General features: G+C 44.5%; 44 protein-coding genes and 1 tRNA gene (1 of these 45 running past the window's edge). 19 read left to right on the top strand and 26 right to left on the bottom strand.

Annotated features, from left to right (window positions below; all coding sequences use genetic code 11):
• On the top strand, positions 1-375 hold the end of the coding sequence (locus ACX0G9_RS19185; protein WP_459066566.1) for a TonB-dependent receptor. Its footprint begins 2,520 nt before the window's first position; only the last 375 of its 2,895 coding nucleotides appear in the window; the start codon falls outside the window, past its left edge; the stop codon is at positions 373-375.
• 1,330 nt (positions 376-1,705) lie between these two features.
• Here the strand turns inward: ACX0G9_RS19185 and ychF are convergent.
• On the bottom strand, positions 1,706-2,806 hold the full coding sequence (gene ychF, locus ACX0G9_RS19180; RefSeq protein ID WP_459066565.1) for a redox-regulated ATPase YchF: 1,101 nt from the start codon (positions 2,804-2,806) through the stop codon (positions 1,706-1,708).
• 84 nt (positions 2,807-2,890) lie between these two features.
• Here ychF and ACX0G9_RS19175 point away from each other — a divergent pair, with 84 nt between their 5' ends.
• Positions 2,891-4,312, top strand: a complete 1,422-nt coding sequence (locus tag ACX0G9_RS19175) for a nucleoside recognition domain-containing protein (RefSeq protein WP_459066564.1) — start codon at positions 2,891-2,893, stop codon at positions 4,310-4,312.
• Between the two features lie 56 nt (positions 4,313-4,368).
• On the opposite strand, the gene ACX0G9_RS19170 is transcribed toward ACX0G9_RS19175, so the two are convergent.
• The 5 genes from ACX0G9_RS19170 to ACX0G9_RS19150 all read right to left on the bottom strand — a co-directional run bounded on the left by ACX0G9_RS19170 (position 4,369) and on the right by ACX0G9_RS19150 (position 10,532).
• Positions 4,369-5,118 carry a DeoR/GlpR family DNA-binding transcription regulator gene (locus ACX0G9_RS19170; RefSeq protein WP_459066563.1) on the bottom strand — a complete coding sequence of 250 codons (750 nt, stop codon included), beginning with the start codon at positions 5,116-5,118 and terminating at the stop codon, positions 4,369-4,371.
• Positions 5,119-5,313: 195 nt separating this feature from the next.
• Positions 5,314-5,769 (bottom strand): hypothetical protein, encoded by a 456-nt coding sequence (locus ACX0G9_RS19165; RefSeq protein WP_459066562.1) that lies wholly within the window; start codon positions 5,767-5,769, stop codon positions 5,314-5,316.
• 85 nt (positions 5,770-5,854) lie between these two features.
• Positions 5,855-8,344 (bottom strand): OstA-like protein, encoded by a 2,490-nt coding sequence (locus tag ACX0G9_RS19160; RefSeq protein WP_459066561.1) that lies wholly within the window; start codon positions 8,342-8,344, stop codon positions 5,855-5,857.
• Between the two features lie 5 nt (positions 8,345-8,349).
• Positions 8,350-9,345, bottom strand: coding sequence for an MlaD family protein (locus tag ACX0G9_RS19155; protein ID WP_459066560.1), 996 nt, complete (start codon positions 9,343-9,345; stop codon positions 8,350-8,352).
• 149 nt (positions 9,346-9,494) lie between these two features.
• Positions 9,495-10,532 (bottom strand): N-acetylmuramoyl-L-alanine amidase family protein, encoded by a 1,038-nt coding sequence (locus ACX0G9_RS19150; protein ID WP_459066559.1) that lies wholly within the window; start codon positions 10,530-10,532, stop codon positions 9,495-9,497.
• Between the two features lie 153 nt (positions 10,533-10,685).
• Here ACX0G9_RS19150 and ACX0G9_RS19145 point away from each other — a divergent pair, with 153 nt between their 5' ends.
• On the top strand, positions 10,686-13,442 hold the full coding sequence (locus tag ACX0G9_RS19145; protein WP_459066558.1) for a putative LPS assembly protein LptD: 2,757 nt from the start codon (positions 10,686-10,688) through the stop codon (positions 13,440-13,442).
• A 6-nt stretch (positions 13,443-13,448) separates the two neighbouring features.
• Here ACX0G9_RS19145 and ACX0G9_RS19140 read toward each other — a convergent pair whose 3' ends face one another.
• From ACX0G9_RS19140 to ACX0G9_RS19065, 16 genes are all read right to left on the bottom strand, one after another.
• The gene (locus ACX0G9_RS19140; protein ID WP_459066557.1) at positions 13,449-14,255 is read right to left on the bottom strand and encodes a lysophospholipid acyltransferase family protein; all 807 of its coding nucleotides are present in this window, start codon (positions 14,253-14,255) and stop codon (positions 13,449-13,451) included.
• Positions 14,256-14,368: 113 nt separating this feature from the next.
• Positions 14,369-15,040, bottom strand: a complete 672-nt coding sequence (gene ung, locus ACX0G9_RS19135) for a uracil-DNA glycosylase (RefSeq protein WP_459066556.1) — start codon at positions 15,038-15,040, stop codon at positions 14,369-14,371.
• A gap of 107 nt (positions 15,041-15,147) precedes the next feature.
• Positions 15,148-17,940, bottom strand: coding sequence for a M16 family metallopeptidase (locus ACX0G9_RS19130; protein ID WP_459066555.1), 2,793 nt, complete (start codon positions 17,938-17,940; stop codon positions 15,148-15,150).
• Between the two features lie 19 nt (positions 17,941-17,959).
• Positions 17,960-19,288, bottom strand: coding sequence for a MutS-related protein (locus ACX0G9_RS19125; RefSeq protein WP_459066554.1), 1,329 nt, complete (start codon positions 19,286-19,288; stop codon positions 17,960-17,962).
• Positions 19,285-20,628, bottom strand: coding sequence for a MutS-related protein (locus ACX0G9_RS19120; protein ID WP_459066553.1), 1,344 nt, complete (start codon positions 20,626-20,628; stop codon positions 19,285-19,287). The genes ACX0G9_RS19125 and ACX0G9_RS19120 overlap by 4 nt, the downstream gene beginning before the upstream one ends.
• A gap of 14 nt (positions 20,629-20,642) precedes the next feature.
• Positions 20,643-22,937 (bottom strand): Gldg family protein, encoded by a 2,295-nt coding sequence (locus ACX0G9_RS19115; protein ID WP_459066552.1) that lies wholly within the window; start codon positions 22,935-22,937, stop codon positions 20,643-20,645.
• Between the two features lie 10 nt (positions 22,938-22,947).
• Complete coding sequence (locus ACX0G9_RS19110; RefSeq protein ID WP_459066551.1) at positions 22,948-23,877, bottom strand: ABC transporter ATP-binding protein; 930 nt, start codon at positions 23,875-23,877, stop codon at positions 22,948-22,950.
• A gap of 69 nt (positions 23,878-23,946) precedes the next feature.
• A complete protein-coding gene (locus tag ACX0G9_RS19105; RefSeq protein WP_459066550.1) occupies positions 23,947-25,494 on the bottom strand; it encodes a PKD-like family lipoprotein in 1,548 nt (515 codons plus the stop codon).
• A 22-nt stretch (positions 25,495-25,516) separates the two neighbouring features.
• Complete coding sequence (locus ACX0G9_RS19100; protein WP_459066549.1) at positions 25,517-26,218, bottom strand: DUF4843 domain-containing protein; 702 nt, start codon at positions 26,216-26,218, stop codon at positions 25,517-25,519.
• Between the two features lie 10 nt (positions 26,219-26,228).
• The gene (locus ACX0G9_RS19095) at positions 26,229-27,728 is read right to left on the bottom strand and encodes a RagB/SusD family nutrient uptake outer membrane protein (RefSeq protein WP_459066548.1); all 1,500 of its coding nucleotides are present in this window, start codon (positions 27,726-27,728) and stop codon (positions 26,229-26,231) included.
• 12 nt (positions 27,729-27,740) lie between these two features.
• Positions 27,741-31,313, bottom strand: a complete 3,573-nt coding sequence (locus tag ACX0G9_RS19090; protein WP_459066547.1) for a SusC/RagA family TonB-linked outer membrane protein — start codon at positions 31,311-31,313, stop codon at positions 27,741-27,743.
• Positions 31,314-31,480: 167 nt separating this feature from the next.
• Complete coding sequence (locus tag ACX0G9_RS19085; RefSeq protein WP_459066546.1) at positions 31,481-32,695, bottom strand: FecR family protein; 1,215 nt, start codon at positions 32,693-32,695, stop codon at positions 31,481-31,483.
• A 152-nt stretch (positions 32,696-32,847) separates the two neighbouring features.
• Complete coding sequence (locus ACX0G9_RS19080; RefSeq protein WP_459066545.1) at positions 32,848-33,441, bottom strand: RNA polymerase sigma factor; 594 nt, start codon at positions 33,439-33,441, stop codon at positions 32,848-32,850.
• A 234-nt stretch (positions 33,442-33,675) separates the two neighbouring features.
• Entirely contained in the window at positions 33,676-35,631 is a 1,956-nt protein-coding gene (locus ACX0G9_RS19075) for a hypothetical protein (protein ID WP_459066544.1), read from the bottom strand.
• Positions 35,632-35,662: 31 nt separating this feature from the next.
• On the bottom strand, positions 35,663-37,513 hold the full coding sequence (locus tag ACX0G9_RS19070) for a 3-keto-disaccharide hydrolase (RefSeq protein WP_459066543.1): 1,851 nt from the start codon (positions 37,511-37,513) through the stop codon (positions 35,663-35,665).
• 136 nt (positions 37,514-37,649) lie between these two features.
• Positions 37,650-38,822 (bottom strand): DUF1624 domain-containing protein, encoded by a 1,173-nt coding sequence (locus ACX0G9_RS19065; protein ID WP_459066542.1) that lies wholly within the window; start codon positions 38,820-38,822, stop codon positions 37,650-37,652.
• Between the two features lie 197 nt (positions 38,823-39,019).
• Between ACX0G9_RS19065 and ACX0G9_RS19060 the strand changes: the two genes are divergently transcribed.
• From ACX0G9_RS19060 to ACX0G9_RS19050, 3 genes are read left to right on the top strand one after another with little or no spacing between them, the layout of a single operon-like run.
• Positions 39,020-39,958, top strand: coding sequence for an alpha/beta hydrolase (locus tag ACX0G9_RS19060; protein ID WP_459066541.1), 939 nt, complete (start codon positions 39,020-39,022; stop codon positions 39,956-39,958).
• A 34-nt stretch (positions 39,959-39,992) separates the two neighbouring features.
• Complete coding sequence (locus tag ACX0G9_RS19055; protein ID WP_459066540.1) at positions 39,993-40,361, top strand: YciI family protein; 369 nt, start codon at positions 39,993-39,995, stop codon at positions 40,359-40,361.
• A 43-nt stretch (positions 40,362-40,404) separates the two neighbouring features.
• Positions 40,405-41,583, top strand: coding sequence for an RNA polymerase sigma factor (locus ACX0G9_RS19050; RefSeq protein ID WP_459066539.1), 1,179 nt, complete (start codon positions 40,405-40,407; stop codon positions 41,581-41,583).
• Between the two features lie 25 nt (positions 41,584-41,608).
• Here ACX0G9_RS19050 and ACX0G9_RS19045 read toward each other — a convergent pair whose 3' ends face one another.
• The 3 genes from ACX0G9_RS19045 to ACX0G9_RS19035 all read right to left on the bottom strand — a co-directional run bounded on the left by ACX0G9_RS19045 (position 41,609) and on the right by ACX0G9_RS19035 (position 44,478).
• Positions 41,609-41,845 (bottom strand): DUF6965 family protein, encoded by a 237-nt coding sequence (locus tag ACX0G9_RS19045; protein ID WP_459066538.1) that lies wholly within the window; start codon positions 41,843-41,845, stop codon positions 41,609-41,611.
• A gap of 30 nt (positions 41,846-41,875) precedes the next feature.
• Positions 41,876-42,211: a hypothetical protein gene (locus tag ACX0G9_RS19040; RefSeq protein WP_459066537.1), complete on the bottom strand. Its 336-nt coding sequence runs from the start codon at positions 42,209-42,211 to the stop codon at positions 41,876-41,878.
• Positions 42,212-42,339: 128 nt separating this feature from the next.
• Positions 42,340-44,478: an elongation factor G gene (locus tag ACX0G9_RS19035; protein WP_459066536.1), complete on the bottom strand. Its 2,139-nt coding sequence runs from the start codon at positions 44,476-44,478 to the stop codon at positions 42,340-42,342.
• Positions 44,479-44,707: 229 nt separating this feature from the next.
• Between ACX0G9_RS19035 and ACX0G9_RS19030 the strand changes: the two genes are divergently transcribed.
• The 13 genes from ACX0G9_RS19030 to ACX0G9_RS18970 all read left to right on the top strand — a co-directional run bounded on the left by ACX0G9_RS19030 (position 44,708) and on the right by ACX0G9_RS18970 (position 57,013).
• Positions 44,708-44,781, top strand: a tRNA-Arg gene (locus ACX0G9_RS19030).
• 227 nt (positions 44,782-45,008) lie between these two features.
• On the top strand, positions 45,009-46,535 hold the full coding sequence (locus ACX0G9_RS19025; RefSeq protein ID WP_459066535.1) for a site-specific integrase: 1,527 nt from the start codon (positions 45,009-45,011) through the stop codon (positions 46,533-46,535).
• 186 nt (positions 46,536-46,721) lie between these two features.
• Positions 46,722-47,339 carry a transcriptional repressor LexA gene (lexA, locus tag ACX0G9_RS19020; RefSeq protein ID WP_459066534.1) on the top strand — a complete coding sequence of 206 codons (618 nt, stop codon included), beginning with the start codon at positions 46,722-46,724 and terminating at the stop codon, positions 47,337-47,339.
• 193 nt (positions 47,340-47,532) lie between these two features.
• Positions 47,533-48,327, top strand: a complete 795-nt coding sequence (locus ACX0G9_RS19015) for a dCTP deaminase domain-containing protein (RefSeq protein WP_459066533.1) — start codon at positions 47,533-47,535, stop codon at positions 48,325-48,327.
• On the top strand, positions 48,305-48,898 hold the full coding sequence (locus ACX0G9_RS19010; RefSeq protein WP_459066532.1) for a hypothetical protein: 594 nt from the start codon (positions 48,305-48,307) through the stop codon (positions 48,896-48,898). The genes ACX0G9_RS19015 and ACX0G9_RS19010 overlap by 23 nt, the downstream gene beginning before the upstream one ends.
• A gap of 87 nt (positions 48,899-48,985) precedes the next feature.
• A complete protein-coding gene (locus ACX0G9_RS19005; RefSeq protein WP_459066531.1) occupies positions 48,986-49,984 on the top strand; it encodes a nucleotide kinase domain-containing protein in 999 nt (332 codons plus the stop codon).
• Complete coding sequence (locus ACX0G9_RS19000; RefSeq protein ID WP_459066530.1) at positions 49,956-50,429, top strand: TIR domain-containing protein; 474 nt, start codon at positions 49,956-49,958, stop codon at positions 50,427-50,429. The genes ACX0G9_RS19005 and ACX0G9_RS19000 overlap by 29 nt, the downstream gene beginning before the upstream one ends.
• Before the next feature lie 6 nt (positions 50,430-50,435).
• Positions 50,436-51,050 (top strand): Nmad2 family putative nucleotide modification protein, encoded by a 615-nt coding sequence (locus ACX0G9_RS18995; RefSeq protein WP_459066529.1) that lies wholly within the window; start codon positions 50,436-50,438, stop codon positions 51,048-51,050.
• Between the two features lie 22 nt (positions 51,051-51,072).
• The gene (locus ACX0G9_RS18990) at positions 51,073-51,636 is read left to right on the top strand and encodes a toll/interleukin-1 receptor domain-containing protein (RefSeq protein ID WP_459066528.1); all 564 of its coding nucleotides are present in this window, start codon (positions 51,073-51,075) and stop codon (positions 51,634-51,636) included.
• Between the two features lie 9 nt (positions 51,637-51,645).
• Positions 51,646-52,830, top strand: a complete 1,185-nt coding sequence (locus ACX0G9_RS18985) for a toll/interleukin-1 receptor domain-containing protein (protein WP_459066527.1) — start codon at positions 51,646-51,648, stop codon at positions 52,828-52,830.
• Between the two features lie 5 nt (positions 52,831-52,835).
• Positions 52,836-53,798, top strand: a complete 963-nt coding sequence (locus ACX0G9_RS18980; RefSeq protein ID WP_459066526.1) for a hypothetical protein — start codon at positions 52,836-52,838, stop codon at positions 53,796-53,798.
• Positions 53,799-53,804: 6 nt separating this feature from the next.
• The gene (locus ACX0G9_RS18975) at positions 53,805-55,616 is read left to right on the top strand and encodes an ATP-dependent nuclease (RefSeq protein WP_459066525.1); all 1,812 of its coding nucleotides are present in this window, start codon (positions 53,805-53,807) and stop codon (positions 55,614-55,616) included.
• The gene (locus ACX0G9_RS18970; protein ID WP_459066524.1) at positions 55,616-57,013 is read left to right on the top strand and encodes a UvrD-helicase domain-containing protein; all 1,398 of its coding nucleotides are present in this window, start codon (positions 55,616-55,618) and stop codon (positions 57,011-57,013) included. The genes ACX0G9_RS18975 and ACX0G9_RS18970 overlap by 1 nt, the downstream gene beginning before the upstream one ends.
• Positions 57,014-57,284: 271 nt before the next feature.
• Here ACX0G9_RS18970 and ACX0G9_RS18965 read toward each other — a convergent pair.
• Positions 57,285-57,671: hypothetical protein (locus ACX0G9_RS18965; protein WP_459066523.1), on the bottom strand; the 387-nt coding region annotated here is incomplete at its 5' end.

The following is a 57,671-nucleotide window of genomic DNA, read 5'->3' as shown; positions in this document are numbered from 1 at the left end:
AATTTTGCCATCAGCGGCAATATTTCCACCGACCATATCCATAATCCCGATTCCACATTTACCACGTATTTTAATACGCCCGACTACCGTTTTAATATCGGGTTTAGTAATTCCGGATTTGGTTATCAGAAAAGATTTGGCTTTAATCTTCAATACAGGTGGCAGGATTCTTATTTTACCGAAAGTGATTTCAAACAAGGGAACGTAGATGCCTTTGGTACCCTGGACGGACAGGTCAGCTATAAATTCCCGTCGATCCATTCCCTGGTAAAATTAGGCGCCACCAATATCCTGGATCATTATTATATCACCCAGTATGCTAACCCGGCTATCGGGGGATTGTATTATGTGAGTTTTGGGTATAATATATTCTGAGACCGCTCATGTTATCTTAATAATGATTTAGTGCTATCTTTTTTTGCGTGTCCTTACAGGCCGGGCTTTCCGTTCCAAGTCCTCGGACCTGAGCTATGCTCAGCCCCTGTGGGCTTTCCACTGCAATCCCTCACGGTTGAGTGAAGATTTTATTTTTTTTTGAATTTTTGATGATGCTTTAGGGGCTCAGGCTAGTGATATACCAAAAAATTTGACTGGTTTTACTCATGAACGGAAGTTATAGGCGGGCATTAGAGGAATGGTGAGCCGAGCCAATATCGGCTTTGCGAACCGCTCGTAAAAAAGGTCAAATTTTTTGGTATATCACTGCCCTAAGTTCAAAGTGCAGCATTTAGTTTCTACTAAAAAATACTGAAGTAATATTTTCATGTCATCAATCTGAGCATTTTAGACTGGCCCACTCCAGCGCTGACGCATGCCCTACCCTCAACCGACGCCTTTTAGAACTTCGTAGAAGCGAGGACCGAAGCTTCTACTCGTTAGGGCTTCGCCCGCAACTTTCGTCCCGTTCTCATCCGAACGGAACTCAGTTGCCTTCGCTTCACTCGGTTACTCCCGAAATATATTCTACTGCATAGTAATGGCCCGGATGATTAAAAACTAAATGCTAACCTGTGGAAGTGAAAATCAGCGGAGGGGAGGTTAGGGCTGGCGTAAAGCCAATAAGGTCAATAAAGCCAATAAATCCAATGAAACCTAACCTTCTAAAAAAAATCCTTGCAAGTCTTTCAGGTGAGTATTGTATTTGCGTTTCATGTCATCAATTTGAGTATTTTAAACTGGCCCTCTCCAGCGCTGACGCATGCCCTACCCTCAACCGACGCATTTTTTCACCACCGGGACTTATTCTACGGCACAGTAATGGCCCGGATGATTAAAATACTAAAGCAAATCGGAGGAAGTGAAAATCAGCGGAGGGGAGGTTAGGGCATGCGTAAAGCCAATAAGGTCAATAAGGCCAATAAATCCAATGAAACCTAACCTTCTAAAAAAAATCCTTGCAATTCTTCAAGGTGAGTTTTGTAGGTGCGTTTCATTCATCAATTTGAGTATTTTATACTGGCCACTCCAGCGCTGACGCATGTCCTACCCTCAACCGACGCATTTTTTCACCACCGGGACTTATTCTACGGCACAGTAATGGCCCGGATGATTAAAATACTAAAGCAAATCGGAGGAAGTGAAAATCAGCGGAGGGGAGGTTAGGGCATGCGTAAAGCCAATAAGGTCAATAAGGCCAATAAATCCAATGAAACCAAATCAAAAAAGGCATCCGCAGGATGCCTTTTCATAACAAACAATAATATTATCAGACGTTAAAACGAAAATGCATCACATCCCCATCCTTCACGATATATTCCTTTCCTTCAATGCGTAGTTTTCCGTTATCCCGGCAGGCCGCTTCCGAACCATACTGAACAAAATCATTATAGGCGATCACTTCCGCTTTAATAAAACCTTTTTCAAAATCGGTATGGATCACGCTGGCCGCCTGAGGCGCCTTCCACCCTTCATGGATGGTCCAGGCCCTGACTTCCTGAACGCCTGCCGTGAAATAAGTGGCGAGGCTCAGTAATTTGTAGACCGAACGGATCAGTTTATTCAGCGCGGGTTCCTTCATTTTATATTCATCCATGAATAGCTCCTTATCCGCGGGATCTTCCATTTCTGAAATTTGTGCTTCGATGGAATTATTCATGATGATAACCTGGGCATTCTCTCCTTTTACCGAAGCGATCAGCGCGTCGGAAAATTTATTTCCGGTATGCATCGAGGGTTCGTCCACATTCGCTACATAGAGGACCATTTTGTCGGTCAACAGGAAAAGATCGGCCACGGCCAGTTTTTCTTCTTTGGTGAGATCCAGCTCGCGGATGCTCTTGCCCTGCTCCAAATGTTCCTTGCACCGTTTCAATACTTCGAATTCCGCCTTAACCTTTGGATCGGCGGTTTTGAGTAATTTCTCCGTACGGCTGTATTTTTTTTCTACACTTTCCAGGTCTTTCAGTTGTAATTCCGTTTCGATGATCTCTTTATCGCCGACGGGATTGATGGCCCCTTCATCCCGCAGGATATTCTCATCTTCGAAACAACGGATCACATGGACAATGGCGTCCACTTCCCGGATATTGGCCAGGAACTTATTTCCCAGACCTTCTCCTTTGCTGGCTCCTTTCACCAGTCCGGCGATATCCACGATACCGATCTGGGTCGGCACTATCTTGTTGGGTTTCACCAGCTCCGCCAGTTTGTTTAATCTTTCATCCGGCACGTCCACCAGACCGGTATTGGGTTCGATCGTACAAAACCGGTAATTGCTGGCCTGCGCTTTGGCGCTGTTGCTGACTGCGTTGAACAGGGTTGATTTTCCCACATTTGGCAACCCTACGATTCCTGCTTGTAAAGCCATAGACTAATTGATATTTAATTCGGGGGGCGAAAATAGACAATAAATGCTAATTTCAGGCCGTAAATCACAACAATACACCGGCACATGGCATTAAGCAGGATATGGGCGGCTTTTATATTGATTTCCATACTGGTAGCGGGTTTAAAATATAGCTTTTCCCCCAAAGACCGGGATATCTTCTCCTCGATGGTGATCGGGAAGTCAGGGGATACGATCCGGGTAAAGGCGACAGCCCTTCCGGCCAATGCCGCCGGCTCGTCTTCCAATGCCGCCGGCTCTCCTTCCAATCCCGGATCCCTATCCAATGGTCAGTCTATTGTTATGGCGCAGCCTGTTAAACCCAAACCTGATTACAGGATCCAATCCGCCAATGGGGTAATAGAGACCTGTGCGACTGCCGTCAATCTGTCCATTGGTCTGATTGGGGTCATGGCCTTGTTCATGGGACTTATGAGTATAGCGGAACAGGCCGGGGGAATCCGGTTGTTATCCCGGATCATCGGGCCATTTTTCTCAAAACTGTTTCCCGAACTTCCTAAGGGACATCCGGCCATGGGGCATATGGTCATGAATTTTTCGGCGAACCTGCTTGGTTTGGATAATGCTGCTACTCCCTTTGCCCTGAAGGCCATGGACAGCCTCCAGGAGATCAATCCGGATAAGAGCACGGCTTCCAACACCCAGATCATGTTCCTCTGTCTGCATCAATCGGGTCTTCAGCTGATACCGGTCACGGTTATCGCCTTGCGGGCCTCTTTAAAAGCGCCGGACCCCACCGATATCTTCATCCCCATCGTGATCGCCACTTTTGTTACCACCATGGCTTCTATGTTTATTGTAGCCTACAAACAAAAGATCAATATATTTCAGCCGGTCATTTTATTATGGGTGGGAGGGCTTTCCCTGGTTATGGGTGCCATAGTAGTCTATCTGCATTCCTTAAATGCCGATGGCGTGCAATCTTTTTCCAGGGCCCTGGGCAACGGATTGATCCTGTTTATATTCCTGGCGATAGTCGGGGGAGCGGTTTACAAGAAGATCAATATTTTTGATGCCTTTGTACAAGGCGCCAAGGGCGGTTTTGAGACGGCTATCCGTATCATTCCCTACCTGGTAGGTATGTTGGTCGCTATCAGCCTGCTGCGCACCAGCGGCACCTTCGATATCATTATCAGCGGTATCCGGTTTGTGTTCACCTCCCTGGGGGCAGATACACGTTTTGTGGAAGGTCTGCCCACGGCCCTGATCAAACCATTAAGCAGTGCGGGGGCGAGGGGTATGCTGGTAGATACCATGAATGCTAATGGCCCGAATTCTTTTGCCGCCCGTTTATCAGGAATTTTGCAGGGCTCATCGGAGGCCACCTTTTATGTAATAGCCGTTTATTTTGGAGCGGTATCGATCAGGAATACCCGGTATGCCATTGGAGCCATGTTGCTGGCCGATCTGGTAAGCATCCTGATTTCTATCTTTTTGTGTTATCTGTTCTTCGGTCATACTGCCTAAACTCCCTAAAGCAACGCTCTTAACTTTCGTATAGCTCCTTTGCTCGCTATCCGGATCTATAAGATCTTAATGCCTTTTCTCCGGTAGGGTTCCAGCAAAGGATCATCGGGCCGTAATTCCGTGATCAGCGTATCGATCTCCTCTATCGGGCAGACGTGAAATGGCTGGCAGGAGTTGATTTTTTCGGCGATGGTCAGACAGATCACCTGCTGGGCCGACTCGATCATGGCTTTTTTGATCTGGACAACGTCCCAGTCATTATCGGTTATCCCGTTTTCTGCATCGATGGCATTGACACCCAGGAAACAGATATCTGCCTTTATCTGTTTTATTCTGGCAATAGCTTCCCCTCCTACGGTTATTTTAGAGTTCTTCGAAACCTTGTCTCCGATCAGGATCACTTCGATATGAGGATGATGGGTGTATTCCAGCACTACCGGGATACTGCCGGAAATAAAAGTGGCTTTCAGGGACGGAGGCAGGGCCTTGGCCAGTTCGATCAGGGTTGTTCCTCCCGAGGTAAGCACAAACATATCGTTCCGGATAAGGGCAGCGGCTTTTCGGGCGATCAGTTTTTTTTGCGGGTGGGCATAGACATGATTGGGGGTATAATGAAAATCGTTGAACGAAAGAGAGAGGGCTCCTCCATGTACCTTGGTGATCTTCCCTTTGTCGGCCAGTTCCTGCAGATCCCTGCGGATCGTATCTTCTGACACATTGAGGTCCAGGCTTAAATTCGCAGAAAGGACTTGGTTGTGCAGATTAACCTGGTGGAGAATATAAGCCTGTCTCTCTTGTTTTAGCATATTGATAGTGAGTTAACGGATAATCCAAAAAGCCCCAAAGCATGCCTCCGGCCTTTTCTAAAGGTCCATTAAAAAACAAATATGTAGCAAAAAAGGAAGCATTCCCAAAATATACCCGGGAAATGTCTTTTTTCCAAGCGGAAACTGGCAAAAAACGGGAAGAACATCCTGCCTGTTCGTGAGGGGATGCTGATTTTAGAAGGTAAAACGGGCTGTAAAGGCAAATGCAGAAGGGACGAAATTGATCTTGGGAATAATGTCCAGCTCCGGCTTCCAGTCCAAAGAAAGATTTAGCGGGGCATTCTGAAATTTATAATCCAGTCCGGTGATACCCTGCGGGCCCAGGTAAGTAGTATGATTTTCGAACCCGATATAGCCGCCAACGCCGTAGAACCAGGTAAAAGCCGGCGTGCCACCGATGATCTGGTGTTTTTCGTAAAGGGCGCCAAGGGCAAAACGGCTGCCGAATGACATTAATCCTTCCACCGCACTCGTCTCATCCAGGAAGTATTTAAGAGAAAGGGAATTGCTGACGGTTGGAGCCGCCGTACTGAAACGAATACCCACCGCTACCTTATAGTCCTGAGCGGATACATGGTTGAACAGGCCGCTGAATGCCAGGCAGAGCAGGCTGAGGGTGATTACACGCATAAGTTGATTTTAATTGGTTGGAACGAAAATAATGCCAAATGTATTGGACGGCATTTGTTAGGGTTTTCTTAAAACAGGAAGCACTTTATGATTTGGGTTTATCTGCCGGAGAAGGCAGAACCCTTTTGGCAGAATCGATAATTTTTTTAACAGAGTCGGTTTTGGCCGGGCCAAGCCCCTTCAAAACCGCAGGCGCAAGCACTTTTTTGGCAGAGTCGATTTGTTTTTTAGAAGGCAAAATTCCTTTATTCGCAGGCCCGATCATCGGCTCGATTACCCTCTCGATCATCTTACGGGTAGAGTCACCCGGGGAATCCTTTGGCTGAACCGTTGGTTTGTTTTCAATTGGTTTGTTTTCAAATAGTTCAAACTTTGTTTTTGGCCTTTTAGCCTCCTGCCATTTGAACCCGCGCAAACGCATGTCGTCGAAATTCACTTTTTTAAAGGGGATCATACTGCCTTCGGCATCATTTCGCAGAACAACTTTTTTCAGTTCCCTTCCTTTTTCTTTTTCCTTTTTATCGAAAATCATATCGATAATATCGGCATGGGCCTTGTTCACACCGGTATAGGCCTTATTATCGTCCTGGACATAATAGATACTTTCCGCATTGCCCTTGGCCCGGAGATAATCGATCTCTCCATCCTTAAAATAACAATTAATAGTGGTGCCCTTGATCTGGTTATAGAAATTGGCGCCAACCTTGTTAATGGCAAGGCCATTTTCAAAAACATACATCCGGCTTGCCTTTTTGTTCTTGGTGTACACGAACATCGTATCACCGGTAACCTGGAAATTATTATTGCTCCAGGCGATCGGTTCTTTATATAACCGGAAAATGGAATCCTTACCGGAGTAAAAAAGACTATCGGCTACGGCTTGCAGGGAATCGGAGAAGATCCGGACATGATGGTATCCCTGGATAAAACGAATGCTGCTGTCAATGGGCTCCTTCTTTTTTCTCAGTAGGCTGTCTAGCCGGGGATTATATGGGGGGGCTACATAGGGATGGTATTTGGTAACCGGGTTTAATCCCGGAACAGGAACAACCGGGCGGTTCTTCACAGGTCGGTTGACCAATATACTATCCGGGAATGCCATATGTTTGAAACTGCTGTCAATGACTATGACGGGCTTGGCCTTCTGCCCAAATGCCGCTTTCAAACTATCCGGCCCCCCGGCACGTTTACGGGCCAGAAGGCTGTCCAGGGCCGGCGAGCGTTTATGACCGTTAAGGTTAAGACTGTCGGATAAATCGAGGCTGTCGGACAAAGCAAGACTGTCGGCCAGGGCAAGACTATCGGATAGAGCCGGATTCTCATTCAGGTCCACACTATCCTTTAAATGACGGTGCAGGCTGTCGGCAGCATGTAGGGGATGACTTTGATCTTTAGTTATGATCTGGCCTTTGCCGTTCCCGCCAACTTCCTGAGTCGTATCCCGGCCATGAAAACCTTTGTCCGTTGCCGCCTGGTGGAGACTATCGGCGGATCTTCGGAAAAGGCTGTCCACAAAGATGCGGTGCATACTATCATTTATAAAATTCCTTCTGAAGATGGCCTCTGCATCCACCAGTCTGGCAGAAAAGAAGGTGTCGGCGGTAATATAAATGGAATCCTTGTCCTGTTTAAGGATAAGCAGGGGATTTTGGGTAGCCAGGAAGGTATTCTGTTTTTTATCCGAGATCATATAATTGGCGATCATGGAGAACCCCTGTGCCGTATCCTTATACACTGCCCTGCCGATGGCCGTACTGATCCCGGTGCTGTCATCGAACCTTACCGAATCCCCGACAATGGATTGCGAGCCATCGGTAATGACCGGGCGTTTCCCGAATTCCGCTTTTTTATTCTTCAGATCATAATAACCATCCCTGGTTCTGACCGTACGACGGGTGCTGTCTTTAAACAGGATAAAAGTTTCTGTAATAAAGGTGGAGATCTGGGTTTGTGTATTGTATAAAAGCGAATCTGCCGTCAGGTCATATTGCGGATCACGTAGTACCACATTTTTCCGGAAATGTACATCCTTGGTATCTTCATAATAGGTCGCCGCGTCGCTGGTAAGGACTGAACCGTTGTTCACCACTTTCCCGCCATGATCATAAATGCCCATTTTCAGGTTCAGATCGTAAGTGAGTTCCTCCGTAGTGAGCACTCCCTTGCCATCGGTCATCTTTACATTCTTCTGGAAGAGGATATTTCTGGTATCGACCTGGTACTTCATGTAATCCGAGGTGATATTCGTGGAGTCGTTGTCGATAATATGAACGTGTCCGAAGGATTGGATGCTGTTATCCTTGCTGTTGGAGACCATGCTGTCGCAATTGATCAGCGTATTTCCCTGTTTCAGCCGGACATTCCCGGTAAGCGTCGTCAGGCTGGTGGCGGAGTCAACCTGTTCGCCCCGATAGGTATCTGCATTCAGAACGAGCACTACTTTCATCGAATCGTTCCCCGGAGTCCGGAAGGCAAGCTGGCTCTGCGATCTGCCCTGCAGGTTTAATAACAAACAGCCTGCCAGACAGATGGTCATGGCCATTGCCGGAAAAAACAGGGACATCCTTCTGCTCATGCTAATTACTTAATAGCTGGTTTTGACGTGGAGTCAAATATAGGGGCCATTAGGGGGCCGCTTTTATCTTTCCTGCCAAAAACAGAAATATTAACATACCGTTTTGGGTGTACACGGACATCGTCCAACAGGATATTCAGGCTACGGGTTGTTCCTTCCAGGTTCTGGTACAATTTTTTATCGTTCAGCAACAGGCCGAGGGAACCATTGGTGCTATTCATTTTACCAATAACGCCTTTTAATTCGTTAATACTGGATTGCAGGCTCTCGACGGTTTCGGGGATCCTGGCCTCTGATAACCTGGACGTCGTTTTTTCTACGTTTTCCAGGGTTTTGGTAATGTGCTCATTGTTTTTGGCGAGATTACCGGTGAATTCATTTACGTGCTGAAGGGATTGTGCCAGGGCTCCGCTCTGGGTATTCAGCATCTTTTGCAGATTAGCGGAAGAGCCGGCCAGGTTGGCGATAATGGAGGTTAAGTTGTTCTTTAATTTGGGATCGAAAAGACTGCCGATCACCTGAATTAGGGAATCCAGGGAGGTCAATGTCCCGCCCAGCTTGAGGATGACCGGATTGACGCTTTGTTCTACCTGGGAGAACAGATTGGACTTTTGTTTGGTTTCCAGGGTATCTCCGTCTTTCAGCATCACGGTGGCGTCTCCTTTATTGATGACGATAGAGGAGGAACTGATAATGCCTGAATTGATCTCTCCAACCGAATTTTCGGGGATATGTACATCCTTTTTAAGGGTTATGGTCACGATGATCCCTCCCTTCAGGTCCTTATCCGATTCATTGATCGCCGATACGCTCCCGATCTGAAGACCGTTGATCTTGACAGCGTTGGATACTTCCATCCCATCGACATTATCGAATACGGCATATAATTTTTTGGTATGTTCGAACAGGCTGCTGCCTTTCAGGAAATTGAAGCCGAGGATCAGCAGGACGATGGCGACTGCAGCCATTAATCCGATCTTTGTTTCATTAGCGATTTTCATTCGAATATTTTTTGGTGTTAGGTTCGAATTATTATTTTGTATCGAATTTGAATGTACCGGTCCTTAATCCTGTTAACTCTCCAATCCTGTTAACCCTCCTGTTAATCCTCCTGTTAATCCTCCTGTTAATCCTGCCGACAGGAATTTTTCTAATTGGCAAGGATCCTTTTCCGGAATCCTTTCGGGGTTCCTTTCTCCTTGTATGCTGTGGTGAACTTTGCCGCTGATGGTGATACCGGTTTCAGCGACGAGGTTCCCCCCGCGGGGCGGACTCCTTCGAGATTATCCTTATAACGTTTTAAGGCGTCGAGGATATTGCGGACGATCTCAGCCTGCCCATCATCGCTGTTCAGGTATTCCTCTTCCTCCTTGTTGGTCAGGAAACCGGTTTCGATCAGCACGCTGGGCATGCCCGTTGCCTGAAGTACCCGAATTCCCACGTCACGTTGCATCACCCCGTCGCTTTTGCGCCCGGCTTTAACAAATTCGTCTTCCACCAGGGTGGCGAAAAGGGCGCTGTTCGCAAAATATTTTTTCTCGTATAACTGGGCGCGAATCCTGGCTTCCGGGGAACTCATGTCAAAGGCCGTATTGGTACTGTCACCTATATCATCTCCCATGTTCTCATCATTCTGATTAATGGCGGCTCCTTTATCTCCATTCCGGTCGGCCTTCCAGATATAAGTTCCCGTACCTATACGGGTGTTTTTTACATTATACGTTTCGTAAATGGGAACTTTTCTTCTCCTTTTGCCTTTGCCTGCCCATTTATGCCCAATAAGACGTCTTGCCTGGTAATGCCCGGCTGCATGGCCGTCGGAATTGCCATGGATACAGATAAAAAGATCGCCATGTGATTTGTTGGCCAGTTCGGCCCGGTAATTCAGCCCTTCCTTGATGGTTGGCTTATTGCCGGGCATAATATCTGTGGTCCGGGTAAAAACCAGTTTAACGTCAGGGTATTCCTCCTGAATGGCCTTCCCCAGTTTGAGGGAAATGTCCAGGGCAATATCTTTTTCTTTGGAGATCAAACCATGTGTGCCGGGGTCGAATCCTCCATGCCCCGGATCGATGACGATGGTACGTAGAGCGGACTTCTGTTTGGGGGTGGGGCGTACATTGAATGAAGTGATGGTACAGACAATCCCGGAAAAGATCAGTAAGGTGGTTATCTTTTTGATCATCATAGTCATTTTTTTTTACAGAATCCTCCCAATCTTCACAAATACTTATGGGTGTAATGGCTATTTTTGTGCTTTAGCATACAGGACCGGGCGTGCATCCTGATTTTTTAATAAACGAATGGATAAATCAAAATCTATTCGTTGTTTTATAAAAGTATGAATAATTACGGTCGCAAAATTAGCTCAAAATATCTTCTGGCGTTGATTTTTACTGCTTTATTCTTTTCAGTAACGCTCAATAGTCCGGCAAATTATTCATCATTCCGTCGTTTTTACAAAATATTAGCATTAGGGGAGGATACCTCCAAACCCCGTAAATCCAGGGGAAAAGCTGCAAAGCCGAAAGATACCCTCCGGAAAGATAGTCTTTTCGCGCTGCGGGATTCCATGCATATGGCGGGGGACACGACCAGGGATTCCCTTCATCGCCAGGTGGCCGACACCCTGGATTATAAGATTTCCAAGGATACCCTGGAGGCATCCATCGACTATAAGGCTGCCGATTCGGTGGTCATGGATGTACCTTCCAAAAAGATAACTCTTTACAACAAAGCCAATGCCAAGTACAAAGATGCGGATCTGAGCGCCTATAAGATCCAGTTGGATCAGTCCCGGAATGTAGTAGTGGCGACCCATATCAAAGATACGGCCGGCAATATCATCGGGCTTCCCAAGATGGTACAGGCGGACAATACCATGCAGTCGGACTCCATTGTCTATAACATTAAGACGCAGAAGGGGATCACCAGCAACACCTATACGAACTCCGGGGAAATGTTCGTCCATGCTGAAAAAATGAAGAAGGTAACTCCCCAGGAATATTATGCTTACCGGGGAGTGATCACTACCTGTAACCTCGATACGCCCCATTTTGCCTTCCGCACCAACAAAATGAAGCTGATCAATAAAAAGATGGCGATTACGGGTCCCATCCATCCTGAGTTCGAGGGCGTTCCGCTTCCGATCTATATCCCATTCGGTTTTTTCCCTATTTCCGGAGGCCGGCATTCGGGGCTGCTTCCGCCGCAGTTTACGGCCAGTGACCAGGCGGGGATCGGTTTGGAAGGATTGGGTTATTATAAGGTATTGAATGATTATTTCGATGTTACCATGCGGACCAATCTTTATTCTTATGGGGGATGGACGCTTTTTCTCACGCCCACTTACCGGGTCCGCTACCGGTATAGCGGCCAGCTAAATTTCACCCTGCAGAATACCCGTTTTCTGAGCGATGGCGGGAAGGATGCCTACACGGAAGCCAAAACATTCAGTTTGAACTGGGCCCATACCGTAGACAGCAAGGCCCGCCCGGGAACCAATTTTTCTGCCAATGTCAACATAACCTCCACCAAATACAACCAATACGTACAAAATAACCCTACGGCCAACTATTCCAACCAATTGGGGTCCTCCATTACCTACTCCAAGACCTGGGATGGAAAATATAACCTGACGGTGAGTGGGCAGCATAGCCAGAACAACCAGACCAGGACAATCAACATCAATCTGCCCACCGTCGCCTTTACGGCCCCTACGATCTACCCTTTGCAACCAAAGGATTTTGCCGGGACTCCTAAATGGTATGAGAAATTGGGGGTAGGTCTCAGCAGTTCGGTACAGGGATCTGCATCCTTTTATGACTCCCTGATCAATTTTAAAAGACTGATCGATACTTTTCAATATGGGGCTCAGCATAGTGTGCCTATCAGCCTGGCCTTACCTATCAAAGGCCCGATACAAATTTCACCGGGTATCAGTTTTTCCAACCGGATGTATTCCCGTAAAATTTTCATGCAATGGGATTCTGCGAAAAATAGGGTGGATACCGGCTATTACCAGAAAGGCTTTTTTACGACCAATGACGTGTCTTTCAGTCTTAGCCTCAGTTCGGCCATCTTCGGTACTTTCCAGGGCTTTAGTAAAAAAAGCAGCCTGATGGGTATACGGCATGTGATCCGTCCTACCCTCAGTTTTAGTTATAAACCGGATCTGGCCTCGAAAGATTATTACAACCTGAGGACGGATAGTGCAGGTCATACTTACCGCCAGAATTATTATTTCTCCAATCCTTTTGGTGCCTTTGGGGAGGGGGTTTATGGAGGGATCTCCTTCGGCCTGGACAATCACCTGGAAATAAAGACCCGGTCCAAAAAGGATACGACGGATGCGGGGATCAAAAAGATAACGCTCATCGACGGTTTTGGGATTACCGGCGGATACAATTATCTGAAAGATTCGTTTAAGTTATCTCCGTTGACCATTTATTTCCGGAGTACGCTTTTTCAAAAGATCAATATTACAGGAGGAGCCAGCGTTAATCCCTATCAATACGACAGTCTGGGTTTCCAGGTAGATAAATATGCCTGGTCCGGAAAAAAATTCTCCATCGGAAAGGTCACCAATGCTAATCTTGCCATTTCCACCAGCTTTAAGAGCAAGGCAAAGGATGAAAAAGCCGAAAAAGAGAAACAGCAGCAACAGCAGGACCAGGACCAAATACCCCTGACGATGGAAGAACAGCAGGCGCAATTGAATTATGTACGGAATAATCCCGCACAGTTTGCCGATTTTAATATCCCCTGGTCGTTGAACCTGGCCTTTGCCCTTAACTACTCCAGCATACAAAAGGCGGATTACTCGGGATTTGCCGCCTTGATCACTTCCAGTATCAACTGGAGCGGAGATTTTAATTTAACCGAAAAATGGAAAATGGGCCTGAGCGGGTATTACGATGTAAAATTTGCGAAGATCCAAACACTGACCATGACGATTTCCCGGGAAATGCATTGCTGGCAAATGTCCATCAACGTAACACCGGTAGGCTATTACCGCTATTTCAACGTTACCCTCAGTCCGAAATCCGGTATCCTGCGGGATCTCCGGATCAACAGGACGAAATATTTTTATCAATAATTATTTTTATACTTTTCCCGCATTCGCTAAATAATAATCCCACATAATTTTAAAGACCCGTTGTTTCAGGCCTTCCAGGTTTTCGCCGGGCTGCTGCATGACTGGATCCAGGAAATGCATGGCGAGTCTGTGCGGGCGGAGGAAAAAAGTTTTATGGGAAGGCAACACCATTTTCGTATGGAAAATAAGGGCGGGAATAATGGCTTTTCCCGTGGCGATGGACAGACGAAAAGCTCCGTCATGAAAGGATTTCAATGGGTCGTTCGTCTTATTGCGCGTACCTTCCGGGTACAGGCACATATGGAGACCCATATCCAATGTTTCTTTCATTTTATTGAAGCTTTCCCGGCGGCTGGTTTCGCTGTTCCTGTCCACCAGCACACTACCCGTCCGGTACAACATGCCGAAAAGGGGAACTTTAGCAAAGGAAGTCTTGGCGATCGTTTTATTTCCACCGGGAATACCAGGGGAAGAAACAGGTACATCCATCAGGGAATTATGATTACAAACAACGATATACGTTTGCCCCTTTGCGAATTTTCCCCTCCCTTTTACCCGTAGCGGGCAGCCTGCCAGGGTCAGGAAAACCGCCATCCAGGTCCGTGCATACAGGATGAAACGTTTGTTCCTTACTGGGTCGGGGCGGGAATAAGAGAATAACAGGAAAGGAATCAAAAAGATCAGCATCGTAACCACGAACAGGAGTATAGCCCATAAGGCAAAGATTCTTCCCAGAACATTCCATATAAGACCCCCCAGCCCCCTAAAGGGGGAGTTAGGTAACACGGGGCTATTTGGGTTAGATTCAATCATTTCACTTTATTAATTTTTAAAATCCTTTCGGGATCAATACTCCCCCTTTAGGTAACCGAGTTTCGCTCAAGGAGCGGGACGAAGGTTACGAGCGGGAGCTCAGGGGGGTGCCCTCACAGCGCCCAATCAACCGGATCGATCCCGTTCTTCATCAGCCATGCATTGGCTTTGGAGAAATGACGGCAGCCATAAAAACCTTTATCCACGGAAAAAGGGGAGGGGTGGGCTGCTCTTAAGACCAGGTGTTTGGTCTCATCCACCAGACCTTGTTTTTCCTGGGCGAATTTGCCCCATAGCATAAATACCACATGTTCTTTTTCCGCGGAGATCTTTTCAATAACGGTATCTGTGAAATCTGCCCATCCGATCTTGGCATGACTCATCGGTTCGCCATCCCTGACGGTGAGGGAGGCATTCAATAACAACACTCCCTGTTCCGCCCAATGGGTGAGGTTGCCATGATTAGGAATGGAAATACCGATGTCGTTCTTTAATTCTTTGAAAATATTAACCAGTGATGGCGGAGCCGAGACCCCTCTGGGAACGGAGAAACTCAGGCCATGCGCCTGCCCGGGACCGTGGTAAGGGTCTTGTCCCAGGATCACCACTTTCACATTAACGAAGGGCGTGGTATTAAACGCATTGAAAATAAGGCTACCGGGAGGATAGATGGTCTTGCCAGCCAGTTTTTCCGTTTTTAAGAAAGTGGCTATCTGCAGGAAATGCGGCTTTTTGAATTCCTGTTTCAGCACTTCTTTCCAGCTTTCTTCAATTTTTACGTCCATAGGCCGTAAAGATAGGGACAAACGGTAAATCAACCACTTCCTTAACCCCACGCAAAAAAGACGCGGCCTTTGTCAATTGCACCTTGCAAATGACAATGGCCGGTCACCTATTCCGGTAACAATTCAAAGGAGATCAGGTTTTTGCCGGAAAAAAACAGGACAGCGGCGTCCTTAAGGGATTGTTGCGTTAGTTTTCCAAGATTTTGGTTAGTATCGCCGATCAGCAATACGCTCTCCGCATTTGCATATCTTTCGGACAAATAACTGAGCCAAAAGCCATTTTCCTTTGCCGCCAGTTCAAAACCCTTTTCATAAGAAGCTTTGAATTTATCGATGTCTTCCGGCTGTGGCCCATTTTCACGAATGGTTTTCATTTCCAGTTCCACCAGGGCTGTCAGGTGATCGACATTTTTAGGAGCGCATCCAAAAGACACCTTGATAAGCCACCTGCCCTCCGGATACTTTTGTGCCGTGCCCAGCACTTCGGGGCTGTATACTTCGCTTTGGTCCTCGCGAAGATGTTGCAGAACCTTTATTTGCAGGATGTCGCATAATGCTTTTAATTTCAGGTTGTTCAGGACATCATAAACATAGCGTCCCCCAAAACACATTTTTACAAGCGCTTTATTCTCTTTGCCTTTGTACACCTTTTTTACCATCTTCCCTTCCGGCTCATGGATGTCAGGATCAGGTGCTTTACTATTTTTATGCAAGGAGGGCAAACCACCCAAATATTTCTCTAAAAGTGGCTTTATCGTCACGGGATCAAAATTGCCTACAAAGAAAAAGGTAAACCCCGTAGCATCCGAGAACCGTTCCTTATATATAGCATAGGTTCTATCGAGGGATATCTGTTTGACTTTTTCCATAGTCAAAGGAGCATAACGGGGATCATAATTCTTCAGGACATAGTTGATCGTATCCGAAAAAACAGAACCAGGGTCACTGCTTCGTCCTGTGATTGCCGTAGCCGTGTTGCTGATCAAATTATTAAACAGGGCAAGATCCTTTCGTGGAGCGGTAAATTGCAGATAAGTCACCTTCAGCGCAGTTTCCAGGTCCTTTGATGAAGCACTGCCGCTTATTATTTCCGAACGGGAGGTTATACCGGTGGAAGAAGCCATGATCTTACCCGTTAATAAAGCAGCTAATTGGGCCGGGTTAAAATTGCCATAACCCATCTGTGCAATAATACCGCCGGCATTTGCGGCGATGAGATAATCCGTCCCCTCATAAAGCAATGCTCCGCCAGGTCTGAACGCACTATAGATAATCTCGTCATTTTTAAAAGTGGTAGGTTTCATAACCACTTTCACCCCATTATTTAAAATATACTGCGTTATCCCAAGCTGTGGAATCGAATCCGTACTGATCACTTTTCCTGGCGTTGGCTCTGCTGCAAGCAGGGGTTTTTCGTCGACCTCTTCTTTATAAGGCACCAGGTCTTCCTTCCCGATAGCCGTTACCCAGGCACTTATTGCGGCAAGGTCGGGCAAACTGTCCTTTACCTTGTCCGGAGCGGTAATGAGGATATCCACATCCGGTGATTGGAAATATTGGTTCATCAATGTCGTCATATCCTCTAGGGTAACAATACCGATATGTGTTTTGATAAACCGGTATTCCCAGGTTATGCCGGGTGCGGCAGTCCCATTCAAAAAAAGCCCCTGGTATTCGTTAACATAATTAATAGAAGGTATTTTATTCTGCTCCTTCATTTCAGCCTCGAGCCTGCTGAGATAATTCGTTTTGACCCTATCAAATTCAGCCTTCGTAAACCCGGAATTCCTCAATCGCTGGATAATGCGCCAGCCTTGCTCAAAACTCTCCCGGATCTTACCTTCTTTTGCGGCGACATTGAAGCTGAACATGTCATATCCTTTGAAGAAGGTGTTTATGCCTGTATTTATATCGGTATAGGCCGGGTTTGTTTCTTTGACCTGTTCGGCATACCGCCGCGTATTGATCAGTTCATTAAAAAGATTCTTTTTAATTTGCTCCATATAATCCTGCTCCGTCTTTAATTCGCCGGATTTGCGGATCATCATAATTCCTGTATTGGTAACGGATGCTTCCTTGTCGGTTACGGCAAGGAATTTTCGTAGACCGGATAGCGGTAAGGTATACCTGATACGTTCTCTTTCCCTGGCGGGGTTCTTCAGATCTGCGAAAGTCGTCTTTACCATTTTTTCGGCCTCATCCACATTGATATCTCCTACAATGATCAGCGCCTGCAGATCAGGCCTGTACCAATCATGGAAGAACCGCCTGATCGTTTCGGGCTTGAAACGGGTCAGTATTGAATCCCGGCCGATGGGCAGCCGGTCCGCAAAACGGGCATGATTCAATAAAAAAGGCAGGTACAGTCTGGACATCCTGTCGGCGGCGCCCTTGCCCAGCCTTTCTTCTTCCAGGACCACGCCACGTTCCTTGTCGATCTCTATGGGGTCCAGTGTGGCTTCCTGCGCCCAATCACGCATGATCTTCATTCCGTTGCCCAGCATGGCGGTATCATCCAAAGGAATGGGTAACTGATATACGGTTTCATCGAAACTGGTAAACGCATTGATATCCGCCCCAAAACGTACCCCGGCTTTTTGTAAATAGGCCACCAGGTCATTTTTTGGAAAATGTTTCGTGCCGTTGAAGTTCATATGTTCCATAAAATGGGCCAGCCCAAGTTGATCTTCATCTTCCAGGATGGAACCCACCTTGTTTACCAGATAAAGCTCCACCCTCTTTTTGGGTTCCTCATTATGACGAATATAATAGGTAAAACCATTGGCCAGTTTTCCCGTCCGCAAAGCCGGATCCATGGGTATATTCTGACTATAACAACGACTGCTCCATCCCGATACAATAATGGCAGAAATAACTATTTGCTTTATACTTATGTTCATAGTGCTTATGTGTGAATATTTAGCTCAGCATCGTCAAAATGCCTTCATTTTCAATGATCATCATACCATGCCGGTCGGCAGTGACCCCTTTTTGCAATTGATAGGTATAACGCGGTATCGAACCTTCCATGACTGTAGGAAAATAAACGAATTGCAGATTCCGGCATCTTTCTCCCAATGCTTCCGCCACTTCGATGATATGGGTTGAAATAATAAACAGGCAGGTATGGTATTCGGAAAAGGCCTCCGTGACCGCCAGTGTGGCGTCATAGGCATCCTTTACATTGGTGCCTTTGAATAACTCATCGAAGATCACCAGGAGGTTTTTGCCGGCGCTCACATCTTTTGCCACCGTTTTTACCCTTCGGACCTCCGCATAGAAATGACTGTAGCCCATCTGTAAATTGTCGGGCACATTGATGGACGTATAGATGCCATCCCTAATGGAGAACTCCATCGCCGATGCGGCAACAGGAAAGCCCATATGAGCCAGGTATAAGGCAATGCTGAAGGATTTCATAAAGGTTGACTTGCCGGCCATATTGGCGCCGGTTAAAAACAATACGTTACTGCCCGCTGTCATGGTCACAGAATTGGCAACCGCCTTCCCGATACCCGGATGGCGGCAGTCCAGGATACGAAGGCTATGCTCTTCCTTCGGCCGGGCCAGCGCATACGAAAAACCTTTCGCCCTGGCAACACCGGCTACGGCTATATACACATCGATCTGATGGATGAGTTGTAAGATCTTCTCCAATTCGTCACGCAGGGTCAGACGCAGCAGGTTGTCATAACGTATGATCTTCAGCAAGGACAATTGTGTATTTTCTTTCTCTTTGGCAATCCACCCCAGACTTCCGGAGGAAAATATTTCCTGCACAGACCGAAGCTGCTTCCGAAAAGGATTTTCCCATTCCCCTTCATCTTCGTCCAGCAACGATAAAAAATCGTTAACCTGGTTTAAGATCGTTATGCTGGTATACAATCCGCTTAAATGAAGGGGATACTCCTTGTCAAACCCCGAAAAATGCATCAGTTTTTTTCGAAGGGTGTCCAATCCCGCCATCATCCTGCCGCCGGCCACTCCCATGCCAAGATAATTCTCCATGGCCGTAAACTCCTCCTTGTCCAAAGGGAATACTGCCGCCCGGTCTCCAAACCAACGGAGGATACTGCTGCGATGATTGATCGCCTCCGCATCGGTCAGCGGACTACGGAACATTTCCTCTAAAAGCTTTTCCCCCCCCGCAGTCTGAACTTTGTTGAACAGGCTGTAAACAGAATTATTTTTGTACCTGCCCAGCAGGTTCAGGTCGTCCAGTGTTTGTTTGTCTGCCATAAAACTCATAAACCGACTTGTTTTTTTCCTTCCCTTAAAATATCCAGAATGCCCTCATTGTTAATAATGACCATCCCATGCCGGTCTGCAGAAATTCCACGCTCCAGGCGGTGCGTATATACCGGCTTGTCCCCTTCCATGCGGGTAGGCAGGTAGACAAAGCTGATATTCTTACACCTGTCTGCCAGGGTTTGACCCGCCTCGATAATATGTGTCGAAACGACGAACATACAATTGGGTTTTCCGGCAAAGGCGGCGGTAATGGCTACCGTCGCTTCATAGGCGTCTTTTACATTGGTTCCGCGGAACAATTCATCAAAAATGATAAAGAGATTTTTTGACTTGCTCAATTGCACAGCCATTTTTTTAACCCTCAGCACTTCTGTATAAAAATGGCTGTAGCCCATATTCAGATCGTCCGGCAGGTTAATGGTGGTAAGCAGGCCGTCGCAGACCGAAAACACCATTTTTTCCGCCGGCACCGGAAAACCTGCATGGGCCAGGAACAGGGCTATTCCCAGGGACTTCATGAAAGTGGACTTGCCCGCCATATTGGCGCCGGTTAGAAAAACGATATTGCTGTCAGGCTCCATATAGAGCTTATTGGGTACAGGCTTGCTGAGTTTTGGATGATATACGCCATCCAGTTTCATGATATGTACATCTCCCTCCATGGCCTCCGGGAAAGTGAACCCACGTTGCGTTGCTACGGCAGCCACGGAAATGTATACATCGAGATAATAAATGTGATAGAGTATTTTTTTTATCCGGTCACGATATACATATCTCAGCATCTTATCATATTCCACCGCCCGGACATAATTCAGCTTCACCGGAAGGGTTTCACTCAATGCCGTATCCGTCACTGGAATATTCATCAGTTCCCGGAACTCCCGGATGTCTCCATCGTAAGGGCTGCCTCCGGACATCGTGACATCCTGCAAAAAAACCTTCAGCCTGATAAGTATCTCTATAATGGCCGTGATACCTTTGAATACCTGCAGGTATTCCGAGTCGGCCCCGATGAGATGATCGAACTTTCTGCGCAAGTTGTTTTCGTCATAGGAAAGCCTGCTTCTTTCATCGGTATCGGCCAGGTATTGCTCCGCGGCATCGAAGAGATCACCTTTAAAAGGGAAAGCTGTCTTTTTGTCCCTGAAGTACCGGATAATACTGCTACGCTGATTAATGGACGGGGCATCGGACAATGGATAACGGAATAGCTGCTCCAGGATCTCGGCCCCACCTCTCGTATGTGTGCGGTTGAAGATGGCGTATATAGAATCGTTATTTCTCTTTCCAAAGATATTCAGGTCATCCAGCGTCTGGTTGTCGATTATTAAACTCATGGGTTACAGTTGGATTATCTTCTTTTTCTACGTATCCATATAAAGAGCCCGCAAAACATCAATCCTGATGGGAAAGCCCATTTTAGCCCGGCATTCGACACGGCCCAGCTGGTTTTTCCCAGCCGCAGGGAATTGTCCGGTGGTTGCGGACGGCGCATATCGATGGGCAGCTCTTCATTCGTCAGCCAGGAGAACATTCCGCTGATGAGGTCAAAATTAGCAGCCAGTATATCCTTCCTGCTCTTCATCAGCTCTCCGTTGCTCAGGCAGTCGGCGTCACCCAGGACAATGATTTTTTGCACTTTGTCTTTGACCTTTCTCGACAAGGCGATGACCGTCGGGTAAGATTTTTCTACTTCCCCCGCTTTGGGGTTCAACCGCACCGTATCATCGATGAAATTCGTGGTCTCCAACTCATTCCAGCCACCGGAAGAGTCGCTGGAAAAAAGGGTGGTTGCCGTAAATCCTTTATCGGCCGACACGGATAATCCCACTGCAGTAGACATAGGCAGCAGTTCATCGTTCCTTTTGATATTCATAAAATGATAGGATATCTTTCCGGCACCCCGCACCGGAGACATCAGGAGCAGATCGGACTGGAATTTTTTGTTGGGCTTTACCAGGGTCCCCGGTAGGAATTGTACGCCCAGTTGCTCCACCAGTGGATTCATATTTGCCTGGCAGCCCGGTTCTCCCGCAATGATAAGATTCCCTCCCTTGGCGATGTAATTATTCAACCGGCTCCTTTCTTCAGGTGCCAACGGCTTCCTGGTTTCGGCAATGAGCAGGATCTGAATGTTATCCGGGATCTCTTTATCCAGCGTCAGATCCTGAAAATCGAAACCCTGGTTGATAAGGGCGAAACGGAAAGTCTTTTCCTGTGCGAACATATTATATCCCCGGTCTTCTTCGGCATTGCTTCTCCGCTCCCCATGCCCCGTGAGGAATCCAACGGTTGGGAGGTGATCGATGACCAGGCGCTTAAATGCCGCGGTGATCTCTGTTTCAGACGGCAGGCGCTGCATATCGTCATAGACACGCAGGAATGTTTCCTTTCCATTCTCCCGTTTCAGCGAACGGACAAAACGAAACCTTTCCGGATCCAGATCCGCATCCTTTTGGATAGCCTTATAGGAGCTGATATCGAATCTCCAGTCGTATAGTTTTACCAGGGTATCGATCAGTTGATCGTCATTCAGGGTGGGAAATTGCTTCAGCAGCTGCTTATTCTCCGTCTTGTGATAATAATAGTTATACTTCAGCCTGATCTCCGGCTTGAATCTTATGTATTGTGCAAACCGGTCGACATCGAATTTATAGCTACTGGGCAGCGCGATCCAGTAATTTTCATCGAGCATATTGGTATAGGTGGTGATCGTCAGGCCGTCCTTTAAGTGACTAAGCACTTCCTGGCTGCTTTTGGTCAACGTATTGGCCTTTGTGCGGGTGGCATCATAGTAGGCCATCAGTTTTGGTTTGGCGCTGAAATAACCCAGGAGCATAGCGGCTGAAAACACGCCTGCATACCGCATAAAAGTCACGAGCCCGGATCTTCGCTGACGCCCGCTCTGCAGCTTGATGACGCTAAAACCCAGGAAGAGGCTGATCACGATGAGAAAATACAAAAGGTCTTCGCTCGTAATCATACCTGAAATGAAGGTGTCGGCCCGTCCGGATATAGCCAGCCAATAAGTTATATCCCTCACGAACGCTGTTTCCTGTCCCACCTCCTTTACATAACTCAACAGGGCAAAAATGCCAAGTGTTCCCATAGCGGAGACCACTGTATAAGAGGTCAGCGAGGACATGAACAACCCGACAGCCCCATAAGCGCAAGTCAGGAGGAAGAGCCCCAGCAATCCGGTGAGTATGAGCGGGATATCGGCTGACCGGATGGCAATGGACGCATAGATCCCAAAAATAGCCAGGACACCGATCAATACCAGGGCATAAATGACAAGGGCAAGGTATTTACCAAAAACGATCTGCCGGCTGGTGAGCGGAGAAGAGTATAACAGCTTGATAGAGCCGCTGCTGAATTCCCGGCTCATCACCCCCATGGTCAGCAAGGGAATATACAGGAACAGATACTGCTGTACAATGGTGAATGTGCCCTGCAAAGTTCCGAAGGTAACCAGGGTGGCACTCCACAGCTTCCAGCCAATGATCTGTCTTCTTACCATTCCATTCAGGTTATTGGTAAATACCATGGCCGCCTGAAAAGTGAAAATGACCAGGATAAGCCAGGCGATAGGCGAAAAGAACAGTGTCTTGAGCTCTGTCTTGGCAATCTTATATATTGTTTTCATCCGTCAGTTTTTAAGCAGGCTTTTTTTTAGATAGTTCGGAAAATACATTTTCAAGAGAAACCTTTTCCCGGGAGATCTCCGTCAACCGCCATCTACGCTGCACGCTGGCTTCAACCAACCGTTCCATGGTCTCCTGCGCGTCAGTATACTGGATCCTGTACCTGATGGCATCCAGCTGCTCGACACTCCGGACGCCCGGTATGGTTTCAACCTCCTCCACGGAAGGAGCGGCGATCATCGAAACGATCAGCGTATCGGGCATGATATAACTATCGAACTCTTCGATGCTGCCGGAAAAAGCCACCGTTCCCTCATTCATCATCCATATATTGTCGCAAAGCGCCTGTACTTCCTGGAGGATATGGGTAGACAGTACAACCGTTCTCTCTTCAGCGATCTCCCTGATCAGGTTCCTGACTTCCAGGATCTGGTTCGGGTCGAGCCCATTGGTAGGCTCGTCCATCACCACAAATCCTGGTTTATGAATGATGGACTGCGCAATGCCCACCCTTTGCTGGTAACCGCCCGAAAGATTTCGTATCAGCCTTTTGCTGAAATGGCTGACGCCACATTTTTCCATGGCCTCGCCTACGGCCCCTTTCACTTTGTTGTCATCCATTAACCGCATGTTCGCGCTGTGGGTAAGATATTCCTCCACGGTGAGGTCCATCAGCAGGGGCGGTTTCTGGGGCAAAAAACCGATGTGTTTTTTTGCCTCGACAGGATGTGTGCGCATATTGATACCGCTGATATACACTTCGCCCTGTGTTTGTTTTAAGACGCCGCATACAATGTTCATAGTCGTTGATTTGCCGGCGCCATTTGCACCCAGCAAACCATATATTCCGTTTTCCGTCAACTCGAAATTGATATTTCTGACTGCCCATTGTACATTGTACCGGTGCGACAGGTTCTCTACTTTAACGATTGATTCACTCATTCTTATTATTTTCATGCATAACTAATGCCTGGCAGGTATTGATGATGGTATTGATGATGGTATAGGTGATCAGCCCGGGTATCTCCTGAATATATAGTCGAAATAGGAACCCCATTTCCAGGTGAGGTCTATGATGGTGCCGTTATTGGGCGATTTGTAAAGAACACCGGTCGCACCGGGATCGGCATTTCCCAGTATGTCATTCTTCAGGCTGCAGATATAAAAGTCGCCATTGTCAAAAGCCACACCCAGTTCGCCTGAAGTCGCGTCCGTGGTCATCCTCATGATATTGCCGGCGGCGAAATCGTGGTAGAGGGTAACTCTTCGGGTATTGACATCATAAAAATAAAGCTTGCTGCCTTCGCCGAAGAAAAGGTAGGATGAGTTACGGATCCTGTAATACACCGTTTTATCGGACACCAGTCCATTACCCGCAAATACCTCCTGCTGCTGTGCGCTCACACCGAGCGCTGTGTAGTTCATACTAAGACTATAGGTCTGATACAGATACTCCCCGGTGTTGTTGTTTTTGATGATGTTCATAAAAAAAGAGGCGTTGGCATAATCACTGCAATATTTAAGCGTGTAACCTGCCATGTTGTTCAGATCTACAAATCCTGCAGGGGGAGGGTCCGTGTTGATCAGGTACATCTTACCACCGATATAGGAGTTATCTCCGGTCGTAGTATAGAGTCCGACGAACCGGTGATTTGCATCGTCATAGAGATAGACGAACTGGGAATAATCGAGACTCTCATCGACGATCTGGCTGATATGGGCTCCGCCTCCCTCAAAATAGATGGGAATATCGATGAAGCTACCGTCGTGTATCCCACCCATTGTCCTGGGGTTTTTCTTCCAGTATATATTCCCGTCATTGCATAAAACAAAATTTGTGGGACCGCCGTCCACGTAATCCGCTGCCTGCGCCCCATTGGGGAACGACTGGGTGGGAAACTCGCTGCTCAGTTTGATTACCTTGGAGAAGTCGGTGCCATTCAGGAAAACAGTAGAGTTATCCTGCACCACCAGCACCTGGTCCAGTGTATAATCCGGCCATGCCTTTGTTACCAGCCTTACGGGCCCGGTTCCCAATGCGTCTTTGGGAAAATTATTTGCATAGGCATCGGGGAAATACTTGTAGGAGTAATGCTTGACATTGCTGGCATCCACTGTCGCATCCCGCCTGATGAAGGTCAGCCCGGACGTCCCATTGTTATTGGTCAGCAGCAGCCAGCCCGCCCGGTAAGCGGAGATTACCTGGATCTGTATCGGCTGCCGGGAAATAATACCTGTAGCCTTTTCTTTGATGTAGAGATAGAGCATGACATATCCCGGGATATTCGGTTTGTAAGCCAGGTTCCTGCTGGTAGATACCACCGAGTCGATCTGTCTCCATTCATAATCGAAGGCCGTCGTATCCCGGTTGGGATATTTCCATTTAATGACGGGGGAAACGCGGAACGTATCGCCCAGTATGACAGGAGTTACGGTGGGATTGGTAATCGAAATGACCTGATTGTAATCGAGCAGTTTGTAATTGCCTTTGTCTTTATAACATGCCTGGAGCAAACAAAGCATACCTGCCCATGCCATGAATATTTTTACGTATCGCATACTAAATAGTTTAATTATTTTATTATCCTCCGATCAGTGCGACGGTCATTTCCGTGCCATTATCTTCGTATACCGTCCTTCCTGCATCTTTCTCCCTCAACAGGTAGTTCTTGAACAGAATGGTATAATATCTCTGTTGGTTGGTATCATTGGCATCCAGATCGGACACGCCGGTGACCTGGATAAACAGCTTGTACTTCTTATCGGAATAATCTCCCATGAAATTGTCTGTCATGTTCTCATCCCACCAGTCGGGCTTTGCGATTACATTCGATATGTACAGGATGGATACGGCATAATCGGACTGACCCGTCTTAAGATCTTCGGAAGAAACGATTTTGAGAACCAGCCTCACCGGTTTTACGGCAAGATCGGGCGTCTTTTTCACCGTGATCCATGCCGTATCGGTGAGATGACCGGCTTTCAGCGTGAACGAGACGGGCACCGAATAGTTGGCGTCCGTGGCGCTGGTAAGCTCTTTAACGACTTCGATCTTGTATATCCTGTCCCTGTTCTCTGGCGGCCCGACCAGTTCGACAGGCATCGGCGTGAGGGCTTCCTGCTTATCGGGAAGCGCCAGGAATGAAAAAAGAGAGGAGTCTATATAGTTTTTGGAAAATTGTATATACGAGTCGCCTTTGTACAACTGGATCTTGTCTTTTTTACAGGCCGCCACCGTCAACAGAGCAAGGGCCGGTAAATAATAAAAAAGTAGTCTTTTCATATCATTAATTTTATAACTGATAAGCAGTTTCGCTTAAAGGGAGAGGGGAATACCAATCTGCGGGGTTCATGACCCGGTCCACATCTCCATTGAAAATATTCCGGTTCAGCCGTTTGAACATAAAGAAGGTTTGCCCTTCTGTAAGTGTTTCCCGGATGATGTCGTTCACCAGGGTATTCATCAGGTCATTTGCACTGATAGAGGAAGAAATCTTTGTCTTGGCCCCGCGGTTGATCCGCACGGTATTCAGCAGATTTACCGCATCGGATAGATTACCCTTACGTATCTGGCACTCTGTCATGATATGGAATATTTCCGAAAAACGGATTACAGGCAGCAACGGCCCCTGGTTCTGTATCACCTGCTGCGCGTCGTAACCGCTGCCCCTGGGCCTTGACCAGGTTAAGTACCGTTGATCGCCATACCGGTTGTACCAGCCTACCAGCCGGTAGTCGTCCAGATCGTCGCCAAATAATTTGCTCATGTAGTTACTGTTCATTGTCAAAAAGTAATTACCCGTGCGTAACAAATTATCCCAGTTGTCATAATTCTTGTTGTTGGAAAAACAGAGTAAAAGTTCATCCGGCCGTTTGGTATAGACATAATCCACGTCCGGGATCTGTCCCTGATAAAGGGTACTGGTCCAGGGAAACCAGCTTCTTTGATTATAGGTATAAATGATCTTTGCGTTGTTATACGCATTCTCATAGTCCCCTTTATACATATAGATCCTGGCCAGTAAGGCGCTGGCGGCAAAATAATTCATGCGTTCCACCCGGTAATTAAAAAAATCGCCCTGTGGCAGGTCAATATAGGATGCCGCATTCCTGATCCTGCTCGAGGAATAACGCATGACCGATCTGAGATAAATGGTATCGATGGAAGCCAGCATGCCTTGTGCATGTGTCATATCCCCGATGATCATATCCATGATCGTTCCCATACTCTGCGGCGCCGGCTGATACTCCGGGTAAGTAGTGACATAGGGTATGGTCGGACCGGCATATCCTGTAGCCGGGGCCGGGCTGAATATACGCAACAGGTCGAAGTGGATCAGGGCCCTTATCCCATACATTTCCCCCAGGATCATATTCCTTTCATTGGTCTTTTGCGCAAAAAAGTTGGTATCCTTTTTTTCTACTTCCTGGATGATGTTATTACAATTGGCCAGCGCATTGAACGCCCTTTGCCAGACCTGTTCGGTATAGGTCTGCGTATTGCCGGACTGCCAGTCGAACTGTGCAGCCGGTTGCAGGTCATAAGGCAGGCTGTAGAATTCATAGTTAAATCCCAGACCGCTGATAAAACCCCAGGAGAGATTCTCACCGTACAGATCGGTAGTGGACAATAATTTATATACGCCATTGACGGCTATGCGGACGCCATCCCCGGTTTTGAACATGTCTTCCTGTAAGATCTGGTTACTGGCATGTACGTCCAGGAATTTTTTACAGGAAATGTTCAGCAGGAGAGGAAAGCATACGGCCATCCAGAATTTGATTGCCTTCATTTTATTATTTTTTTAGAACGATGTATTGATGGTGAACGTAAATGTCCGCGCGTAGGGATAATCCAGCCCCATTTCACGTTTGATCGATGAGAACCGCGCGATGTCGTTCATGAGAAAGGATGCCCTCAGCGATTTGAGCTTAGTCCTCTTCAGCCGGACCGGGTCAACGTCATAGCCTATCGAAAGAGAGTTAAACGCAATCGTATTGTCCTTTTGTATGAATCTGGAAGTAGGGCGCGTGACACTGTACCTGTCCTGGATCGCCTTCAGCGGGGTGACATCACCTGGTTTTTGCCAGCGGTCGGTCAGAACCCTGGTATCTGCATTATAATACAACAGGTTCACATTCTCGACATTATCCACCATCGTCTGGTTATACTGGTCGCCCCCCGCCTGGAACAGAAAGCTGGTGTAGAGGGAGAATTGTTTATACCTTGCATTCAGACCGAATGAACCCTGTGCCCAGGGTTCGGTATTGCCGATGGGCTGTTGTTCGGCAGGGTCCCAATCGTAGGTGATCGTACCATCCCGTTTCAGGAATACCTCTTTCCCATTGGACGGGCTGATCCCAAGGGATTTCATGCCATAAATGGTGGTCAGAGAACTGCCTTCCTCATATTTCATGATGGGTTTGGAATATTTGCCATTCATGTCATTATAGATCAGTGCAAAAAGAGGGTCGGTAGTGGTGGCATACTGCTTGTAATAATCGTCGATACGTTTGTTATAGCTTTTCAGGGACTGCGCTATTTCAACGATTTTGTTCTTATTATGCGCCATATTCCCGATGAGGGTAATATTGAGGTTCTTTTTATTGACCACATTCAGTGATGCCTTGATCTCGAAGCCCTTGTTGAGCACCTTACCGATATTCTCTCTGTAAACGGTGAACCCGGAAGATGATGGCAGGGAGACATCGGTGATCAGGTCGTAGGTCTTTTTATTATAATAATTAAGGTCAAAAGTGAATCGCTTCAGGAAAGCTATATTGGCGCCGATGTTCCAGGACAGCTGCTTTTCCCAGGTCAGCTTATCGTTGCCCATATAGATCAGGCTGGACCCTATACCCGTTGGATACCAGTCATCCAGCAAAACCTGGTACGTATTTCTGGCCATGTACGGTGAAAAATTCGATTTTCCGGTCTGGCCGATATTAGCGGTGACCCTGAACTGGCTGATATCCGGGTTCTTCCGGAGCAGGTTGGTATTATGAAGATTGACACCCGTACCCAGTGACCAGAAGGGTGCCCATTGTTTATCGGTACCGAACTCCGAAGAACCGTCCAACCTGTAGGAGGCATCCAGCAAATAAATATCTTTCAGGCTGTAATTCAAGGTGGCGAAACTCCCAAAAAGACGCTTTTTATTATCGCTCAGCCCGGGCTTCGTAACGATCTCCGAAGCATAAGCGGCAGAGTGAAGACCTGCGCTGGGGAATCCCCGGTAATCCGAATTACTATAGTCCTCTGTAGTAGACAGGGCATTGATCCCGGCTGAGATATTGATATTATGGACACCGATGTTCTGGTTATAGGAAGCAAACAGATTGACATTCCAATCCAGTGAATTGGTGGTGGACTGGATCAATTCTCCTTTGGTAAAAGGGTCGACCCTCAGGTAGGTTGTCGATGTAGGGGAAGTAAATACGTCTGTATTTGCCTGTTTGTAATCCACAGCGAACTGACCCCTGATGAATAAAAACTTGTTGATGTAATAATTGGAGGTAAAATTGTCGGTCCATTCCCGATACCTGGATTTACTGAAGTTCCCTACCGTGCTTTCAAATAGGGGATTGATAACGGGGCTCCGGTCATCAAACAGGGGAAAGGACTTCCGGTAAGCTCCTGTGTTCTCGTCATGGATGGGATAATAGGGCTGTAAATGAGAGTAATCACTAAATTTCCCGAACGGAGAATCATCTGCCGAAACCGCGTCGAAATAAACCTGGTTCCGTAATTGCAGTTTGCCCGTCTGGTATTGAACGGTAAGCCCCGCACCAAGCCTTTGGCGGAAAGAATTTTTCATTACACCGTTCTGGTTGTCATATTTTAATTCAAATCCTACCCGCATGGCCTGGGATCCTCCCTCGATGTATATATTATGCTTATGATTGAGCATGGTGTTCAATGGCTGGGATAACCAATAGGTATTTACCCCTTTCAGGATCTCATTTTTCTTCATCTGCATCTTATACATATTCTCTATCAGCGTAGACTGATAATTGGGGTCCGTCTTGGGGATCAGTGGCAGGTATACCTGCGCGGCATTCTCGGCATCCAGTTTTTGCCGGGCATCCATCATATGATAGCTGGAAAGATCAGGAGTTGTCACGGAATAATTTCCACTGTAGGTTGTACGAAACTCGCCTGCCTTGGGGGCGATGGTTTCTATGACAACCACACCGTTTGAAGCGCGTGAACCATACATAGCCGTCGCTGCGGCGTCTTTCAGGATGGTTACATTGTTGATCCGGTTGATATCCATATCGTAGACTTTCTCTACATCTATTTCAAAACCGTCTAAGATAAATATGGGAGTATTGGGATTATTCCTAAGCGAAAACTGCGACACCGACGAACCCGATTGCAGCTTGTCCAGGTCTTTTACCCCCGGAAAACCCGACTGGCCGCGGATATAGAACTCAGGCATCACGTTGGGATTGGAGCCCATGTTAATGTTCTGTATGATACGGAAGGAAGGGTCGAAAACCTGGAGCGCGGCAATCAGATTATTGGAGGTGACTTTCTGCAGCTCTGCTTTGGTGACCTGCGTATAAGTCCCTGTAAAGCTCTCTTTCCGGATATTTCCATAGCCCGTGACTACGACATCGTTCAGTTTGGCTTCCCTTGGTTTTAATACGATCAGTCCATTTGCCGGAAAGTCCTTCACCCTGACCTCCCTGGTGATCATATTCACATGGGAGAATACGAGCACCTGATCCGGGTTGGCATTGATACTGAATTTACCGGAGCTGTCGGCAGATACACCTGCCGGGGTGCCTTTGACCTTAATATTTACCCCGTCAGGTATCGAGCCATCTTCGGCTATTACATAACCCGTAATGATTTGCCAGGGTGCCGGCTCTCCTTTACCCGAAGATTCTCCGGCAGCGCCTTCTGTCAGGCCGGGGCCGGAAGGGGCAGGCCGTTTGTAAAGAATGATCGTGCGGTCCAGAATCCTGTAGGTAATGAGCTGGTGCCGGAGAATACTGTCAAGGAATTGGGTCAGCGGCATGTTGGATACCGAGATCGACACGTTGTTGGTTTGCCGTAACAGGCTGGCGTTGCCAAACACCGTGTAACCCGTTTGTTTTTTGATCAGCGTAAAGACCTTGCCCAGGGAAAGATCCTTACCGGAAATGGTCACTGTCTGGGATAGTGTCCGCGCCGAGACATGAAGACAGAAGACCAGCATAATAAAAGCAGTAGTTTTCATCACCATGATTAGTTTTTTGCCAGTGGTGAATGGAGACCCGGGAAAACCAGGTTCCAAACCTGGCAGCGTTTTGGTTAAGAAGCAGGGGGTATGGGATCCTCGTATGGTTCGGACAAATCCTTCCCTGCTACGGAAAGCAATTTTTTGCATACTTTCGCATTAGTTTTGGTTAAGAAAAAAGTTCTCCTAAGAAATTTTGGATCAGCCAAATCCTGTTTTGCCTTTGGGCAAAGCTGACCGTTGCGCCTAGTCCGCGTAACGGTTTTTTTATTGGCTCATCCGTTGTATCAGAACATAGTTATTATTCGACTTTGCCGTCAGGGCAACACTACCAGCCTCCTTCCGGTCTCTATTTTAAAATGTACGCCCACATCTTTTAGCGCATCGATTAGATCGGGCAGGTTGAAACTCCTGCTGATCTCCCCGAAAAATTTAATATCCGGGACGTCCTTCTCATATACCACGGTGATGTCGTACCAACGCTCTATCTGATTCATCACCTCTTTCAGAGAGGCTCCTTCAAAATTGAAAACTCCATTCTTCCAGGCCATCACTTTATCCAGATCCGCCGGCTGAACCGATATAGGTAAGCCAGAAGGATCGCTCTTCCGCATGACAGCCTGCTGACCGGGTTGTAAGATCGTTCCCGGCCGGTTGTATTTGGCACTCATTACCTTCACTTTCCCATCCAGTAAAGTGGCTTTCAGCTCTGCCTCATTATCGTAAGCGTTGATATTGAAATTTGTGCCCAGTACGTCAATCTCCTCCTGGTTATTGACATTTACCCGGAAAGGCATTTTCTTATTTTCGGCCACTTCGAAATAGACTTCGCCTGTCACCTGCACCCGGCGCTCCTTGCCGGAAAAGATCGTTGGGAACTGTATGGAGCTGGCAGCATTCAACCACACTTTTGTTCCATCCGGCAGCATTAATTGAAACTGCCGTCCTTTGGGAGTCGTCATTATATTGTACGTCATTTCACCCGTGGCCTTTTCGGTGGCATCATAGGCCAGCTGACCATTTTTCAATATCACCCGTGTACCATTTTGGGTAGCAATAATGCCATTTCCGAGGCTGTCCAGCACCAGGGGCGTTCCGTCTGCCAGGGTGAGGATCGCGCCCTGTTTACCCGGGCCTATATTAACCCCCTGTTGCAGATTCACCGGCGAATGCTGCCCGACATTCCTGAACCAGAACCAGGCGCCCGTGACCAGGATAAAAAGGACGGACGCAGCAGCCCACCACTGCCTGTATAAGGGTCGGATACGGTGAACGGATCGCGGCTGTAGTATAGCTGTTTCTCTTTTAGCCTTTTTCATAGCCTCGACAAATTGCAGATCACTATCCACTCCCGCTGACAAATCGGTAAAAGTTTCCGCATCCAGGAACTCACCGATAGTTTCCCTGATGATAACCAGGTTGGCTGGTTCCCGGGCGAGCGCTAAAAAGGATTGCAGCTCCGCCGGCGAGAGTTCCTCGCGGATAAATTTTTGCAGCAAGTCATTGAATGGAGACATCAATTCTCGTTTCATGAGCAGATAAGGTTATTGGGTTTATTGGTAAAATGAACAGATTTTCGGGCAAACCTGCCCAACCTGGTAAACCGGGCAAGCAAGCTCGGCAGGTGGTCCGCTTATACAGACACAGTATTAAAAGACAAGGACCCTAATGAAAGTGAAGAATTTTATAAAAAAACTAGCATCCAGAGAAAAACAATGGCTCCGTCGGCATATTTATCCAGGTAATTACGCAAGGATAAAATGGCGCTGACCATATAATTCTTTATGGTTCGCTGGGATAAGCCGGTAGCTTTGGCTATTTCCGCATGGCTAAGACCCTGAAAACGGCTGAGCCGGAAAACTTTCTGTTGCTGTGGGGTGAGTTGATTGATACCGTCCTCGATGATCTGGCTTGCATCTTTTAATTCCAGTTTTGCAGCCGGGTCGGACAAAGAATCTGCAAAATATTCCTGTAAATATTCGGAAAAAGGGTCGGTTAATATCCGCCCCCTCAATTTATTTAAGATCAGGTTCTTTGCTGCAGCCATCAGATAAGGCCGGAAGTCTTTTACATCGCCGAGTAAGGCTCTTTTCACCCAAAGTTGGGCAAACACATCCTGTGCAGCATCTTCCGCAAGCTCGGGCGCTTTTACAAAAATAAGCGCAACCGAATATACTCTTGGCCAATAGTGTTGGAACAACTGCTTATAGGCAGCCTCATCCCCTTTGGCAACCCTAAGAAGCAGGTCGCTTTCATTATTTAAAAAATTGCTTGACAACCTTTTTTGCTATTTTTCAGAACCTTACTTGCAAACTATATTAAAAAAACGAGAATAGGCAAAAAGGGTTTGTCATTTTTGCTACTATAGAGGCGATGGCCTCTATTTGTAATATATTTAATTAATCATACTATGTTGTCTTTTTGTTCTCTTTTCTCCTTGTATATAATTCGTTTACCTCCACAAGGTTAGTATACAATTATTTTATCTACCCAATGCTTGTATACAATTACTTTATCTCCCCAGCGATTTAATCCAGACGGCAATCTTACGTGCTTCTTCTACGGGAACCTGTGGCATGGGCGGCATCGGAGTTGAATAACCGGGCCAGTGTTCCGGTTTTGGATTACGGATCAATTGCGTCAACTCGTTTACACTGTATTTTCTTTTAGCCACATCAACATAGGCAGGACCCACCTGCCGTTTGTCAGGATTATGACAGGACAGACAGGTGTTTTTTAACAAGAGCGGTTTTATAGCATCATAGGAGGGTTTGGTAGCGGATACCGTAGTTCCTTTTATAGAGGCTCCCTTTTTTGCATCGGCACCTATAGCGGTCTTACCGGTTTTTGCCGAGTTGAAGGTGCTCACTCCGGTCATTGCCAGTTTTTGTCCTTCGGGAATATTGTTCAACGTATAATAAGCAGTCGGGTGAACTAAATTAAAATAGTTCTCTTTATCGCGGATGCCGCCAAGGGTAATCGTATGAATATAATATTTGCGCAGGTTACCCACCAGCAGCCTGGCTTTTAAACCATCTTCCGAAACCTTTACTCCGGAAATAGTACATTTTTCAGTGTTGACGGGAGGGCTGCCATAAACGCCCTGGTATTTATAAATAAAACTTTCAACAGCGTAGGAGGCGATATCCTCAGCTACCTTTTTATCCACCGGTTTGGTAAATTCGATTTCAAAACCATCGGGCATGGCACGGATGGCCCTCATTTCAAACGGGATTTTATTATTCCACACCAAACGCTGCAAACCCATGGTGGCTTCGCCTGCCGATCCCCAGCCCCGGTTGGTTTCGCCAATGGCCAGTGAACCATCGGACAACCAGGCCAGTCTTACGATACCCGATTGGAAACCACTGCGGAATGCCCAGGCCGCACCCTGGTATTCGCCATTGACCTTTTCCAGGAAAATGCGGTCAACCATGCTTTGTCCCTGGTCGCTAACCAGCAGCTGCCCGGCAAAGGGGCCAAATGCCGCTTCCGGGATTTTGACAATTTCGGCATTGGAGATGCCGAGAATGCCATGTGGCAGCCAAACAACCGGCAAGGTCAATTCAGGGATTTCTTTTTTTACTTCGAATTCAGTTCTGAATTTTTCTTTAACGATATCCTGTGGTTTAAAGGGCTGTCCGTCTTTATCGAATTCTATCCTCGGATTGTTTTTTGCAAAAAATTGTTCCTGCGTTAATTTTAGCGGCGAGTTTGGCAAATTTGTCCAGACCAGGCTTGCCGGATGACCCATAAAGGCTCCTTTTTTAACTGGCATGATACTGCCCGAACCAACCCAGTCGCCCTGGTTATCGCTATACCATAATTCTCCATCGATCAGGCTGATCCCGCAGGGGGAGCGCATCCCCGTGGCCCATGGGGTGACGGTGCCATCTTCTTTTATATTCAATGCCCATCCCCGGTAAGGCACAAAACTTTTGGGATGCCACCAATCCGACGGGAAACCAAGATTAAGGGTGACAAAAAATGAACCATCCGGCGCCAATTTTGGCCCGAAACTATACTCATGATAATTGCCGGATAACGGCCAGGCATAAATGGTTTCGAACACATCTGCCTTGCCGTCCATATTGGTATCTTCCAGTTTGGTCAATTCACCGCGCTGCGCAACGTATAAGGCGCCATCCTTCCAGGCAGCTCCAAGCACCTCGTGCAGACCCGATGCAAATTTGCGGAAGAACGGATGCTGGCTGGTTGGGTTCTCCACCATAAAAATATCTCCCCGGCGGGTGGTTACGGCAAGGGTGCCATTTGGCAAAGTACACAAACCGCCGACTTCCAATATAGTTCCTTCCGGTGCAGGCACTTTCATGATCTTGAAAAAATCATCCTCTTTAGGCGATTCGGCCTGGGCATAAGAGGGTTGAGCAGTATGTAAAAGAGCCGTAATCAGCAGGGCTGCCATTAATGCGCTTTTGTGTATCGTATGTTTCATTGTATAATTCATGAGCATGGTATAATACATTAAGGAGGGCTGCTTAAAAGATAATAGAATAGATTAATTTCTTCCGGATAGGGATGATGAGCTCCTGTTTGCCGCCGGTATTGCTGCCGGCATTCCGGATCAATGGTTTGGCGCCACCGGCATCTTCTATCCGGATATAATAGGATTTGCCATCTACAGTATACCATCCATTTCCGGAGTCCTCGATATTCTCCCCGGCCCCAAGATGGAAGAACAGATCATCAGCCGGGTTTTGCAGGGTTATCTCCCGGTGAAGGCCATGCCCGCCTTCGATAACTGTACTGGCATCGTTTACCAGGGAACCATATATGATATAACGGAAAGTTGGCTGGTCCGCCGTATTTAATATATATCCTTTGGGTCTGTAACCTGTGCCTGCAGTATCCTGGGACCATGCTGCCTGTTCGTTGGCCAATTTTAAAATGGCAGGGAGCGGTTTACCGAGGTACTGAACGGATCCGGCCGGACGGGAGGAGCCGTCGCCGCGTTCGTGCCACATGGGGGTGGCATCTAAAAATCCACCACGCCATAGTTGAACGATCATTCCTTTATCCAGATCATACGTATAATGGACCTGGTCTGTACTTCCCACATTTACACCATGCGTAACCCGGATACCTCCCGGCAGATCGGAGAAACTTCGCAAAATGGTATTGGAGCTGGCATTGATCAAAATAGGGTCGGTAAAGTCTTCCGGGGCTATATTGGCATCACTCAATAAATATTCACGGATGCCGGGGCCGGAAACGGTAAGTCCCAGCCCGGCCTTGGCCCAATCCGCCGTTTTGGAATAAAAGAGGTCGATGGCCTGTTCCCCGGGTGACAATTGTATTTTACCGGATCCTTTGTACTCCGATAAAGGCACGGCAACGGCACCATTGATTTTTAAAGAACCCTTCCCCCCAGGCGTACTTAATGTAAAGATATATTCACCGGCTTCCCGGATAGTTATATTACCTGTATAGCGGATCAAAAAATCATTGGTGAGTTTACCCTGGTTGGAGGATAACAAGGAAGAGCTTCCTTCCGTTTCGGCTTTTAGTTTTTTGTAATCAGGTTCCGTGGCGGACCCTCCCTTATATAGCTGGTATTTTAAGTTGGACAGCGCCGGATGAGGTTTGTCAAAACCTGTGATAATGATGTTTTTGAAGGCAACCGGACCATGATCTCCCTGGATACGCACAGGGCCTGCTGTGGTTTCTTTATTGTCTATGGCGCCACGGGTGGGGCCGGCAAGCTCTACATTATCCTGTATCAGCACACCGTTCAGCCAAACGTAAAGCACTTTTGCGTTGGCAGTCTTTTGACCCTTTGCATCAAATGCCGGAGCCTGGAAAGAGATCCGCAAATGTTGCCACAGACCTGGCGCCCTGCTGGCATTTTGCCTCGGTGCATGACCATCATACCCTTTTTGGCCCTCAGGCTTAGTATCATCCCAGCGTTCATAAATGCCGCCATTGTCTGCCGATTTTGGATGGACGTTACCCCAGCTATCCAGGAGTTGAATTTCATAACGGCCTTGTAAATAAATTCCTGAATTGGACCCTTTGGCCATCATATAATCCAGTTCGATATCGACATCACCGTAATTCGTTTTGGTAAACAGGTCCTTTGCACCTGTTTTGCCGGGCAGGTTAACCAATATACCTGCCCCTTCTTTAGGGCTTAATACATCGTCCTGACTAAGATCCGCCTGCACATCTGCCGCGAGCTTCCAGTTGGAGCCTGGCTCCTGGAAAAAAGAAAGGTCTTTCAGCGGGAGGGTAGTTTGTGCGATAAGTGATTGAAAACTAATCAAATAAGCAAGTAAAGCAAACAGCCTTTTTTGGGGCAGGTTGATACGGGGATAATTGAAACAAGCCATTCGTTTTAAATTATATGAGTTATAGGTGTAAAGGCAAACCTTTAGCGGGCATAAATTTAGTGAAAAATGCAATCGGTTGCATGATGAATTTTTAGCCGATTCTGTCAAGAGGAGTGCTGCAGATCTAAAAATTATTTTACAGATAACTGAGCCACCATTTGTCTTTATTGTTTTGTTTATACCGGTCGAATTTTTTGCATACCGGATAAAGCAAACCAATTATTCCTATCCAAATCAGGTAGACAATGGCAAGGTTGAAACCAAAACCCTTAAGAGCCTCAACCCTCGACGGCATAGAGGGCAAAATCATTTTTTGCCAGCCAAAGCCCGTTAACCCTGCAACTATCATGGCTATAAAATGAATGAGATAGATGTGTAAGATGTAAAAGAAAAATGGCACCCGCCCAAATACACAAAAGAAATCCACCACTCTCCCCTTTAGATTTTCCGCATTTGCCAGGAATAACAAGGATACTCCTAAGGTCAATAACAAATAGGAGAGAGACGGCGGATATTTGGTTAAATTTAAAAAGGAGATCAGGTTTTGCGTAAAATTTCCATAGTCTTTCCAGGGTAAAAGATTGCCATAAATATTTGTCGCTCTGAGGATCAATAGGAGCACAATGGCAGCAATCCCGATGCTATTGAATATTTTTTTCCTTCTTAACGGGTCAAAGGATTTGTCATAAAAGGAGCCAAAACAATAGCCCAATGACATTACCGCCACCCAGGGTATTATGGAATAACCTGCCGCAATTGAATGCCCGGGAATTATTTCAAAACGTTTTCGCTCATGGATAAACGACCATAAAATGCTGCCTTCGAAATGGATGCTATCCAGCAAATTATGTCCGAAGATCAGTACACAACTAAAAAGGATGAGATACCTATGGGGAAGATGTATCAATCCTGCTAAAAAAATCATACTTATTCCTAAAACCCAAATCACCTGAAAAACAATATCCCGGAAATGAATATCAAAATGCCATCCGAAATTCATAAGTATAAGCTCCATAAAAACCAACCAAAGACCACGTTTTAGCAGAAAGCCGGATAGTTCGTTAAGATTTTTCCTTTTACCCACCATAAAGGCGGAAAGCCCCGCAAGAAAACTAAATGCCGGGGCACAGAAATTTGTTATAAACCTGGTGAAATAAATGGGCAAGGTGGTTTGGCCCGGATCGGTCGGGTCGAAGAAAAAAGAAGAGTAATGAAAATAATCTCTTATATGGTCAAGGGCCATTATTACGATAACAATACCCTTTAAAAGATCGAGCGATTCAATCCTGTATTTTGTCAAAGATGCCATAGAGTAGGATTATCAAAGGGTGAACTTATAGGTAGCATCACTGGCGTTTCGATATTAGTTAAAGATATTCAATTGGTAGTCTGGTATAGTTCAAATATACAAAATGGAATTAAAAATGGGTTCATTTGTCCAATTCCCGCCGTTTCGATCCCCATTTAGGGTAGATAAACAAAAATCTACTAAAAAATCTACCAATTATGACAACTGGAAAGGATCAGCAAGTAGCTGGAAAACCAAGCAAACAAGTGGACGAAGTACGCAAATATTGGCTGGAGAGTGCTGCTGCTGCGCCTAATCATGAATCCCTGGACGCGGCGCGTGACTTTGGTGAAAACTGGCAACGTCTTACCGCAGAGCCAGGTGGTGTGGACTACATCGAGACCGATGCAGGTGGTGTAGAGGCCATGTGGGCAGTTCCGAAAGGATGCACAGCCGACCGCGTGATCCTGTGTTTTCATGGCGGAGGGTTTTTCAGCGGCTCGATGTACACACATAGAAAGCTCTTCGGTCATTTTGCCAAGGCTATTGGCTGCCGGGCATTGATTTTAAATTATAGCCGCAGTCCTGAACACCAGTATCCGACCCAGGTGAATGAAGCATTGGCCGCCTACAAATGGCTGCTGGACCAGGGTATCGGAGCAAAACATATAGCCTTTGCCGGAGATTCGGCTGGCGGCAACCTTTCCATCACGACTTTATTGCTTGCCCGTGACAAAGGATTGCCTTTGCCGGCTGCAGGTATGCCCTTCGGTGCCTGGTTGGATATGGAGGGAAGCGGGGAATCCTATGTGTATAATGCCGGTAAAGATGCCCTTTTTACAGCAGCATGGATAAGCCAAATGGCGGGCATGTTTGTCGGAGAAAAAGGCAACCCCAAAGACCCATACGCAAGCCCGGTCTACGCCGACCTCACGGGTCTTCCTCCGGTTTATTTGCAGGCTGGCGGCGATGAAATGCTGTTGGATGACAGCACTTTGTTTGCGGAACGTGCCAGAAAAGCCGGCATTGATGTTAGCTTTGATATTTTCCCCGGTATGCAGCATACTTTCCATATGGCTGCCGGCCGTGCCCCCGAATCAAACGAGGCTATTGCCAGATATGCCAAATGGGTAAAACCTAAACTCGGGCTGGCTTAATTGAATTCCTTAAATTTGTTATAAGTAAAATACTATGGAAGAATTTGCACTCGTCTTCAGGCATCTGGCAGGAGATTGCCTGCCCTCCCCGGAACAGCTGAAAGCAAACCTGCCTTTATGGGATGATTGGGCTGCCGGCATTGCGGCTCAGGGGAAATTTGTCACTACCAGGCGCCTTTCCTTTGACGGAAAGGTCCTGAAGGCCAGCGGGGTCGTATCAGATGGCCCTTTTGTAGAGCTCAAGGAACAATTAGGCGGGTTCATGATCGTCAGGGCAGAAAATATAGACGAGGCTATCACCCTTGCGCATGGTTGTCCTATATTCGATATCGGAGGCAATGTGGAAGTCAGACCTTTTGTAGGAAATAATAAGGCCATCATTGCTATGGAAAATGAAAAATGACCCCGATATAATAGCAAGATTATTCCGAAATGAATTCTCAAAAATGGTTGCTGTAATAAGCAACCTTTTTGGCTTACAGCATCTTGACATTGCCGAGGACATCGTTAGCGAAACTTTTTTACTGGCAGCCGAAACATGGGCTACCAAAGAAATGCCGGAGAACCCCTCGGCATGGCTTTATACAGTAGCCAAACATCAAACATCCCATTATTTCAAGCGTAATAAGATTTTTAACAGGAAAGTAGTTCCCATACTAATGACCGGTCAGGAAGATCCGCTTCAGCCGGAGGATCCTGATTTTTCCGACGGGAATATCATGGATAGCCAGCTGAAGATGTTATTCGCCATCTGCAACCCGGCCATCGTAAGCGAAGCCCAGATCGGGCTGGCATTACGCATCCTTTGCGGTTTTGGGATCGATGAGATCGCAGAAGCTTTCTTAACGAATAAAGAGACGATCAACAAGAGGCTGTTCCGGGCTAAGGAGAAACTAAGAAAGGAAAACGTGCCGCTGGAAATGCCACAGGGGCCGGAAATCAACAACCGTCTCGATAATGTATTACACATCATTTATCTGCTTTTTAATGAAGGCTATTATTCCAAAACAAAAAATGAAACGCTGAGGAAGGATCTATGTGTAGAGGCCCTACATTTGGGGGTGCTCCTGACGCGTTTTGAAAAGACAAATCTCCCCCGGACAAATGCCTTGATTGCGCTGATCTGTTATCACTCTTCCCGGTTTAAGGCCAGGCAGGCTACTGACAATTCCCAGATCCTTTATGAGAACCAGGATAAGGAACTATGGGATGACAACCTGATTAGTAAAGGCGATTTTTTTTTAGCCCTTTCGGCGCAGGGCGACGAAATGACTTCTTATCATTTGGAAGCCAGGATCGCATATTGGCATTCCCAAAAAAACGATCCCCCGGAAAAATGGGATAAAATCCTGAAGTTGTACAATGAACTGCTCCAGATTAATTATTCACCGAGCGTTGCGCTGAACCGAACCTATGCCTTATATAAAGCCAAAGGTGCCACACTTGCCCTGATCGAAGCCGAGAAGCTGAAGCTGGATAACAGTCATTTCTATTTTACGCTGCTTGGAGAACTACAAAAAAACCTCGGTCATAAAAATGCCAAAACCAGTTTTCAAAAAGCGTATGGGTTGGCTATCACGCAAAATGACAAGGAAATCCTCCTACAAAAAATAAACAGCCTCTAGTTTTCTTTAGTTTCCTTTAATTTCATCACCCTGCTTTTCCAGATGCGGACAATATCCTATACAAAGCAATTAATCTTTCCAGATGCGGAATTCGAACGGCCGCTGGAGGATCATTCGATAACACAATTAAATTCCTCTCCACAAAATGAGGAACATCCACTATTAGTTCACCAGGCCCCAATTGAACCGTTTTCGGAAAAGAACATGTCCCGAAAAAACTGCGTAATTCGGCAAGCGAAGGTTCATCGTCGGTAATTTCCATAATTCAGTAATTAATTATTCTCCAATTCTATTATTCTTTTTTATTCCGATACTTTCCCCAATCACTGGGTTTCCCTGGCTCCAAAACCGCAGCAGGTGGAATATCACTAAACTCCTGCGAATTAGTAGCGCCCTTTTTTCCAGCTTCCTGTTTTAAATATACCTGATAATCGGCAGACCGCTTGCTGATCTGCACACAATCAAAATCCTTGACCGCCTCCGCCCATTTTTCCCGGCTCTTAATATCCAGCATATGCCAAACCTTGTCAATATCAGTTTCCTTTAAATATCGAATAACCGAGATCTCCCTTGGGGTCCCGGGATAGGAGGTGGGTCTCAATAAGACCATTATTTTGTAAAAAGGCATGGACGGTCAGGTTGTTGTGTCTGGTAAAAGTAAGGAATACTAATAAATTTAGCAAAACTCATTTATGCACCACATAAATGGCTATTTCAAGGATCTTAACTGCTTTATCAACCTTCTTTATGGCTTTATCAAGCCTCCTGGTGGGCGGCGTGTTTATGGTATTCGTCGATCAGCCTTCTTTGCATATCGAAAGGAACGGGCGAATATTCGTGGAGCTGCATTCTGAACTTGGCGCGGCCCTGTGAAATAGACCGGAGCGAAGAGGAATAATCATGTAATTCGGCCAGGGGTACCCGGGAGATGATCTTGGTGAAATGTCCTTCTGTATCCATGCCTTCGATGATGGCCCGGCGGGTTTGCAGATCGCTGATAATGCCACCGGTCTGGTCATCCGGGCAAAGCACGGTAACCGTATAAATGGGTTCCAGGATTTGTGGGTCTGCCTGTTGGAAGGCCTGCTTGAAAGCCATCAGACCGGCTATTTTAAAGGAAAGGTCATTGGAGTCCACCGGGTGCATTTTTCCATCATATACGATCACCCGTACATCCCGTACATAGGATCCCGTGAGTGGCCCTTCGTGCATTTTTTCCATAACGCCTTTGAGAATGGAAGGTAGAAAACGTTGGTCGATAGCGCCTCCTACGATACAGTTCAGGAAAATCAGCTTTCCTCCCCATTGCAGGGGAAATTCTTCCCGGCCTCTTACGGAAAGCCCTTTTGGATCGGGCATCCCTTCATACCAGGGTTCTACCTGCATATAGACTTCACCGAACTGACCGGCACCGCCAGATTGTTTTTTATGGCGGTAACTGGATTGTACCGGTTTGCGGATCGTCTCCCTATAGGGAATGCGGGGTCTGCTGAATTGAACATGGAGATTTCGGGAAATATGTTCCAGTTTCCATTTGATAACGGATAAATGCAGCTCACCCTGACAATGAATCAGCGTTTGTTTTAATTCCTGGGATACTTCCACGATCACCGTGGGATCCTCCTCCTGTACCTGGTGCAGGGCCAGCGATAGTTTCTCTTCGTCTCCTTTCTGTGTAGACTCGATGGCAATGGTCATCAACGGAGAAGGAAAATCAATGGGTTGCAGTTCGAGATTCTTACCCCTTATATGGAGCGTATTATTTACATGGGTATGTTTCAGTTTGACAGTAGCGCCGATATCTCCGGCGAGTAATTCGTTTACGGCGGTGCGTTTGCTGCCTTCTACAACAAATAGCTGGTTGAATCTTTCGGTTACGCCATTGGATTCGTTCACCAATTCCATTCCCGATTTCATGGTTCCGGAGTAAACTTTGAAGAAGGACATATCTCCGATATGGGCTTCCGAGATGGTTTTGTAAATAAAAATACAGACCGGACCGTCGGCATCGCAGGGAAGGGATTGCCCCGAAAGTGTTTGTTGTGGCGGGGCGTCGGCGGGGCCAGGGCAGACATTATCGATAAAGCCCATGATCCGCCCGCTTCCCATATTCTTTTGAGCGGATAGACAGAACAGGGGGAATAGGTCGTGATTGATCATGGCTTTTTTTAAGCCTGCCCTCATTTCATCTTCATTCAGTTCTCCTTTGTCAAAATATTTTTCCATCAGGGATTCATCATTGCCCGCAATGGCTTCGATCAGTTCTTTATGCAGCTGGTCTGCTTTTTCCCTTTCTGCATCCGGGATAGGGAGCTTTTCGGGTTTGCCCCCCACTTCCGGGAATTTATAGAGCGTCATATGCAGGACATCGATAATGGCATTAAACCCTAGTCCCTGGTTAAGGGGATATTGGACGACGACAACTCCCGTTCCAAAATGATCGGCGGCTTGTGCAGCCGTCTTGTCAAAATCTGCCTTATCCTGATCTAACTTATTGACAGCCAATATTATTGGTGTTCTAAATTGCTCCGTATATTCCCAGATAATATCCGTTCCTACCTCTACCCCAAAACTGGCATTCAGGAGCACGACCCCGGTATCGGCAACGCGGAGGGCCGAAAGCATCTCTCCCACAAAATCGTCATATCCCGGCGTGTCCAGGATATTGATCTTATAGCCGCGCCATTGGGTATGCAAAAGCTTGGAAAAAACGGAATTTCCCCGATGTTGCTCCAATTCGTAAAAATCACTGACGGTATTTTTTTCCTCGATGGTTCCGCGGCGGTTGATCAGTCCTGCTTCGAAGAGCATACATTCCGCGAGTGTCGTCTTGCCACAGCCGGCATGGCCCAACAGGACTATATTCTTGACGTGAGAGGTGTCGAAGTTAGCCATGGCAAGCGAATTTGATATTAAGTTACAAAAACAGGCTTGCAATCGGAAATCAATTTTACCAGCTGCCCCAGGGGCTGGCCTGCTGTTTAAACTGTTTACTTTTGACCGTTTATAGACTAAAACGGTTTGGTGTCTTCATCCTTTTTTTCTAACTTCGCCGCCGTTTCGGGGCTTCCGGCTACCTATTAGTAGGAGCGGAGTCAAGTCGGAGACCGTAAACAAAACATCAGGCCCGGTAGCTCAGCTGAATAGAGCACAAACCTTCTAAGTTTGGGGTCATTGGTTTGAATCCAATCCGGGTCACAAAAGGCATCTCAGAAAGGTGCCTTTTTTCATTGAAACCCTCACCCGGAGTGGATCTTGGCAGATTTTACCTAACTTTCTTCATCGATTTAATTTAAACGTAACTAATTGATTTGGCGCCTAATTCGGGGACCCCTATGGGGGCCTCAATTGATAGGCCCCCATGAATTCTAGATGGCTTTCTACTTCTCTTGAATTTTATTTTTAAAACATTAAAAGTGAAACCTATGTACGTTAATCAAAGTGTGTTTATTCTTTTTTACGTCAAACGTAAAAAAATGACCGCTGACGGGAAAGCCCCCGTCTATGTGCGCCTGACTATTGACGGATTACAGGAAGAAATGTCGCTAGGTATCAAAATCCATCCCGACCACTGGGATAACTCTCAAAAAACCGTATTGCCTGGTGATCCGGCTCATAAAGCGCTTAATAAAAAGATTGGCCATGTTAAGGTAGACCTGGATAGGCATTTTGACCTTGTCCAGGCGCAGCGGGAAATTGCTACTCCTCAGGCAGTATTTGCCGCATACAAAATGCCTCGACGGGTAGAGAAGGCCAAGGAGGAGAAAATAAGGAATTTGGCCTTTAGCGAATCTCTGGACAAGTTGATCGGGGAGTACCTGGGGTATTATAGTAAGTATGTCGATGCTTATAAACACGGACGAATCCCTGCCCAAACAAGGAAGGAGCTATTGGAGCGTGAAAAAAAGAGGTTGGACCAGGCAATTGAGAAAATGGCAAAGGAGGCAGCAGTAATTTTTGATGATAAATCCTGGACTAAAACTCTTATGCTTGCAGTGGACGAGCATCTGTTACATTTTTTACAGTTGGCCGCGGTGGGGCACCGTTCGCCTAATACTCTTGAAAAAATGTTCGGGCGAAAACGCCGGTTTATCGAATTCTTAGAATATCGCTATAAGTCTATCGATATTCCTTTGCACCAACTCGAATTTAGGTTTTTGGATCAACTGAAGAATTTTTGCATGGTTCAAAAAAAGGTGATTGAAAACACCGCCATGAAATTTGCTCAATGTATTAAGGAGATCATCGATAGGTGTGTATCGAATAGTTGGATGACCGCCAATATTTTTACATCTTTCACTTGCACATACATTGATCCCCATCACGATTGGCTAACTATGAAGGAATTGGAAAAATTACTCGATACAGAATTTGAAAACCCAAAGTTGAATGTCATCCGGGATATTTTCATTTTTAGCAGTTTCACTGGCCTTTCTTATCAAGAAATATATACTTTGGGGCCGGCTGATATTATTACTGGAATCGATGGAAAGAAGTGGGTTAATAAAAGTAGGCAGAAAACAAATGGTGATGAGACACTGCCGCTCCTACCACTACCTTTAGAGCTGATTGACAAATACAGAAATCACTCGGTATGTATTGCCAGGAATAAGCTTTTTCCGGTACCCACCAACCCGGAATACAATCGGTGTCTTAAAGTTATTGCTGATTTATCGGGCATTAAGATAGTGTTACGTACCCATAAAGCCCGCTTTTTCTTTGCCAATGAGGTAGCTTATAACAATGGTGTTCCGCTTAAAACTATTGGAAGAATGCTTGGCCAAAAATCTGTCAAATCTACTGAAATATATGTCCGGGCCAATCGTACGGCTATTAGTGAAAGTATGGAGACGGTCGAGAAAAAGTTGTTTAATGAAGATGGAAGTCTTAAAAGCGGAAAAACACCGCCCCTGGCTATGGGTAAGGTTATTTCTTTAAAGAGTGTCAGATAGGACGAACTGTATTCGTAATGGGGGGCGATTTTATAATCAGACTCCCTAATTTTATTATCTGGCTTTGCTAATTGTGTTAGTATTTCCGACATTTATTCACAAATAATCCACTTATAATAAAATATTTGCATAAATCCGTAGAAAGTTTATATTTTTGATATTATACAGTATTATACAGGTCGTATTATGAGTGAAGAAGATTTAGGTATTAAAGCGAAAGAGGCGTTGAAGCATATCCGCAACTGGTTAATGCATTACGGAAAGGTACCTTCTATTAGGGACTTAATGAATGAAATGGGCTATAAATCTCCTCGTTCAGCCATGCTTTTAATGGCAGAGCTTGAAAAATCAGGCTTTTTGAAGAAAAAGCCTGACAGTAGTTTTCAAATGATACGAGATCTGGAAACAGAAACAATGGCCAGGACTGTTAGTGTTCCTCTTGTTGGAAACGTGACCTGCGGAATGCCCATGCTTGCAGAAGAGAACATCGAAGCGATGATCTCGGTTTCAACCTCATTGGCCCGCACTGGGGCTAAATATTTTTTATTGCGCGCGGTTGGTGATTCAATGGATAAAGCAGGAATAAATGAGGGGGATTTAATTTTAGTTATGCAACAGCCGGTCGCCAATAATGGCCAAAATGTAGTAGCACTTATTGATGGCGAAGCGACAGTGAAAGAGTATCAACACAGAGGTGATTTTGTTACTCTTTTACCAAAGTCTAGTAATAATAGCCATCAACCTATAATTCTTACAAGAAACTTTCAAATTCAAGGAATTGTAGTGGCAACAATTCCCAAATAGTTAATCCAAAATTGATTATATGACTAATTAATATTTAGAGGTTTAAAGGACAAAGGAATGAAATATTTAAGACAAGGCGTTAGAGTCTAATGATTCAGTGGGTTGGTAAAATTAAACAGAAACATTGAACGGAAGTATGCTATCATTTCTAATAATGAAAAATCAATAATTTACGGGCTAAAAAATAAATAGTATGGCTTATTTAGGAACTAAAGAATTAGTAGAATTATTGCCAAAATGTATTGATCCGTTCAAGTCGGAACGAATCGATAATGTCGCTTATGGATTGAGTTTGGGCGCTGAAGTTTACTTAACTGATTCTTCTACAGGTAAGAAAGAGATTCTCGATGATGGGAACTCTCAGGTTGTTATAAAGCCAGGCCAATTTGCTTTACTTTTAACGGGTGAAACCGTAACTATACCAAACGATATTCTTGCTTTTATTTCAATAAAATTTAGTCAAAAAATAAAAGGGCTTGTTAATGTTTCTGGTTTTCATGTAGATCCTGGATTCGTAGGTAAAATTATTTTCTCTGTATATAATGCTGGACCTGCTACAATAGTGTTGGATAAAGGTGAACCATATTTCATGATATGGTTTAGTAAACTGACGAGTAGCTCAACACCGTATGCAGGTAAACATAAAAACCAGCAAGGGATATCCGCTGACAATATAAGTTTATTAAAAGGGGAATTAGCGTCGCCTAATGTTTTATTAGAAAGAATCAAATCTAATGAATCATTACTTACTAATTTAAAATGGGCAGCAGGTATTTTAATTGGAATTGGCATTACTCTTTCTTTAAATTCATTATGGAATACTTCTAAATTTAATGAAGGATATAATATTGCAATCAAAGAAAAGCGATTAACGGAAAACATTGATAGCGCCTTAAGAAGTTATAAGATTGATAGCTTGGTGTCATTCAAAATAGATAGTGTTCTTAAAACTAGAATCCATCAAAATGATACAACAAAAAGCAAATAGTTTCGATTTCTTCGATGCAGGATGCCCAGTGAATGAACAAATTCCCCGTTCTTTTTCTGTTTCATTCAAAGAAGTTGGTTTGGGTAAAAAAGGTGAAGTAAGGGTTGTATTGAACGACAGCAAACAGGTAGGTGATATTATTAATGATAATTCCCACAAGGGCGATTTCTATCGGTACCATGATATTTTTCACTACACTTTTGCAACTCTGCTCGGGTGGTCTCCTTGTACAAGAGCGATGATGAAATGCAAAAGAAAAAGTGATGAGATTCTTGATGAGATTGAAGATGGGGCAAGAGCGACAATTACTGAAGAGGCATTATCAATGGTTATATTTAATGAAGCTAAACGGAAAGGTTTTTTTAGGAATAACAATAAGGTGTCGAAATCAACTTTGCGAATAATAAAAGAAATGACCGAGCCTTTTGAAGTGAAAATTAGAAATTCAAAAGATTGGGAAAATGCGATTTTGAGTGCATATGAAGTCTTTAGGTTTTTAATTGATAATAAGGGGGGCAGAGTTGAGTTTAATGCTCTTAAAAGAGAAATAAATTATTTTTCCTTGAATTAAATAAATTTAAAATCACATCAAAAAAAGCCGGCACAATCGCTGGCTTTTAATTTAATAAGCAGAATGAGGAACAAATCGGTAGCGATATTGAATAAAAAAAGGGTACCAAAACCAGGTAAAGTTTTTGATACATATTGGAGATTTGCTGCAAAAAGGCAGGATATTTTTTTTAATAAAATAGAAGAGAAAAGTTATCCTTGGACAGATGATGATATATTAAGAAAACACAAATTTACCAACGCCTATAGAGCCTCTGATAGGGTGAGTCAGTATCTTATAAAGAATGTTATTTACAAGGGTGATCAAAGTTTTGAAGAGGTGTTTTTTAGAACGCTACTCTTTAAAACGTTTAATAAGATAGATTCATGGATATTATTTCATAATGAAATCGGGGAGATAACTATCAAGGATTTTAGCCTCGATAGATTCTCGAAAATTTTATTTGAAGCAATTGACGCAGGTGAAACAATCTATTCTGGTGCGTATATCATGGCATCAGGCAAAAGCAAATTTGGCTACGAAAGGAAATTTCAGAATCATCTCTGTCTTATCGAAATGATGATTAAGGAAAAGTTGCCAAAAAAGGTATTAAAAGCTAAATCTTTGGAAGCTATTTTTAAACTCCTTAACTCATATCCAACTATTGGTAATTTCCTTGCTTATCAATATACTATTGATTTAAATTATTCAGCATTATTGACGTTTAGTGAAATGGATTATGTAATGCCTGGCCCGGGTGCAAAAGATGGAATCAGAAAGTGCTTTACAGATTATGGTGACTATAGTGAAATAGAAATTGTAAAATATGTAACAGAAATCCAAGAGCAAGAATTTGAAAGATTAGGGCTTAAATTCAAGGACCTTTGGGGAAGGACACTTCAGCTTATTGACTGTCAAAACCTTTTCTGTGAGGTTGATAAATATGCAAGAGTATTACATCCAGATGTAAATGGAATATCAAATCGAACAAGGATTAAACAACTATACGTTCCCAATAAAGAGCAGTTTGAATACTGGTACCCTCCTAAATGGGGCATTAACTCAAAAATCGAAAACGATGGGAAAGGAAAAAAACGTGTTCATTAGTCATTATAATAAAGATGATGAACATATTCAAAATCTGAAGGACTTATTAGCTAAAAAAGGGTATACACTTAAAAACGGTTCAATTGATAGCACAAAGCCCAATAGAGTAGTTAGTGCTGAGGCTATCAAAAGGCTTTTGCGATTAAGAATAAACTGGGCCGGAACATTTATTTGTCTAATAGGAAAAGATACACATACAAGACCGTGGGTTAATTGGGAAATAGAACAAGCTAAAATAAAAGGAAAATTTATTATTGGTGTGAAAGTATTTGGTGAAGGGGATGCAACAGTTCCGGAGAGTTTTGAAAAATATGGAGATTGCCTCACAGGCTGGAATTCGGATAAGATTATAGATGCGTTAGAAGGCAATGACATTGGCTGGTCTGATTCAAATAGTGCTACAAACGCATCTTCATATAGTGTCATTACAGTTTCCTGCAAATGATAAATATTGCCTGATTATTATTCATATAAAATTGTTAGAGATTATGGATTTGCTCCTAATCCTTTCCATGGTATTTGCACATTGGCTACTTGCAAACCACATGTAAGACTTAAAGCAAATATAGGTGACTGGATTATTGGTTCGGGAGCAAAGACAACTAAATTGGAAGGAAGAGTAATATATATAATGCTGATTTCAGACAAAGTGTCTTTTGAAGAATATTCGCAAAATAAAAAATATTTCCCTAAAAAGCCAATAACACCTGGTGGTTTAAAGCGTATTCATGGAGATAATATTTATTTTAAAGGCGAGAATAACATCTGGAATCAATTGCCATCCCAACACAGTAATCCCGACTTTTCAGCAAATATAAAACATATGAAAAATGATTTAAGTGGCAAATATGTGCTGATAAGTGACTATTTCTTTTATTTTGGGAATAATCATTTTTTGCCACCTCATGAATATAAACAGGTTTGTTCAGATATCAGAGATTATCGTAAAATCAAGAATAAGCCGATGGCAGAATCTTTTATTCGTTTCGTTGAAAAAAATTATCAGCTAGGTGTGATTGGAGACCCGATCAACTGGATAGAATACTATCAGAGATCACTTTTTTAACCTTTGGATTAAGATAATAAATATGACAGCAACTAACCGTTTTTATTCTCAAACTAAGTTTAATTCAAGGGCAGAAGCAATTTCTAGCGGCGTGAAATGTATATTTATATCGTATCAGAAGTCCGATAAAGAGCAAGCAAAGAAAGTTGCAGAGTTTTTACAAAATGCTGGCATAGAGGTATACTTGGATTTAAATGACACGGAATTACGCATACACCATCAAAGTAATGATCCAAAAAAAGTTACTGCCGCCATTTGTTGTGGCGTCAATAATAGTAGTCATATGTTGGTCCTAGTTTCACCCAATACAATTCACTCAACTTGGGTGCCCTTTGAAATTGGCTATGGATATGAAAAAACAGATTTGAGAGTACTGTGTTTAAAGGGAATACGCCAGGGACAATTGCCTGAATATGTGAGAACCGCACCTGTTATCAGAGATATATATGATTTTAATGGCATGGTAGCTAGTTTTACGGGAAGATCAAAAAGCATATTACTCGAAACCAAAATGATGAGCGATTATACAAGCACTAACAACCCATTAGCTGGAGTTATGGATAACATAATTAACGACCAATATTAATATTACAACATGCTAGATAAAAACAGATTGAAATATCCGCTTTCTATTTTTATTGTATGGCATCCTTTATTTTCGCATGGTAAAGATCTTGCCAATAGTCTTTATAATACTTTTTGTAGAGATATCAAACAGCCGCTTTCCCGGGGATTGGCTATTCCAATGTATTATCGCTCAAATGCTTCTGACGATACTAAAATGCCAATTCCAATTAATGCCACCAATGCAACCCGTAATGCTATTATTTTATTGGTGGATCAACAATACTTTGTTGATGAGAATTATAGAAGATATACTGAAATATTAGCTAAACAAATTGGTGACAGTTCAAGGATATATCCTGTGGCGCTATGTAACGAAGCTTATGAATTAGGCTGCGGGACAACTTCATTGCAGTTTATAAGAGCTTATAAAGGCGATTTGTCAGAAAAGGGAAACTTTGAGTTTTCGGATGCACAAATCAAAACTTCTTTACTTCATGATTGTGCCAGATTGTTAATGAATTTTCAACCTGTCTGGCTGGATAAGCAACATGACATTAATAATTCTCCTGTTACACTTTTTTTAAGCCATGCAAAAAAAGACGGAGTTGAGACAACTAAGAGATTCAAAAGATTTATTGATGGAGAGCTAAAACTGAATGTTTTTTTTGATACTGTAGATATCGCAGATGGGTATGAGTTTGAACAGCAAATTGAGGAAAGTATAAAAAAATCTGCTTTAATCGTTTTTCATACGGATGAATATTCGGCAAGAGAATGGTGCAGAATCGAAGTGCTTGTTGCTAAACGTAATAAATGTCCTATTGTAGTAGTGCATAATATTCAGAATGGCGAAAAGAGAGCCTTCCCTTACTTGGGCAATACTCCTACTATAACTCTTTATGGAGAAGAAATGAAAAACTTTAATGAGATAGTAAATCTTACATTGTACCAAGTACTTAATAACCTGTTTCAACGTGAATTGCTTGAATCATTTTACCAACAATATGAAATGAAAGATTTAGAATTTATCACTATTACTTCACCACCCGAGTTGTTTAATTATATTGACATATATAAAAAAATGAAAGAAGGAAATAAAAAGCTGATTGTGCTATACCCCGATCCGCCTTTGGGCGCGGAGGAACTTAAGGTTTTAAATGAAATTGATGGAAACATAATATTTATTACGCCAATTCATTTGCCGACACTCTAATTGTTATGGAAGAAGCGAAAATAAATATATCCGGTATATCAGAAAATTTATCTGATATAATTGCTGAAGGAACTATAAACGAACAAGTGAAAATTAAAAATAATTTGCTGCACGATAAGCAAATTGCTATTTCAGTTTCAGAAAGCGAAGAAATTGATTTCTTAGGATTATCTGATCACCATATTATTGACATATCTGTTGAATTAGCAAGATACCTTTTTGCGAATGGAGCAAAACTGCTATATGGCGGTGATTTACGGAATGGAGGCTTTACAGAAATATTTTCAGATCTGTCCTATCAATATAAATTTTTAAAGGATAAAGAATTTCGCTTTGTTAATTACTTCCCTTTTCCAACTTCCAGACAAATAACCTTACCAATAAAGGCAGATTTTCGTAAAAAGCAGATTGAAGTTAAGATATTAGACATTCCTGAACATATTAATGGCATTGATCAGGAGAGGGAATATGTTCCAGCTAATTTTGAAGATCGCTACATAATAGCTGAGTGCTTGACTGACATGCGTTTGAAAATGGCACAGGAAAGTAACGCAAGAATTATATTGGGAGGGCGCCAAACTGGTTTTGATGGTTATTATCCGGGCATTGTTGAAGAGGCGTACTGCACGTTAAAGGCAGATAAGCCTTTATATATTATTGGCGGTTTTGGCGGTGCAGCAAAATCAATTATATCACTTATTGGTGGTGCTAGCCCAGAGCAGCTTACAAATGAATTTCAATTCCGGTTAGAGCAAAATAGTCATTTCAAAGAATACATAGACAAAAAGGGTGTTGTGCCGTATGACTATTCCAGATTAACAGGCTTTTTCCAGCAATACGATATAAAATCCATTTCAGAATTAAATGGACTTTCCATGAAAGAAAATGAAATCCTTTTTGAGAGCACCAATATTCACGAGATAATTTTTATCCTGATTAAGGGATTAAAACGAATATTTGATAAATAAACAAATATGTTGATCTATAAATTAAATATTCTCAATTTCAGAGGAATCAAGTCTGCTGAAATATACCTGAAAGATCATAGTGTATTATTAGGAGCCAATAATGTAGGTAAAAGCACGATTATTGATGCTATAGGATTATTGCTGGGGAAAGATAAACTGGTACGAAACCTGAACGATTATGATTTTTTCGGAGGAAACCCTAAGCCAGCTGACAGGATTATAATTAAAGGACTACTCGGGGGCTTTGCTTCCAATGATTCTTTAAAACATCCGGAATGGTTTAATGATAATCACGGAGGCACTCCAACTTGGTTCAACCCTATAACGAAGGAATGTAAATACAGCGATTTTGAAGAAGGTTTTACATTATGTATTGAAATTGCCTTTTCTGCGAGGTTTGACGAAGATGATTTAGAATTTAATGCCATTAGATACTTTGTGGATGGAGAAGGAGACGCATTTGAAGAGGAAAGTAATATTAAGAAAATGTCGTCGGGTCATATTAAAGAACTGGGGTTTTTTCTTTTGCCATCTAATCGAACATGGGAGCGAATCATATCGTTTGGCTCCGAATTGTTCAGAAAGGTCATTAAATTTCAGGACGCTGTCCCAGGTAGAACCGTGGTGAAGCTGCGCGATGAATTACGAAACACAGAAGAAAGGATCGAAAAACAAGAGCCACTTGCTGGTATAGTTAAAAGAATTAATCATGAGCTAGAAGGTTTCATTGGTGAAAAGGAAACGGGATTGAATTTTTTGCCTACAGCTGGGGATATTGAAAGTATACTTCATTGCCTCACCCCTTACTTGCCCGGAAAGAAAAATACAAATCTACCGCTTGGCCGTCATGGTTCGGGAGTAATTTCCCTGCAAACATTATTATTGTTGCTGGAATTCGGCAAGTTTCGGCAGCAACAGAAAGAAAATTTTATATTGGCTGCGGAAGAACCAGAATTACATTTACAGCCAAGTCTCCATAGAAGATTAGTGAATAGAATCAGAGGACTGACGGATCAATCCATAGTAACAACGCACTCACCGGAGATAGCTTCTTATTACCGCCCTTCAGAAATAATTATTTTAAGAAACCGCGATGGTATTTTAACGCCTTTTTTGTTGTCCGAAGATGTACCACAAACAAATGCGCTGATGCGATTGTTTACGATTTACAGAACCGATATCTGTGAAGCGCTCATGAATAAAATGGTCATCGTGCCGGAGGGACTTACTGAATTCAGGTGGTTTAAATTATTAATGACATCCTGCATAACCGCTGAAGGGTGGGAGTTTTACAAAAGCGAGATACCGTGCACACAGATTTTTGGCATTTTACCAACCCAGGATGCAAAAGTGGTTCAAACGTTCTCTACATTTACATCATTAGTTGATACATTATTGCCAATAGTGGATGGCGATGATGCTGGTGATGAATATGTTAATGAATTATTGAAACTTTCTAAACCTCCTGTTCTTATATTCCAGTTGCCAACAGGTTTTTTCCTCGAACACCTGGTTGCATGGATATTATCGCCTACGGAGGATGAAGAATTTGCAGAACTAACAGATATTTTCAATTTAGGAATTACGGATCCTTCAATCTTATTGAAACAACTAATTATGCACAAAACAAATTGGCATCTTCATGAAATGATTATGCAATATGTAGTCCAGCATATAGATCCTTTCCAACGGGCGCAAAGTTTTATAAATTCTATTTCACTGATAGAAGAACCTCCGAAAAATGCTAAGTGCTATTGGCAAAGAGTAGATGCAAAATCTACAACTGTAACCGGCGTATATCAACTTATAACCAAATAATGTCGATAATAAAAGGGTATATAGGAGGAGCAGGCACCGGGAAAACGACTCGGTTGATAGGTGAAGTTTCTGAAATTATCAAACCCATTCAATGGGACAAATATAATAGTGTGCTGGCCCTAACTTTTATGCATGGCTCCCGTAAAAGGCTTAATGATAAGTTATCCTTTCTTCAGAAGGGAAGAGTACCATATAAATGTCTGACAATTGATTCATTTGCAACTCACATGGTAGAAAGATTCCGTCGGTTTATTGGTATTACTAAAATTATAACTGTTGTTCCTGGAGATAGCGATACTGAAATAAAAGATAATCAAAGAACAATTTATGTGAATTGGAGTTATATCAGAAAATGTTTTATTCAACTATTGAAATTTAAAACAGTCCGTGATTTTATTTTAACTTCTTATCCTGTGATCATTATTGATGAATTTCAAGATTGTGAAGATGATTTGTTGGAAATTGTAAAAGGAATAACTCAATGCAATTCGGTTGTACTTATTGCTGGTGATGAGTTTCAACAATTAAATGATTCTGAAATTTGTTCAGCAATTGAATGGTTGAAGGGGAATTGTGCTATAGTGGAGTTGGTTAATATACACCGAACAAAGGAAACAACTATTCTTTCTTCAGCATTTGGCTTGAGAAATAATGTACCTATTCAAAATGGATTGTCGGTAAAAGTTGTTTCTTCGCCACAACTTGCAGCATGGCATATTTCCGCTTTGATTCAATGGTATTCTTGGGGAAGAAAAGGCAAGAACCTCGTTTTGCTTTATCCGGTATCACCTGAAAAATCTTTTTTTGTCAGAGATGCATTGCAACGATTACATGAACCATTTGTTAAGCAAAAAACTCCTTTTGAACCTCATCCCTTCAAATTTGAGACGAACCACTTGCATTCTGTTTCTGAGATTTTGAGAAAATTGTTTGAAACAGATTTTGTGCCTACAATTTCTCGCGCTTGGTTACAGGAGTTGCTTTTTTGTGAAGATATTTTTGTAAAAGGTGCTGTCCAAAGGGCTTTGAGATTAATGTCAATGCGGGGAGATGAGCAATTAGAGAAGAGTGAATTTGAAATTCTGATAAATAAAGAATGCCACTTGCAAAGATCTTTCTATGGGACTTCAAAAAATGTTAACCAAGTTGCAATGACTATACATGCAGCAAAAAATAGAGAATTTGATGATGTTATTATTCTTTGGCCCTATGAAGTTCATAAAGAAGAAGTGTATAAGCGAAAGATGTTATATAATGCAATTACCCGGGCTAAACGAAACGTTGTCATTATTGTGCAAGCCAAAAACGAGGCTTCTTTCAAAAAGGATAAGATACTAACTCTATTTGATAAAATAGATTTTGGAAAAAAAAAGGAGGGGGCAAAGGCTAAAAAATAAACAAGCTGTTTTAAATTTTAGCCAAGTTCTTTACTTCAAATGTAAGTTGATTGTTTTTGATTTGGTCTACTGGTTAGTGAGCGAGATCTAAAAAATCTTTCCGAGTTGGTTTCGCCACCCGGAAAATCTATCCTCTTTATCGTACGATATTTGAGAGACAATTCAGCTACATGCGTAATGTGGACCTAGAGCCGGTCAACCGAAGATTACTGTAACCGGTTTATAAAACTGGAGGATCTACAGATTTTTAAGGAAGAACTGAAGGAGTGTTCTATATCATTGATTTGAATCCATCCGGCATTAAAGTCATCAAATTTGATGCAGACAAAAGGGATGGGGGCTTTTTTGAGGTACTTCGATGTCTGCAGTAGTTAACTGATTGATTGCTAGAAAGTTGAAAAATAAATCTCGCCACAATCCGGGTCACAAAGCCTCGCACGAAGTGCGGGGCTTTTTTGTTGTGTAGCGGTGCGAGTTTAATCGTAAAAGCGGAACAACGGAAAAGCCCTATCCAGCGCCAGCGGGATGGAAGGCCTTGGGTAAGGCCCTTGCAGGAGTAAGGATCGCCGGAGGCAATCCAATTGTAGTCGGTAAATAGAAGTGCAGAGTTTTTCGTAACGAGGAGTACAATGGTTTCGGTAACAACCAGTACATAGAT

The sequence above is a fragment of the Flavitalea flava genome, assembly GCF_054461575.1.
Note: the sequence above shows the minus strand (reverse complement) of the source record. Positions and strands in the feature narration are given on the sequence as shown.

Excerpts from the sequence above, each read along its gene's own strand:
- ACX0G9_RS18985 (WP_459066527.1), top strand. The coding sequence starts at position 51,646 with ATGCTAGATAAAAACAGATTGAAATATCCGCTTTCTATTTTTATTGTA.
- ACX0G9_RS19105 (WP_459066550.1), bottom strand. The coding sequence starts at position 25,494 with ATGCGATACGTAAAAATATTCATGGCATGGGCAGGTATGCTTTGTTTG.
- ACX0G9_RS19010 (WP_459066532.1), top strand. The coding sequence starts at position 48,305 with ATGATACAACAAAAAGCAAATAGTTTCGATTTCTTCGATGCAGGATGC.
- ACX0G9_RS19045 (WP_459066538.1), bottom strand. The coding sequence starts at position 41,845 with ATGGAAATTACCGACGATGAACCTTCGCTTGCCGAATTACGCAGTTTT.
- ACX0G9_RS19100 (WP_459066549.1), bottom strand. The coding sequence starts at position 26,218 with ATGAAAAGACTACTTTTTTATTATTTACCGGCCCTTGCTCTGTTGACG.
- ACX0G9_RS19120 (WP_459066553.1), bottom strand. The coding sequence starts at position 20,628 with ATGAGTTTAATAATCGACAACCAGACGCTGGATGACCTGAATATCTTT.
- lexA (WP_459066534.1), top strand. The coding sequence starts at position 46,722 with ATGAGTGAAGAAGATTTAGGTATTAAAGCGAAAGAGGCGTTGAAGCAT.
- ACX0G9_RS18990 (WP_459066528.1), top strand. The coding sequence starts at position 51,073 with ATGACAGCAACTAACCGTTTTTATTCTCAAACTAAGTTTAATTCAAGG.
- ACX0G9_RS18975 (WP_459066525.1), top strand. The coding sequence starts at position 53,805 with ATGTTGATCTATAAATTAAATATTCTCAATTTCAGAGGAATCAAGTCT.
- ACX0G9_RS19145 (WP_459066558.1), top strand. The coding sequence starts at position 10,686 with ATGAATAATTACGGTCGCAAAATTAGCTCAAAATATCTTCTGGCGTTG.
- ACX0G9_RS19160 (WP_459066561.1), bottom strand. The coding sequence starts at position 8,344 with ATGAGCAGAAGGATGTCCCTGTTTTTTCCGGCAATGGCCATGACCATC.
- ACX0G9_RS19050 (WP_459066539.1), top strand. The coding sequence starts at position 40,405 with ATGGTTGCTGTAATAAGCAACCTTTTTGGCTTACAGCATCTTGACATT.
- ACX0G9_RS19035 (WP_459066536.1), bottom strand. The coding sequence starts at position 44,478 with ATGGCTAACTTCGACACCTCTCACGTCAAGAATATAGTCCTGTTGGGC.
- ACX0G9_RS18980 (WP_459066526.1), top strand. The coding sequence starts at position 52,836 with ATGGAAGAAGCGAAAATAAATATATCCGGTATATCAGAAAATTTATCT.
- ACX0G9_RS19170 (WP_459066563.1), bottom strand. The coding sequence starts at position 5,118 with ATGCTAAAACAAGAGAGACAGGCTTATATTCTCCACCAGGTTAATCTG.
- ACX0G9_RS19125 (WP_459066554.1), bottom strand. The coding sequence starts at position 19,288 with ATGAGTTTTATGGCAGACAAACAAACACTGGACGACCTGAACCTGCTG.
- ACX0G9_RS19110 (WP_459066551.1), bottom strand. The coding sequence starts at position 23,877 with ATGAGTGAATCAATCGTTAAAGTAGAGAACCTGTCGCACCGGTACAAT.
- ACX0G9_RS19095 (WP_459066548.1), bottom strand. The coding sequence starts at position 27,728 with ATGAAGGCAATCAAATTCTGGATGGCCGTATGCTTTCCTCTCCTGCTG.
- ACX0G9_RS19130 (WP_459066555.1), bottom strand. The coding sequence starts at position 17,940 with ATGAACATAAGTATAAAGCAAATAGTTATTTCTGCCATTATTGTATCG.
- ACX0G9_RS19150 (WP_459066559.1), bottom strand. The coding sequence starts at position 10,532 with ATGATGATCAAAAAGATAACCACCTTACTGATCTTTTCCGGGATTGTC.
- ACX0G9_RS19140 (WP_459066557.1), bottom strand. The coding sequence starts at position 14,255 with ATGATTGAATCTAACCCAAATAGCCCCGTGTTACCTAACTCCCCCTTT.
- ACX0G9_RS19065 (WP_459066542.1), bottom strand. The coding sequence starts at position 38,822 with ATGGCATCTTTGACAAAATACAGGATTGAATCGCTCGATCTTTTAAAG.
- ACX0G9_RS18970 (WP_459066524.1), top strand. The coding sequence starts at position 55,616 with ATGTCGATAATAAAAGGGTATATAGGAGGAGCAGGCACCGGGAAAACG.
- ACX0G9_RS19165 (WP_459066562.1), bottom strand. The coding sequence starts at position 5,769 with ATGCGTGTAATCACCCTCAGCCTGCTCTGCCTGGCATTCAGCGGCCTG.
- ung (WP_459066556.1), bottom strand. The coding sequence starts at position 15,040 with ATGGACGTAAAAATTGAAGAAAGCTGGAAAGAAGTGCTGAAACAGGAA.
- ACX0G9_RS19060 (WP_459066541.1), top strand. The coding sequence starts at position 39,020 with ATGACAACTGGAAAGGATCAGCAAGTAGCTGGAAAACCAAGCAAACAA.
- ACX0G9_RS19115 (WP_459066552.1), bottom strand. The coding sequence starts at position 22,937 with ATGAAAACAATATATAAGATTGCCAAGACAGAGCTCAAGACACTGTTC.
- ACX0G9_RS19000 (WP_459066530.1), top strand. The coding sequence starts at position 49,956 with ATGGGAAAGGAAAAAAACGTGTTCATTAGTCATTATAATAAAGATGAT.
- ACX0G9_RS19090 (WP_459066547.1), bottom strand. The coding sequence starts at position 31,313 with ATGCAAAAAATTGCTTTCCGTAGCAGGGAAGGATTTGTCCGAACCATA.
- ychF (WP_459066565.1), bottom strand. The coding sequence starts at position 2,806 with ATGGCTTTACAAGCAGGAATCGTAGGGTTGCCAAATGTGGGAAAATCA.
- ACX0G9_RS19155 (WP_459066560.1), bottom strand. The coding sequence starts at position 9,345 with ATGAAAATCGCTAATGAAACAAAGATCGGATTAATGGCTGCAGTCGCC.
- ACX0G9_RS19055 (WP_459066540.1), top strand. The coding sequence starts at position 39,993 with ATGGAAGAATTTGCACTCGTCTTCAGGCATCTGGCAGGAGATTGCCTG.
- ACX0G9_RS19070 (WP_459066543.1), bottom strand. The coding sequence starts at position 37,513 with ATGGCTTGTTTCAATTATCCCCGTATCAACCTGCCCCAAAAAAGGCTG.
- ACX0G9_RS19015 (WP_459066533.1), top strand. The coding sequence starts at position 47,533 with ATGGCTTATTTAGGAACTAAAGAATTAGTAGAATTATTGCCAAAATGT.
- ACX0G9_RS19175 (WP_459066564.1), top strand. The coding sequence starts at position 2,891 with ATGGCATTAAGCAGGATATGGGCGGCTTTTATATTGATTTCCATACTG.
- ACX0G9_RS19025 (WP_459066535.1), top strand. The coding sequence starts at position 45,009 with ATGTACGTTAATCAAAGTGTGTTTATTCTTTTTTACGTCAAACGTAAA.
- ACX0G9_RS19040 (WP_459066537.1), bottom strand. The coding sequence starts at position 42,211 with ATGCCTTTTTACAAAATAATGGTCTTATTGAGACCCACCTCCTATCCC.
- ACX0G9_RS19075 (WP_459066544.1), bottom strand. The coding sequence starts at position 35,631 with ATGAATTATACAATGAAACATACGATACACAAAAGCGCATTAATGGCA.
- ACX0G9_RS19085 (WP_459066546.1), bottom strand. The coding sequence starts at position 32,695 with ATGAAACGAGAATTGATGTCTCCATTCAATGACTTGCTGCAAAAATTT.